This is a genomic window from Isoptericola sp. NPDC056134, assembly GCF_042264825.1.
In the GTDB taxonomy this organism is placed as follows: domain Bacteria; phylum Actinomycetota; class Actinomycetes; order Actinomycetales; family Cellulomonadaceae; genus Isoptericola; species Isoptericola nanjingensis.
In genome coordinates this window covers 29792-72837 of sequence record NZ_JBHJVM010000020.1, presented here as the reverse complement: position 1 = coordinate 72837, position 43046 = coordinate 29792, and the positions used below count along the sequence as shown (strand labels likewise).

General features: G+C 72.4%; 25 protein-coding genes. 15 read left to right on the top strand and 10 right to left on the bottom strand.

Features of this window, described 5'->3' with window-relative positions; genetic code table 11:
• Window positions 1-57: 57 nt before the first annotated feature.
• Window positions 58-1317, bottom strand: coding sequence for a CDP-glycerol glycerophosphotransferase family protein (locus tag ACFCZN_RS17030; RefSeq protein ID WP_429764618.1), 1260 nt, complete (start codon window positions 1315-1317; stop codon window positions 58-60).
• 174 nt (window positions 1318-1491) lie between these two features.
• Here ACFCZN_RS17030 and ACFCZN_RS17025 point away from each other — a divergent pair, with 174 nt between their 5' ends.
• The 5 genes from ACFCZN_RS17025 (at window position 1492) to ACFCZN_RS17005 (ending at window position 11737) form a co-directional block, all read left to right on the top strand.
• Window positions 1492-2490 (top strand): ABC transporter permease, encoded by a 999-nt coding sequence (locus ACFCZN_RS17025; RefSeq protein WP_429764619.1) that lies wholly within the window; start codon window positions 1492-1494, stop codon window positions 2488-2490.
• Window positions 2483-3451, top strand: coding sequence for an ABC transporter ATP-binding protein (locus tag ACFCZN_RS17020; RefSeq protein WP_429764620.1), 969 nt, complete (start codon window positions 2483-2485; stop codon window positions 3449-3451). Before ACFCZN_RS17025 ends, ACFCZN_RS17020 begins: the two co-directional genes overlap by 8 nt.
• 171 nt (window positions 3452-3622) lie before the next feature.
• Window positions 3623-4012, top strand: a complete 390-nt coding sequence (locus tag ACFCZN_RS17015; RefSeq protein WP_430557530.1) for a hypothetical protein — start codon at window positions 3623-3625, stop codon at window positions 4010-4012.
• 14 nt (window positions 4013-4026) lie between these two features.
• Entirely contained in the window at window positions 4027-9123 is a 5097-nt protein-coding gene (locus ACFCZN_RS17010) for a CDP-glycerol:glycerophosphate glycerophosphotransferase (RefSeq protein WP_430557529.1), read from the top strand.
• Window positions 9116-11737: a glycosyltransferase gene (locus ACFCZN_RS17005; RefSeq protein ID WP_430557528.1), complete on the top strand. Its 2622-nt coding sequence runs from the start codon at window positions 9116-9118 to the stop codon at window positions 11735-11737. The genes ACFCZN_RS17010 and ACFCZN_RS17005 overlap by 8 nt, the downstream gene beginning before the upstream one ends.
• A gap of 37 nt (window positions 11738-11774) precedes the next feature.
• Here the strand turns inward: ACFCZN_RS17005 and cysC are convergent, their stop codons facing one another.
• On the bottom strand, window positions 11775-13070 hold the full coding sequence (cysC, locus tag ACFCZN_RS17000; protein ID WP_430557527.1) for an adenylyl-sulfate kinase: 1296 nt from the start codon (window positions 13068-13070) through the stop codon (window positions 11775-11777).
• Complete coding sequence (locus ACFCZN_RS16995) at window positions 13067-14053, bottom strand: sulfite exporter TauE/SafE family protein (RefSeq protein ID WP_430557526.1); 987 nt, start codon at window positions 14051-14053, stop codon at window positions 13067-13069. Before ACFCZN_RS16995 ends, cysC begins: the two co-directional genes overlap by 4 nt.
• 131 nt (window positions 14054-14184) lie before the next feature.
• Here ACFCZN_RS16995 and ACFCZN_RS16990 point away from each other — a divergent pair, with 131 nt between their 5' ends.
• The 7 genes from ACFCZN_RS16990 (at window position 14185) to ACFCZN_RS16960 (ending at window position 23312) form a co-directional block, all read left to right on the top strand.
• Window positions 14185-15060 carry an inositol monophosphatase family protein gene (locus tag ACFCZN_RS16990; protein ID WP_430557525.1) on the top strand — a complete coding sequence of 292 codons (876 nt, stop codon included), beginning with the start codon at window positions 14185-14187 and terminating at the stop codon, window positions 15058-15060.
• Complete coding sequence (gene cysD / locus ACFCZN_RS16985; protein ID WP_430557524.1) at window positions 15057-15959, top strand: sulfate adenylyltransferase subunit CysD; 903 nt, start codon at window positions 15057-15059, stop codon at window positions 15957-15959. Before ACFCZN_RS16990 ends, cysD begins: the two co-directional genes overlap by 4 nt.
• A gap of 3 nt (window positions 15960-15962) precedes the next feature.
• Window positions 15963-17276 (top strand): sulfate adenylyltransferase subunit CysN, encoded by a 1314-nt coding sequence (gene cysN, locus ACFCZN_RS16980; RefSeq protein WP_429764628.1) that lies wholly within the window; start codon window positions 15963-15965, stop codon window positions 17274-17276.
• A 16-nt stretch (window positions 17277-17292) separates the two neighbouring features.
• Window positions 17293-18321 carry a sulfotransferase family 2 domain-containing protein gene (locus tag ACFCZN_RS16975; protein ID WP_430557523.1) on the top strand — a complete coding sequence of 343 codons (1029 nt, stop codon included), beginning with the start codon at window positions 17293-17295 and terminating at the stop codon, window positions 18319-18321.
• A gap of 269 nt (window positions 18322-18590) precedes the next feature.
• The gene (locus ACFCZN_RS16970; RefSeq protein ID WP_430557522.1) at window positions 18591-20645 is read left to right on the top strand and encodes a CDP-glycerol glycerophosphotransferase family protein; all 2055 of its coding nucleotides are present in this window, start codon (window positions 18591-18593) and stop codon (window positions 20643-20645) included.
• Window positions 20646-20698: 53 nt separating this feature from the next.
• Entirely contained in the window at window positions 20699-22903 is a 2205-nt protein-coding gene (locus tag ACFCZN_RS16965) for a CDP-glycerol glycerophosphotransferase family protein (protein ID WP_430557521.1), read from the top strand.
• A 52-nt stretch (window positions 22904-22955) separates the two neighbouring features.
• The gene (locus tag ACFCZN_RS16960) at window positions 22956-23312 is read left to right on the top strand and encodes a hypothetical protein (RefSeq protein WP_429764632.1); all 357 of its coding nucleotides are present in this window, start codon (window positions 22956-22958) and stop codon (window positions 23310-23312) included.
• 1 nt (window position 23313) lies between these two features.
• Here ACFCZN_RS16960 and ACFCZN_RS16955 read toward each other — a convergent pair whose 3' ends face one another.
• From ACFCZN_RS16955 to ACFCZN_RS16940, 4 genes are read right to left on the bottom strand one after another with little or no spacing between them, the layout of a single operon-like run.
• The gene (locus ACFCZN_RS16955; protein WP_430557520.1) at window positions 23314-25788 is read right to left on the bottom strand and encodes a glycosyltransferase family 2 protein; all 2475 of its coding nucleotides are present in this window, start codon (window positions 25786-25788) and stop codon (window positions 23314-23316) included.
• Window positions 25785-27899, bottom strand: coding sequence for an acyltransferase family protein (locus tag ACFCZN_RS16950; RefSeq protein ID WP_430557519.1), 2115 nt, complete (start codon window positions 27897-27899; stop codon window positions 25785-25787). The genes ACFCZN_RS16955 and ACFCZN_RS16950 overlap by 4 nt, the downstream gene beginning before the upstream one ends.
• A 39-nt stretch (window positions 27900-27938) precedes the next feature.
• Complete coding sequence (locus ACFCZN_RS16945; RefSeq protein ID WP_429764635.1) at window positions 27939-29009, bottom strand: class I SAM-dependent methyltransferase; 1071 nt, start codon at window positions 29007-29009, stop codon at window positions 27939-27941.
• Window positions 29010-29060: 51 nt separating this feature from the next.
• Window positions 29061-30320, bottom strand: a complete 1260-nt coding sequence (locus ACFCZN_RS16940) for a nucleotide sugar dehydrogenase (protein ID WP_430557518.1) — start codon at window positions 30318-30320, stop codon at window positions 29061-29063.
• 446 nt (window positions 30321-30766) lie between these two features.
• Here ACFCZN_RS16940 and ACFCZN_RS16935 point away from each other — a divergent pair, with 446 nt between their 5' ends.
• Entirely contained in the window at window positions 30767-32884 is a 2118-nt protein-coding gene (locus tag ACFCZN_RS16935) for an acyltransferase family protein (protein ID WP_430557517.1), read from the top strand.
• Between the two features lie 45 nt (window positions 32885-32929).
• Here ACFCZN_RS16935 and ACFCZN_RS16930 read toward each other — a convergent pair whose 3' ends face one another.
• From ACFCZN_RS16930 to glf, 3 genes are read right to left on the bottom strand one after another with little or no spacing between them, the layout of a single operon-like run.
• A complete protein-coding gene (locus ACFCZN_RS16930; protein ID WP_430557516.1) occupies window positions 32930-35506 on the bottom strand; it encodes a polysaccharide pyruvyl transferase family protein in 2577 nt (858 codons plus the stop codon).
• Window positions 35507-35558: 52 nt separating this feature from the next.
• The gene (locus tag ACFCZN_RS16925) at window positions 35559-37520 is read right to left on the bottom strand and encodes a glycosyltransferase (protein WP_430557515.1); all 1962 of its coding nucleotides are present in this window, start codon (window positions 37518-37520) and stop codon (window positions 35559-35561) included.
• Window positions 37517-38674 (bottom strand): UDP-galactopyranose mutase, encoded by a 1158-nt coding sequence (gene glf / locus ACFCZN_RS16920; protein ID WP_430557514.1) that lies wholly within the window; start codon window positions 38672-38674, stop codon window positions 37517-37519. The genes ACFCZN_RS16925 and glf overlap by 4 nt, the downstream gene beginning before the upstream one ends.
• A gap of 314 nt (window positions 38675-38988) precedes the next feature.
• Here glf and ACFCZN_RS16915 point away from each other — a divergent pair, with 314 nt between their 5' ends.
• Both ACFCZN_RS16915 and ACFCZN_RS16910 read left to right on the top strand, forming a co-directional pair.
• Window positions 38989-40500, top strand: a complete 1512-nt coding sequence (locus tag ACFCZN_RS16915) for a S8 family serine peptidase (RefSeq protein WP_430557513.1) — start codon at window positions 38989-38991, stop codon at window positions 40498-40500.
• Between the two features lie 269 nt (window positions 40501-40769).
• Window positions 40770-42956 carry a hypothetical protein gene (locus tag ACFCZN_RS16910; protein WP_430557512.1) on the top strand — a complete coding sequence of 729 codons (2187 nt, stop codon included), beginning with the start codon at window positions 40770-40772 and terminating at the stop codon, window positions 42954-42956.
• The last annotated feature ends 90 nt before the right edge of the window (window positions 42957-43046 follow it).

Sequence of the window (43046 nt, the reverse complement as noted above, 5' to 3'; positions counted from 1 at the left end):
GGGACGGACCGATCATGGATCGGTCCGTCCCCTCTCTATCTCGGGCGAGGAGCCTCTCTATCTCGGCCCGGACAGCAGCCTGTCCCGGCGCGCGACGCAGTCCGTCACGAACTCCAGGAAGCGTCGGCTGCTGTCGCCCCGCGCGAACCCGAAGTAGTGGTCGCGCACGCGCCCGCGGGCGTCGTGGTGGGGGTCCTGGGCGAGGTTGGCCGCCAGGAGCGTGCCGACGTCGCCCACGGTGTCGCGGTCCACGATGTCGACGACGCTCGCGACGGGGGCCTCGGCGACGATCCGGGCGCGGTCGGTGCGCCGGTCGGTGAGGACGATCGGGACGTCGGGGCGCAGGTAGAGGAAGTCGAGGCCGACGGACGAGATGTCGGTGACGAGCAGGTCGGCGTCCTCGAAGAGGCCGAGGATGTCGGCCTCGAGCGGCAGCTCGTGCGGGGCGCCGGCCTCCCGCGCGGCGGTGACGAGCCGCACGATCTCGGCGTGGGCCTGGGCGACCGCCGGTTCCTCGGCGGTGAGCACGCGGGGGTGCGGCTTGTAGACGAGCCGGACGTCCGGGCGGTCCAGGAGGGCGCGCACGATCGCGGTGCCGTACAGGTCGACGGACGTGTAATTGTTGGCGTCGTCCTCGCCGGACCAGGTGGGGGCGTAGAGCACGGTCCGGCGACCGTCGGCCGGCGCGAGCGCCGGCGCCACGTCGAGGTCGAGCTGCGGGCGGCCGCACACGACCAGCGTGTCGAGGTCGAAGTTGATGAGGGCGCGCCGGTGGCGCTCGATCGCGGCCTGGCCGGCGACGACCACGTGGTCGTAGGCCTTGGCCTGGTTGGAGACCATCGAGATCTTGTCGGACTCGCCGTGGTTGACGTGCACGTGCAGGGCCCGCTGGTAGATGAGCGACTGGAAGTTGCGCCAGCCGTTGTTGACGTAGACGACCGTCTTGACGTCGATCTGCTCGTAGAGCCGGCGCAGACCGTCCAGGCGCCGGACGAATAGCACGGGCAGGTCGGTGGTCTCGCGGAGCTGCTCGGTGAGCTCCCAGTGCCGGGTGACGATCGCCACGGGGTGCTGCGCGGCGACCCGCTCGAGCACGGGCAGCCACTGCCGCAGCTGGTACCCCTGGTTCGGGGTGTCCGCGAAGTACGCCACCACGGGGAACGGGGGCAGGCCCTCCAGCGCGGGGGAGTGCTCGGGCTCCTCACCGGCGATCGTGCTGGTCACGACCCGCTTGACGCGCGATCCCGCGGTCAGCAAGATCTGTGCGGCAAGCTTGCGCGCGCGGTCCGTGATCGTGGGCTGCTGCGGTGGCGTCACGTGCGACATCCGTGCCTTCCTGGTGGCGGGTTCCCGTGGCGCGACGAGTATTCCACGGGACCCTGAGGCGTCCCCGAGGGGGCGCCGGCGCGAAGGGCGCGCACCTCATCGCTGTACTATCGACAGGGCCCGGCAGCCGCTGGCCGTACCTCGGAAGACGGGTATGCAAGTTACGTGACCACCGACACCACCACGGACGCCGCCTCGGGTGACCGCGGGAAGCCGGAGCCCGGTCGTGACCCGCTCCGCCCGCCGGAGCCGGTCGTGCCGGACACCACCTCGCAGGAGCGACGGGCGATCGCGGAGCAGTTCGGGCTGCAGCAGATGGGCGTGCGCCCGCCGCTGGGCAAGTACATCCGCGACGTCGCCTCCCGCTGGGCGTTCATCCGCGTCCTCGGCACCGCGACTGCCTACTCCAAGAACCAGAACAACTACCTGGGTCAGCTGTGGGCCGTCCTCAACCCGATCCTCAACGCGACCGTCTACATCCTCATCTTCGGCATCCTGCTGGGCACGACCCGCGGGCTGGAGAACGCGATCGCGTTCATCGTGATCGGAACCTTCCTGTACCGGTTCTTCGAGCAGTCGGTGCACGCCGGGTCGCGGTCGATCGCGCAGAAGACGAACCTCATCCGGTCGCTGCACTTCCCGCGCGCCGTGCTGCCCATCGCGCAGGTCGTCTCGCTGCTCACCACCCTCGTGCCGGCCCTGGTGGTCATGTGCGCGATCGTGCTGCTCAGCGGCCTGCTCCCGAAGTACCCGATGGAGCACATCACCTGGAGCTGGCTGCTGCTGCCGGCCATCGTGGCCCTGATGTGGGTGTTCAACACCGGCGTCGCGTTCATCGTCGCCCGGGCCGTGGCGATCACGCCCGACCTGGACAACATCATCGGCTTCGTGCTGCGCCTCGTGATGTACGGCTCGGGCGTGATCTTCCCGGTCACCCACTACGTCTACCGTCTGCCGGAGGCGGTGCAGCCCGTCATCGGCGCGATCCTCGAGTACCAGCCGATCGGCGTGTTCCTCTACGTGGCGCGCTCGATCCTCACGCAGGAGCCGTCCATGCCGCAGGACCCGTGGATGTGGCTGTGGGCGGCCGGCTGGGCGGTCGTGACGTTCGTGGTCGGGTTCATCGTCTTCTGGCGCGGAGAGGAGCGGTACGGCCGTGACTGAGTCGGATCTCCATCTGGACGTCGACCTCGACGAGGAGTTCGAGCCCGAGGACCTCGAGGGCCCGAAGCCGGTCGCGACGGTCGGCGACCCGGTGCTCGTCGTCGACGACCTGCACATCGTCTACCGCGTCTTCGGCGGCAAGGCGAAGCAGGTCGCCGCCAAGGGCGCCGAGAACGTGCGCGAGGCCAAGGCCCCCAAGCGTTCCCTCCTGCGCCGCCTCGTGAGCTCGACGTCGCAGCACGTGGGCGCGGTGAGCGAGGTGCACGCCGTGCGCGGCATCTCCTTCGTCGCCCGGCACGGGGAGTCCATCGGCATCGTCGGCATCAACGGCTCCGGCAAGAGCACGCTGCTGCGCGCCATCACCGGCCTCATCCCGCCGCGGTCGGGCGGGGTGTACGTGGCGGGTGAGCCGGCGCTGCTGGGCGTCAACGCCGCCCTGATGCCGCAGCTCACGGGCGAGCGGAACATCTGGATCGGCGGCCTGGCCCTCGGCCTCACCCCCAAGCAGGTCGAGGAGCGCTTCGACGAGGTCGTGGAGTTCGCCGACATCGGCGACTTCGTCTACATGCCGATGAAGACGTACTCCTCCGGCATGGGGGCCCGGCTGCGGTTCGCGATCTCCTCGGCCGCGACGCCCGACATTCTGATGATCGACGAGGCGCTGGCCACCGGCGACGCGGCCTTCAAGGCGCGCTCCAAGGCCCGCATCGACGAGGTCCGCAAGAACGCGGGCACGATCTTCCTGGTCAGCCACTCGATCAGCACGGTCGAGGCGATGTGCACCCGCGTGCTCTGGGTGCACCAGGGGCAGCTGGTCATGGACGGCGGCACGGAGGAGGTGCTCGCGGAGTACCGCAAGTTCGTCCGCGCGCACCGCCTGGCGCGGTCGTCCGCGCGTGCCGGCGGGGTCGGTCCGCGGGCGCGCTCGAAGCAGCGCCCCAAGAAGCAGGCCGCGTCGTGATCTCGTAGGGACCGGGCCTCCCGCGAGGCCTGCGACCCACCCGTTACCATGGGCCGGCGAGCGACCCCTGCCGCCGCGATCGGTCCCGGCCGGTCCGGTTCGGAGCCGCCCGACCCGGGATGGCGCGCCAGCGACCGTCGACAGCCCACCGCATGCTAGGTGTCTTCCACTATGTCCTTTTCGCCTCGCCAGCTCGCCGCCGTCGCCCTGATGGCGGTGTGCATGGTCGTCGCCGTGCTCGTGTGCCTGTTCGCCCCGGTGCAGGTGGGCCTCATCGCCGTGCTGGTCACGGTCGGGGTCTGCACGGCGATCGTCCTGCTCTTCCTGCGCAAGGTGCTCTCGGCCGTCTACCGGCTCGGGCAGAACGGCGCACGGAGGGAGTCCGAGACGTCGCGCTCGGCGGGCCGGGCGACGGAGCGCGAGATCGCCCTGGTGAACGCGCGTCTCGAGCGGATCGAGGAGCACCTCCCGGAGCGGCTGGCGGCACGGATCGCGTTCGAGCTCGCGCGGCCTGAGCGGGACGCGGCCGGCACCCCCGCCGCGGGCTCGGCCGACCTCTAGGACGCGGCACCGACATGTCCATCCCCGCAGCGCCGCAGTCGTTCGCGCACGCCCACACCGACGAGCCCGCGCCGGCGTTCCAGGAGCTCACGCCCGACGAGTTCCTCCTGCTGAACCGCCAGTCGCCCTGGCGCGCGCTCGCCATCGGCAGCCGCATGCGCTCCGCCGCCTACCTGGACCTCCTCGCGCTGGACGGCACCGGGTCCGCCCACCGCTGGGAGCCGCTGCGCCAGGCGATCGTGTCCGGCGTCTCCCGGGAGCAGCTGCTGCGCTGGGACGTGCCCCGCGTGCTCTGCGCGGCGTTGCTCGCCTGCGTGCTCGAGCCCGAGCGCCGGAACCTCGACGCGGCCACCAGGGTCATGATCACGGCGCTCGACCGGTCGCAGCTGTGGGACCCGGGCGCGTCGGCGGCGCTGCGGCTCGCCACCCAGGTCGCGGTGTTGACGCGTGCCGAGGCGCTGTTCGAGGAGCTCGCCTCGTTCCCCACCGCCGAGGAGGGGATCGCGTGGGCGGGCCGCGCCGACCTGCTGCGTCCGTCCGGCACGGCGGAGCGCACGACGGCGGACCAGGCCTCCGCGGTCGTGGGCGACGGGCTCGAGCGCTGGTGGGCGCTCTTCAACAAGCCTTTCACCGACCGGGGGCTCGCCCCGTTCGTGCTCGCGGCCCACGAGGTGGACGAACCCGGCGGGGTCTTCGGGGCCGTCGAGGCACCCGAGGCCGACTCGTGCAGCGTGCCGGACGGCGAGCAGCCCCTGGTGACGGTCATCGTGCCGACGTACAACCCGGACGCCGGCTTCCGGCACACGATCGACTCGCTGGTCCGCCAGTCGTGGTCGAACCTCGAGATCCTGGTCGTCGACGACTGCTCCACGAGCGGCAGGGAGCACCTGGACGGCAGTGCTGCGGCGGACCCCCGGGTGCGGGTCATCGCGCGGGAGCACAACGGTGGTACCTACCAGGCGCGGAACTCGGGGCTCCGCGAGGCGCGCGGCGAGTACGTGACCTTCCAGGACGCGGACGACGTCTCCCACACGCAGCGCATCGAGCGGCAGCTCCTCCCGCTGCTGGCGGACCCGCGCAAGACCGCGTCCACGTCGAGGAGCCAGCGGGTGCTGAGCACCGGCGAGGTCACCTACCTGGGCTACTCGCCGCACCGGACCAACGAGTCGTCGCTCCTGTTCCGTCGGGAGGCCGTGCTCGAGCGGCTCGGCCAGTTCGACGACGTGCGGAAGGCCGGGGACAGCGAGTTCTCCGAGCGCCTGAAGCGGTGCTTCGGGAGGTCCGCGGTGGTGAACCTCCCCGAGCCGCTCGGCCTGGTCCAGCTCAAGCGCGGCTCGCTCTCGCGCTCCGACTTCCGGCCGAACTGGATGTCGGGTGCGCGCCTCGCCTACAGCAGGCAGTTCGGTGCCGCCCACAGCCGCATCAAGGCCGCGGGGTCCGAGGACTGGAGGCTCAGCGACTCGCGTCCGTCGATCTGCTGGGCACCTCCGGCCGTTCGCGGCGAGGCGCCGGTCGAGCGGCTCTCGCACGCGGTGCTGGCCGACTGGAACTCCGCCCTGGAGGGCTCCCGGGACGGTCTGCACCGGCTCCGGACCCTCCTGACCGGGACGGACGGCCCCGTCGGCCTGCTGAGCGGGTCCCGTCCCCGGTCCAGCCGCAACCTGCGCACCGTGCAGCCGCGGCGCCGGATCATTGACGCGGTCGAGCAGGGCGAGCTGCGGTGGATGAGCTGGCGCGACACGACCCACGTCGAGAACCTCATCGTCGACGACCCGGAGTACCTCCTCGCGCTGCCCGCCGAGCCCGAGGTCGGGCTCGTCGTCGACCGGGTGCACCTCGTGCTCGACGAGACCGTGCGGCGCGTGGACGAGCCCGTGCTGCCCCCGGTCGCCTGGTGCGAGGAGCAGGCCCGGGCCGTCTTCGGCGCGCCCGTCAGGTGGAGGGTCTCCTCGCCGGAGCTGTTCCGGTACCTCCAGGGCCAGGGGGCCGACGTCGCGCTCGTCCAGGGACGGGCGGCCGACCGGAGCACCCTTCCGGCGCACCCGAGGATCGGCGTCGTCCTGCCCCGGCACGTCGACGGCGCAGGCTGGAACCTCGGCGTGCTGCGGTCCGTGTTCGTGGGCTCGGGCGCCTCCGAGGTGGTGTTCTACGACGAGGGCAGGCGCCTGGCCGGGGAGCGGGCCGAGGCCGCGGGGGTCGCCGTGGTGCCGAGCGACCAGCTCGACCGCGCGGGCTTCCTGGACAGCGTCGACGTCCTCGTGCCCGACATGTTCGGCCAGCGGCTCCACGCCGCCGAGTCCTGGCTGTGGCTCGCGCGCGAGCACGACGTGGTGCCGCTGCTGCCGGACGGGCTCGAGACGATGCAGCAGGTCCCGGTGCTGCGGTACTCCGCGTTCGGTGCGGGGGAGGTGGTCTCGGCCCTCGCCGCCGATCCGGACCTGGCCCGGCTGCTGCCGGGCGCGGGCTCGATGGACGAGCGTGCCGACGGCCCGACGACGGGGCCGACCGGGGCCTCCGCGACGAGCCGGGCGTCGGACCGGTCGACGCGGGTCCGCTACGTGGTCGTCGGCGAGGACGGGACGCTCGCGCACCTGCGGACCCGGCTCTCCCTCGCGCAGATCGAGCGGGACCCGGATCTCCGCACCGTGCCCGACCGCTCTTTCGGCGCGCTCGCCGAGGCAGGGGTCTTCGCCGGCCTGGCCCCGGGCGACCGGCTGTGCCTCGTCGACGCCGGGGTGGAGTTCGAGGCGGACGCGTTCGACCGCCTGGACCCCGACGCGGTCGAGGACCTGCACGTGTTCACCGACGCGTCCGTGGGCCACACGCTCCACCCGAAGGCCGACCTCGGCGGCGGCGTGCCCCTCACCGAGAACGCCCCGCTGTGGGTCGGCTCCAGCCCGGTGCTCGTCCGCGCGGACATCCTCTGGGCCGCCGTCCGGCGGTACCCGGCCGCGCGCACGCGCGGCGTCGCCTTCGCCGCCGCGCTGTCGATCAGCGGAGGGTTCGGCGTGCTCGGCGAGGTGCGCTCCCACGGCGTGCTCGACGACGGTGCGGAGCAGTCCGCCGAGGTGCTGACCCGGTCCTGGTACCTCGACTTCGCGCGGGACTGGGCGGACCTCCTCGAGGGGACGGCCGACCTCGGCGCGAGCCACGCCTACCTCCAGCGCCTGTTCGTGCACCTGCTCGCCGGCCGGATCCGGCTCAACACCGGCGGCACGCCGAAGCGCATCTTCACCGAGGAGGACCTCGCCGCCTACGAGCGGGTCCTCTCGCGGGCGCTGCGGCACACGGCCGACGAGCTGATCTGGGCCCCTCGCCGCCCCACCCGGATCCCGTCCCCGACCGTGCGCATGCACCTGCTGCGGCTCAAGCACGGTGCGGCGTTCGAGCCGGTCCTGGGCCAGGACGCGCGGGGCCCGTACGCGGAGTTCCGCGGCCTGGAGCTGGAACGCCCGGACGCCGTGACCGTCTCGATCGACTCGATGGACGCCCGCGACGGCATCCTGACGGTCAGGGGCCGGATCCCGCTGGTCTTCAGCCACGCCGGGCACCGGCTCGAGGTGCACGTGGGCGGACGCTCCGTCCCGCTCGCCGACCGGCAGCGGTACGCCGACACCTCGCTGCACGGGGTCGCGCTCCACCGTGCCTTCACCTTCACGGCGACGATCCCGTTCGCCGAGGCCACCGGTCGGCTGGAGCTCCGGTACGCGGCCCCGGACGCGTGTTCCGCCCCGCTGCCGCTCCGCTTCACGCGGGCGACCGCCAAGCTCAGCGACCAGCCCGGGGCGTACTGGGCCGTCCCGGGGCTCGGGATCCTGACGGTGGGTCGCCGCGGGATCGACATCGCCCCCTACTCGGAACAGGCACGGGACACGGCGGAAGAGGCCCTGCAGCGTGCGTTGCGGGAGTCCGGCGACCCGGTACGGATCGGTGCCGCGCGGCTCCGCGGCGAGTACTTCACGAGCCTGCCCGACTACCGCGGCCGCACGATCTGGATGTACGCGGACCGCATCGTCAAGGGTGGGGACAACGGCGAGTACGCGTACCGCTACGCGCAGGCGCAGGCGCAGCGCGACGGGATCGAGACGCACTACGTCGCCCAACCGGGCACGGCCCTCGCGGCGCAGCTCGACGCCGACGGCGTGGAGTACCTCGCCTTCGGGACGGACCGGCAGCGGCTGCACTATCTCCACGCGTCGATCGTCTTCGCCACCCGCATCGGGACGAGCAACACCTTCGGGTTCCAGCTCGACCAGACGTACTTCCGCGACCTGTTCGACGCGCGCGTCGTCTACATCAACCACGGGCTCGTCGTGGACAAGCTCGACAACCTGCTGAACATCGGGTTCTCGAACTTCGAACGGGTCTGCGTGGTCTCCGAGCTCGAGCGTCGGAACCTCCTCCAGGCGAACTACGGGTACGAGGCCGACCAGGTCGAGGTCACGGGGTTCGCCCGCTACGACGGGCTCCGCTCCCGGGCGGAGCGCACGATCCTCCTCGCGCCGACCTGGCGGACGTACCTGCACAGCCCGCAACGGGGCGTGGAGCAGACCCTCAGCCACCGCGCCTTCCGGGAGACCGACTACTTCCGGGTCTTCGACTCGCTCATCAACAGCCCGAGGCTGCACACCGCCCTCGAGAAGCACGGGTACCGCTTCCTCTTCCTCCTCCACCCCAACACCGGGACCCAGCTGACCGACTTCGTCTCGCAGAGCGAGCACGTCGAGGTGCGTGCCGCCACGGAGGACGTCAGCTACGAGGAGCTCCTCACGGGGTCGGACCTCATGATCACCGACTTCTCCGGGGTGCAGTTCGACTTCGCGCAGATGCACAAGCCGGTGCTGTACTACCAGCCCGACTCGATCCCGCCCCACTACCCCGCGGCGTCGTTCGACTACGCGACCGACGCGTTCGGCGAGGTCGCGAAGTCGGAGCAGGACCTGCTCGACCTGCTGGAGCGCTACCTGGAGCGGGGCTGCGCACCGGAACCGGAGTTCGAGGAGCGGGTCGAGACGTTCTTCGCCTACTTCGACCACGACAACTCGAAGCGCATCTACGAGGTCGGGCTGGAGCTCGAAGGCCTGAAGGAGCGGAAGGGCCGTGATGACTGACACCGAGGTGACCGACATCGAGGTGACCGACGTCAATCGCCCCGAGGGCGAGTGGGACGGGCTTTCGCCCCACACGAGCCTCGTCATCGCCTGCTACCGCGTCGGCCCGTACCTTCCCGCGTTCCTCCGGTCGCTCGACGAGCAGGTCGCGGCGCACGCGGGGTACGAGCTGATCTTCGTCATCGACGGCTGCCCCGAGGACTCCGAGGACGTCGTGCGGGCCTGGATGCCCACCACCGACTACGCGGTCCGCGTCGTCACGAAGCCGAACGGGGGCGTGGCCTCGGCCCGGAACACGGGCCTCGCCTGGGCTCGCGGCACCTGGGTGTCGCACCCGGACCCCGACGACCGGCTGGACCCCCGCTACCTGCTCGAGATCGAGCAGGCACGGGAGCGGTTCCCGGACGAGACGATGTTCGTGGGCCGGGCGATCCTCACGTCGCCCGACGGTTCGACGATCGGGCACACGCTGGACGCCCGGTACGTCGACGCCGTCAGCTCGGTCATCGACCTGCGTCGGCAGCCGCGCAAGATCCACACTCTCGGTGGTGTCGCGTTCTTCCGCCACGACGTGATCTCTCGCCACGGCCTCCGGTTCGACGAGCAGATCCTGCAGTCCTCCGACACGGACATGATCGGGCACTTCCTGCTCTGCAACCGGGCGCGATACGTGCTCGTCCCGGGGGCGGAGTACTTCTACCTCCGCCGTGCCGACGCGTCCTCGATCGTGTCGAAGCACAGCGGCAACATGTCCCGCTACGCGTCGCTGTTCGGGATCTCGCACCGCGGCATGCTCGACCGCGCCGGCGACGAGTGCCCGCCCTGGCTGGCGAACCTCCTGCTGTACTTCGTGTTCATGCTGTTCCGCCGGAACCGCCGCGCCAACACGCCCGTCGACCTCGCCTCCGAGGATCAGCTGGCGCTCATCCGCGAGCGCCTGGTCGAGAACCTGCGGCAGATCGGCGCCGAGAACATCAGGGGCTTCGACATCTTCGCGGTGCCGCTGGAGATGCGGTATGCGTGGCTCTCCGCCGTCGAGGACGTCTCGTCCTCGCCCGTGGAACGGCTGCGCTGGCACCCGGAGCGGGGCGCGTGGCGCGCGGCCGTCTACGGGAGCGACCACGACTTCCCGGAGCTCCAGGTCGTCGCGGGCGAGGCCGAGGTCCTCGAGCACAGGAGCCGCGGGGTCGAGTACCTCGGGAAGACCTGGTTGTACCAGCTGGTGCTCCTCGTGCGGATGCAGCGGGGGGACGCCGTCGGCCTGGCCTCGACGGAGCCGCGCTTCACGCTCGAGCTCGACGGCACGATCCTGAAGGCCGGCGACGTCGACGAGCGTGCCGGGAGACGGCCGCCCATCGACGTCAAGCCCGCGGCGCGGAAGCCCGAACCGGCCACCGCCACCACGCCGGCCCCCGCGCCGTCGCCGGGTGTCGAACCCGGGTCCGTCGTCTCCCGTTGGCGGCGCCTCGCGCGGGCCGTGACCGGCTCCGCGGCGCCGCCACGCGCCGCGGTGCACGCCGTGCCGCAGGCCGCGCGCGGCGAGACCTGGGTGTTCGTCACCGGCGACGACGCCGACGCCGTGCCGTCGCAGAGCGAGCTGCTCTACGAGTACGCGCAGGAGCGGGCGTCCGACGTCGAGGTGCGCTTCGTGACCGAGGCGGGCTCCGAGGCGGAGGCACGGCTGCGCCGGGCGGGTGTCCGGTGCGTGACCGCAGGGTCGGCCGAGCACGCCTCCCTCCTGCGCCGGGCGGACCTCCTGGTCACGTCCCGCATGACACGGCGTGCGCACGTCCCGCTCCCGGGGCACGGGATCCCGCGGGAGTGGCGCGTGGCGCTGCTGCCCGCCGCCGGGGTCGGCAGGCTGCTCCATCGCGACTCCTGGGCGTCGCAGGCCGACCTCGTCACCGTCTCCTCGGCGATCGAGCTCGTCCGCGCCGGCGGCCCCTACGGGACCCAGGCCTTCCTCCCGAGCGAGGTCGCGCTCACGGGGCTGCCCTCTCACGACCGGCTCGAGGAGCTGCGGGCGCCGGCCGAGCACGTCGTCGTCGCGCCCGGCTGGCGGTCCGGCACGCTGCGGCCGACCGACCCGGAAGCGGCCGGGAGGGCGATCGAGGAGTTCCACGACCTGCCATTCGTGGCCGCCTGGCGGGAGCTCCTCGGGTCCGCCGAGCTCGCCGCTCTCGCCGCCCGGGAGGGGCGCCGCGTCCGGCTGATCCTCCCGTCGGGGGTGGGCCCCGAGGTCTTCTCGCCCCCGCCCGGGGTGGAGCTCGTCCCCCAGGACGACGAGCTGGAGGCGCTGGCCTCCGCCGCGATCCTCGTCACCGACTACTCCTCCGCGCGTGCGCTCGACCTGGCCTATCTCGGCCGGCCGACGGTCTATCTCCAGGTCGACCGGGAGGCCGTGCTCGGCGCCGCCGACAGCGCGCGATCCCGGGCGGCGGGGTTCGAGTCGTCCGGGTTCGGCCCGGTCGTCACGAGCCCCGAGGACGCCTGGAACGCGGTCGTCAGCACCCTCGAGCGCCTGCCCGACCGGTACGCGGAGCGGATCGACCGCGCGTTCGCCTACCGGGACGGCAAGGCGCGCGAGCGGATCCTCGAGGCGTTGCGCGGCTGAGGCCCGGCGTCCCGCGCGGACGCCACGACGCCCGGGCTCAGCGGAGCGGGCCGGAGGGCTCGCCGCCCGCGGCGTCGAGCGCCGCGCGGACGCGCGCCACGGCGTCCTCGACGGTCACGCGGGAGGTGTCGACGACCAGGTCGGCGTCGGTCGGCGCCTCGTACGGCGAGGAGATCCCGGTGAACTCGGGGATCTCGCCGCGCCGGGCCTTGGCGTACAGGCCCTTGCGGTCGCGGGCCTCGCACACCTCCAGCGGCGTGCTGACGTGCACGAGCAGGAAGGTGCCCGCGGCCTCGGCGAGCTCGCGCACCCGCGCGCGGCCCGACGCGAACGGCGCGATCGGCGCCGCCACCGCGACGCCGCCGTGCGAGGACACGAGCGACGCGACGTAGCCGATGCGCTCCACGTTGAGCTCGCGGGAGGCCTTGTCGAAGCCGAGGCCCTTGGACAGGTGGTGGCGTACCTCGTCGCCGTCGAGCAGGGTGGTGTGCTGGCCCTCGTCGTCGAGCTCGGCGGCCAGCGCCCGGGCCACGGTCGACTTCCCGGAGCCGGACAGGCCCGTGAAGAAGACCACGGCGCCTCGCGGCCGGGCCGTGCCGGCGGCCCGCACGACCTCGGCGGCCGCCACCTCCGGGTAGAGCGCGGCGACGGCGCCGGACCACACGGTGCCGAGCCCCTCGACGGCGCCGCGGTCCTCGGGGGAGCGGTGCGCGACGAGCGTCTCGGTCCGCGCGGCGCCGTAGCGCGCGCCGACGTCCGTCCAGCGCAGCCCGTCCGGGGCGTCGGCCGGCCACGGCACGACGACGACGCTCGCGCGGCGGGCGCGGTCCTCGAGCCGGTCGGCGAGGTCGTGGGCGATGCGCACGAGCCCCGGGGCCCCCACGTGCCCTGCGGCGGGGGACCGGCGCGCGGCGGGGACGAGCAGCAGCACCGAGCCCGCGTCGCCGACGAGCCCGGGCAGGGCGTCCACCTCCGAGCGCGTGGGCGGTTCGGCCACGACCAGGGCGAGGGCCTCGACGCCTGCCTGCGCGCCGTCGCGCACCTCGCGGGCGGTGCGACGCACCGCGGGGTCCCAGTGCGGCCCGGCGGCACGGGCGAACGGGCGCACGGCGCGCGGGGCCTCGTCGCCGTGGACGCCGGCGACGGCGAGCGGTGTGTTCTCGGCGTCCGTGAGGGTCACGGGGCCGGCGGGCAGCCCGGCGGGCGGGACCCAGGGGCCGCCGGCGAGGGCGAGCTCGAGGAGGTCCAGCTCGTCGGGGGACAGGACGTGGGTCGCGGCGGGCAGGTCGGAGGGCAGGTCCGAGGGCACCGTGCCGGGCGTGGGCTCCGTCATGATCGCGTCGTCGTGTCCTTCTGGTCGGGGTCCGGTTCGGGTACGGGGTCGGGGTCGGGTGCGGGGACGGTGCCGAGCACGGCCGGCCGGGGCGGGAGCCGCTTGATGCGCTCCCGGACCACGATCCACAGCAGGTTGCCGACGACGAGCGCGCCGACGGCGGCGGCGACCACCACGCCGAGGGAGGCGCCCAGCAGCTTGAGGCCGGAGGCCAGCAGGAGGATCGCCAGGGCGCGGCGGATGATGCCGCCGGGGGCGCGGCTCGAGACGTGGGCGCCGAACCACGCACCGGGGATGGCTCCGACGAGCAGGGACGTCGTCAGGCCCAGCTCGAAGTCCCCGTAGAGGATGTGCCCCAGCGACGCGGCCGCGACCAGCGGGACCGCCTGCACCAGGTCGGTCCCGACGAGCTGGGAGGCCTTGAGGGCCGGGTAGAGCAGGAGCAGCACCACGATGATGATCGAGCCGGCGCCGACGGAGGTGAGGCCGACCATGAGCCCGGCCACGGCGCCGAGGATCAGCGTGGGCACCTTGCGGACGACGACGTCGGGGCTGCTGGGCGCGGCGGGCCCCTCGCCGAGGGCGGTGCGGCGCTGCAGCATGCCGAGCACCGCGCGCACGACCAGCCCGGCCGACGCGATGAGCAGGGCGACGCCGAGGATCTGCTTGAGCGCCTCGTCGAACCCGTCGTCGAACGGGAGGTAACGGATGAGGAGCGCGCCGGAGAACGCCGCCGGCACGGAGCCGATGCACAGCCACAGCACGAGCTGCAGGTTCACGGTGCGGCGGCGCAGGTGAACGATCGCGCCCGCGGGCTTCATGAACAGGCTGGCCACGACGTCGGAGGAGACCGCGGTGAGCGGGTCGACGCGGAACACGAAGATGAGCATCGGCGTCATCAGGGCGCCGCCGCCCATCCCCGTCAGGCCGACGACGAAGCCCACGACGAGTCCGCCGACGATCAGCGGGAGGTCGAGGCTCAAAAGCGCACCATTCCTATCGGAAAAACAGAATTCAACAATGTGAACTCTCAGGGAATCGTCCAATTCGGAATGGTAGCGTCGGCCGCGGCCCGCCCGGGGCCTCCGTCCAGAGCTGCAAGCCGAGGAGTCGTATGTCCGCGTCCGCCCCGTCCTTCCCGGACCCGGGCCTGCCCGACGGCGAGCTCGCCGTCGTGCTCGCGCAGAGGGCCGGCGAGGTGCTCCGTGGCCTGCGGGCGGAGGTCGACGCCGCCGGCGGGTCGTTCGTGGCGGGGGAGCTCAAGGACGCGGGTGACGCGGCCAGCCAGGCGTGGCTCGCCGCCGCGCTCGCGCACGCCCGCCCGGGCGACGCCGTCCTCTCCGAGGAGGCCGCCGACTCCGCCGCCCGCCTGACGGCGGACCGCGTGTGGATCGTCGACCCGCTCGACGGCACCCGCGAGTTCGCCGAGCGCGCCGGCGACGGCGCGGGCTGGCGCGACGACTTCGCGGTGCACGTGGCCCTCTGGGACCGCGGCGTCGCCCGCTCCGACGGGCTCGCCGCCGGGGCGGTCGGTCTGCCGGCCCGCGGCGCCGTCCTCAGCACCGCCACGACCGACGCCGGGCCGAGCCCGGCCGACGACACCGACGCGGTCCTCGCCGGCCGCCGGCCGCTGCGCCTCGCCGCGAGCCGCAGCCGTCCACCGCAGTTCGTGCAGGACCTCGCCGCCCGCGACGACGTCGAGCTCGTGCCCATGGGGTCGGCCGGCGTCAAGGTCGTGTCCGTCGTGGACGGCACCGTCGACGCGTACGTGCACGCCGGCGGCCAGTACGAGTGGGACTCGGCGGCGCCCGTCGCGGTCGCGCTCGCCGCGGGCCTCGTGTGCACCCGACTGGACGGCACCCCCCTCGAGTACAACCGCCAGGACCCCTGGCTCCCCGATCTCTTCGTCAGCCACCCGGCCGTGGCGGCGCACCTGCGTGCGGCGCTGACGGAGGTCGGAGTCGACATCAAGGAAGGTGCCCAGCCGTGACGTCCCACGTCCTGAGCCAGCTCCGCAGCCTCGAAGCGGAGAGCATCCACATCTTTCGCGAGGTGGTCGCGGAGATGCAGCGCCCCTGTCTGCTCTTCTCGGGCGGCAAGGACTCGATCGTCATGCTCCACCTGGCCGCCAAGGCGTTCGCCCCGGCGCGGATCCCGTTCCCGATCATGCACGTGGACACCGGCCTGAACTTCCCGTCCGTGCTCGCCACGCGCGACCGCTGGGTCGAGCGGCTCGGCATCCAACTCGTCGTCGCCTCCGTGCCGGAGGCCATCGAGCGCGGGCTGGTGCAGGAGGAGCCCAACGGCTCCCGCAACCGCATCCAGACCCCGGTGCTGCTCGAGGCGGCGGAGAAGAACGGCTTCGACGCGCTGTTCGGCGGCGGGCGCCGCGACGAGGAGAAGGCGCGCGCCAAGGAGCGCGTGTTCTCCTTCCGCGACGACTTCGGCCAGTGGGACCCCAAGAACCAGCGGCCCGAGATCTGGGACCTGTACAACGGCCGCGTCCACCAGGGCGAGTCGATCCGCGTGTTCCCGCTGTCCAACTGGACCGAGCTGGACATCTGGGCCTACATCGAGGCCGAGGACATCGATCTGCCCGACCTGTACTTCGCGGCCGAGCGCGAGGTCGTGGAACGGGGCGGCATGCTGTTCGCGGTCAACGAGTTCACGCCGCTCAAGGACGGCGAGACCGCCGAGGTGCGGTCCGTCCGCTACCGCACGGTGGGGGACGCGAACCTCACCGCCGCCGTCGCGTCGACGGCGGCGACCCGTGCCGAGATCGTCGAGGAGGTCGCCGCCGTGCGCCTCACCGAGCGTGGCGCCACCCGTGGCGACGACAAGGTGAGCGAGGCCGCGATGGAGGACCGCAAGCGAGAGGGCTACTTCTAAGCCATGACCACCGAGACCTTGACCGAGACCGCCTCCCAGGCGATCGACACGTCGGCCGACCTGCTGCGCTTCGCGACCGCGGGCTCCGTGGACGACGGCAAGAGCACCCTCATCGGGCGCCTGCTGTTCGACTCCAAGACGATCTTCGAGGACCAGCTCGAGTCGGTGGAGCAGGTGAGCAAGGACCGCGGCAACGACTACACCGACCTGGCGCTGCTCACCGACGGCCTGCGGGCCGAGCGCGAGCAGGGCATCACGATCGACGTGGCGTACCGCTACTTCGCGACGCCGAAGCGCAAGTTCATCATCGCGGACACCCCGGGCCACATCCAGTACACGCGGAACATGGTCACGGGCGCGTCGACCGCCGACGTCGCGATCATCCTCGTGGACGCGCGCAAGGGCGTCATCGAGCAGAGCCGCCGGCACACGTTCCTCGCCACCCTGCTGGGTGTCCCGCACATCGTGGTGTGCGTGAACAAGATGGACCTCGTCGACTACTCCGAGGAGGTCTTCGAGGGCATCCGGCGCGACTTCACGGACTTCGCCTCGCGCCTGCGGGTGCCGGACCTCACGTTCATCCCGATCTCGGCGCTCGTCGGCGACAACGTGGTGAACCGCAGCGAGAACACCCCCTGGTTCGACGGGCGCCCGCTGCTCAGCCACCTCGAGTCCCTGCACGTGGCGAGCGACCGCAACCTGCAGGACGTGCGGTTCCCCGTGCAGTACGTGATCCGGCCCCAGTCGCACGACGCGCGCGACTACCGCGGGTACGCGGGCACCGTGGCCGGCGGGGTGCTCAAGAAGGGCGACAAGGTCCGGGTCCTGCCGTCCGGGCTCGAGACCACGATCGAGGGGATCGACACCGCCGACGGCCCGGTCGACGAGGCCTTCCCGCCCATGTCCGTCACGGTGCGCCTCGCGGACGATATCGACATCTCGCGCGGTGACATGATCTGCCGCCCGAACAACTCGCCCGCCGCGCTGCAGGACATCGACGCCCAGATCTGCTGGATGGACGAGACGGCGCCGCTGGTGCAGGGCAAGAAGTACGCGATCAAGCACACCACCCGGTGGGCGCGCGCCATGGTGAAGGACGTCAAGTACCGCGTCGACGTCAACACGCTGCACCGCGACGAGGACGCGACCGAGATCCGGCTCAACGAGATCGGCCGCATCCAGCTGCGGGTCACGCAGCCGCTGTTCGTCGACCCCTACCGCCAGAACCGGCGGACGGGCGCGTTCATCCTGGTCGACGAGGCCACCAACAAGACCGTGGCGGCGGGGATGGTCGGGACCCTTCCGCACACCGCCTGAGGACGAGGTGATCGACATGGCCGTGACCGGGACCGCCCCGCTGACGGCGGAGCACGCGACCGCTCCCAACACCTGGGTGCTGCCGGAGCACAAGGTCCTGTTCACGCACCTGGCGAAGAACGCGTGCACGAGCCTGAAGTGGCTCGTCGCGGAGCTCAGCGGGCAGGACCCGGAGCAGTTCACCAGCGTGCTGAGCTGCGAGGCGACCCCGCGCATGATGATCCACCACCGGCGGCTCTGGCACGACGTGCGCTCGCTCAAGCAGCTCGAGCCGGCCGAGCGGGCGGAGATCTCCCCGGCGAACGGCTGGTTCGTCTTCGCGGTCGTGCGCGACCCGCGCCTGCGGGCGTTCTCGGCGTGGCAGTCCAAGTTCCTCGTGGGCGACCCCGTCTACACGGGTCGGAAGTTCGCCGGGGCCGAGTGGCTGCCGGGCGCGCCGGGCTCCGTCGAGGACGTGGTCCGCGACTTCGCGCGGTTCGTCGAGGTGCTGCGCGACCCCCGCGGCCCGGTCCGCGACACGCACTTCGCGCCCCAGACGACGCGGCTGCACGAGGACACGATCCCGTACTCGCGCATCTACGACATCAGCGAGATCTCCACGCTGCTGGGCGACCTGAGCGCCCACCTCGACGACGTCGGGCGCCCGCACGAGGTGTCCCTCGGCAGGGAGAACGACACCCCGCTCCGGGCGGCGTCCGAGGTGTTCGGGGGCGGCGTGCGCGAGGCGCTCGAGGAGATCTACGGCGCCGACCTCGCCCGGTTCGGCGACCGGTGGGACTTCGACCCCGTGATGCAGCAGCCCGCGCAGTGGTCGGCGTCGGACTTCCGCGACATCGCCGCCCGACGAAGCCTCGGCGAGCGGATCACCACGCTGTACGGCATCGCCAAGGACGAGCGCGCAGCGATCAAGGACCTGAAGCAGGAGAAGGCCGGGCTGGTCCGCGCCAACAGGGACCTGGAGCAGAACCTCGCGCAGGCGACGAGGACGCCGCTGAGGCGCGCCGCCTCCAAGGCGAGGCGGATGATGACGCGCTCCGGCGACTAGCCGTGCGGGGCGCTCGACGGGGCCCGTGGACGACCTAGAATGTCGTGGCCGCCGCGGTGTGTCCGCGGGTATTCGTGGGGAGTTTCGATGGTTCGACTGGAGCGCAGGTGCGACGCACCGTCGTCCCCCCGCACGTGCAGGCCTGCGCTCGTCGTCCCCGCGGCGCGACGGCGGTGAGGCGAGGAGGGCTGCTCCGCCGATGGGCCCGTCGAACGGCACGTGCGCTGCGCCCGGCGGGGGTGGTCGGGCCGGACAAGACGTCTCTCGAGGTGGGCATCCGCGACGGTGAGGTCGTCGTCGAGGGGACCTCGGCGCGCCCCGGCTGGACGGTCGGCGAGGTGTCCGCGGTCCTTCGCGACAGCGGGGCCGAGGTCCGGGTGCCTGCGAGCGGGCGCGAGACGTTCTCGGCGCGGCTGTCGCTGGACGAGCTGCGTCGGCGCTCCGTGCCCGGGGACGACGTCGCCGACCTGTGGATGCACCTGGTGCCGGCCCAGGGTGGCGCGGCCCCGGACCGGGGCGCCGCCCAGGCACCCGCGCCCGTCCGCCTCGGCAACTTCCGGTCGACGACGCGGGTCGACCTCGCGCGGTCGTCCGGGGCCGCCGCGGCCGACGACCGCCTCGCCGTGACGCAGAACGGCAACCTCAGCGTGCTCCTGGGGGGCGCCCCCGCACGCAAGTTCCTGATCGACGTGGACGAGCTGCGCCTGGGCGCCGACGGCGTGGCGCTGCGGCTGCGGGTCCGCGGGCCCGACCGAGGCGCACGCAGGGCCCGTCTCGTGGCGGTCTCCCGCGAGACCGGGCGGCGATACGACGTCGACGTGCCCCTCGCGGCGATGCCCGACGAGTCCCGTCGGGACCGAGGGCGGTTCGTCCACCGCGGGTCCGTCGCCCTGCCGGTGTCCGCGCTCGTGGCGCGCCTCGACCCGCGGGACGAGACGCTGGACCTCAGCATCGAGGTCGAGGACCAGGAGGGCCGGGTCCAGACCCGCCGCGTCGGCACGAGGGCGCACCAGGTCGTGCTGCGGCCCGGCCGGGCCGTCGTCGGGGGCGTCGTCACGCAGCTGCTTCCCTACGAGACCTTCCGCGGCGCCAACGTGTCGGTGCGCGTCGAGCGGATGTCGCCGGAGGTCTTCGCCTCCCTGCGGCGGTGGACCCGTCTCGCCTGGCTCCTTCCGCTGGTCCGGCCGTTCCTCGGGATCTGGCTCGTCGGGGAGCTGCCGTACAAGGCGCAGGACAACGGCTACCACCTGTTCCGGTGGCTCCGCGAGCACGAGCCGCGGCGACGCGCCTACTACGTCGTCGCCGAGGACGCACCCGACCGCGCCAGGCTCGACGGCCTCGGCAACGTCGTCATCCACGGCTCTCGCGAGCACGTCCGGGTGGCGTTCCTGGCGTCGCGGCTCGCCGGGACGCACCACGCCGAGTACCTCCTGCCGTCGCGGCACCCGGCCGTCGTCGCCCGGGTGCGGGCCGTGCGGGTCTTCCTGCGCCACGGGATCTCCGGCACCAAGAACATGACGGCCAACTACGGGCGCTTCGCCCCGGGCTTCGCCACGGATCGCTTCCATGTCAGCTCGGACCGCGAGTACCGGGTCGCCGTCGACGCGTTCGGGTACCGGCCCGCGCAGGTGCGGGTGACGGGGCTGCCGCGGTTCGACCAGCTGCTCGCCCCCCTGGACCGGGACCCGGGGGGCCTGCTCGTCATCCCGACCTGGCGCGAGTGGCTGGGGAACCGCGACCGGTTCCTGGACAGCGAGTACCGCGCGCGGTGGCAGGAGTTCCTCGGCCACCCGCGCCTGGCGCAGGCGATGCGCGACGGCCTCCGCGTGACGTTCATCCTCCACCCGAACATGCGGCACTACGTCGACCTGTTCGACGTGGACGGCGTCCGCGTGCTGCAGCAGGGGGCGGTCGACGTGCAGACGCTCCTGCGGGAGCACGCCTGCCTCGTCACCGACTACTCGTCCGTGGCCTTCGACTTCGCGCTGCAGCGGAGACCGGTCCTCTACTTCCAGTTCGACCAGGAGCGGTTCTTCGGGGACCAGGGGTCGTTCCTCGACCTGGACGCGGACCTCCCGGGGATGATCGTCACCGACGTCGACCGGCTGGTCGAGGAGGTCGAGGCGACGGCTGCCGCCGGCTTCGCGATGTCGGAGGAGCACTGGGCCCGCGCGCAGCGGTCGGTCCGCTACCACGACCGCCACAACTGCGAGCGGGTGGCTCGCTCGGTCCGCACGGCCGGTGGCGTCCGTGTCCTGTGGTGGCGATGGGTGGACCGGCGGAGGGGCGTCCGGCAGACTTCGGGAGGCGGTGGGGCGTCGTGACCCATGGAGGAAGGGAGCCGGAGCGGCCCGTGGACGACGTGCAGGTGAGCGACGTGGATGCGCCGAGACCGACGATGGCGCTCGTCTTCATCGTCAGTGAGAGCCGGGCGGGGATCCTCGCGCCTGCTCTGGCCGCGCTTCGCAAGATGCCCCGGTTCCGCCGCGCCCCGATCGCGGTCGTGCACGACCCCGGCACGGACGTCAGCGAGGCGGCCTTTCGCCACGAGGCCGCCGCCGTGGAGTCGGCGTCGAACCTGAGCCGGGACCACAACGACGCGGCGTGCGACTGGTTGGTGTCCTCGGGTGCCGTCTACGGCACCGTCGCGACCCTCCCGCGACCCGACAAGCTCGACGAGTGGTCCCGGCATCTGTGGCAGGAGGTCAAGCGGCTGGAGGAGCTGTCCCTCACCAGCCCGATGCCCCTCCTGCTCTGGACGGACCGGGGGACGAAGCTGAGCGTGGCCCGCTACGTCCAGCGGATGCTCGCGGAGCATGAGGTGACGCGGGGATCGCAGCTCGCCGACTTCCTGGGGCGCCTCGCGCTGTCCGCGGCGACACCGTGGCTCGAGGCGCTGGACCCCGCCGACGGAGACGTCGAGATCACGGGGTTCCTCTCCGTGGCGTTCGGCTCGGAGATGCCCGAGCCGCCCTGGCGGTACCGCCTCGCCCTGACCGGCCCGTCGGGCGACGTCGCCCGGTCGGGGCCGGTCGGGCTGACCCCGCGGGTCGGCAACCGCGGCGACGCGCAGTGGGCGGGCCTGCGGACCCGGCTCCCGCTCGTCGGCACGGGGAGCGGCCACCGACACTTCGCCATCGAGCTCGACACCGTGGTGCCGGAGCTCCGGCTGCGTCGCAACCTCCGGCCCCGCGGCGGCGCGCTGATCAGCGCGCGGACGGTCGGGATGCGCGCAGCTGCGGCCGAGGCCTCCGGGCGTGCAGGGGCGACCACCGTCAGGTATCTGCTGCACACCATCGGCGATGGAGCCGCAGCATTCCTCACCACGCAGGAGGGATCGGGGCTCGCGGCGCGCCTGCGGTGGGCCGGCATGCTGCTCAAGAAGGACGCCGGGTTCATCGCCCGGGGGTCCGCCGGCCGGCGGATGCGGTGGCTCCGCTTCCTCCGGCTCGTGACCCGGCCGTTCTTCGCGGGGCGCGAGATCTGGCTGGTCGGGGAGCGGAAGGACACCGCGCAGGACAACGGCGTGCACCTGTTCCGGCACCTCCGTAAGTCGGGCCTCCGGCGCCGGGCCTACTACGTCATCGACCGGTCGAGCCCCCAGTACGACCGCGTGGCCCCGTACGGGCACGTCGTCGCCCACTCGTCGTGGAAGCACCAGCTGCTCCTGCTGCACGCCACCGTGCTGGCCAATGCCTACATGATCGGCTACCTGGTGCCGGACGGGTGGGACGTGAAGGACTACACGCGCCACATCGTCTGGCGGGTCGGGGCCCTGCGCGTGTATCTCAAGCACGGCGTCCACCTCAGCCCGAACGCGGTGAAGCGCGGCACGACGGGCTACGACGTCTGCCTGACGGTCATGCCGCGGGAGACCGAGGCGTTGCGCGCCGCGTCGGGGTACGACCGCCAGCTCGTCGAGGCGGGGATGCCGCGGTACGACGCGCTGACGCCGACCGCGCCCAGCCGGACCGTCCTCTTCATGCCGACCTGGCGGAACTACCTCGCGATGACGTCGCTCCATGCGTCGCAGGAGGGCGACGTCCCCTACGAGGGGTCGACCTACCAGCGGTTCATGTCGGGCCTCCTGGAGAGTCGGCGACTGCACGACATGCTGGAACGGTACGACTACCGGCTGACGTTCGTGCCCCACTACAACATGGCGTCCAGGTTCGTGGGTGCCCCCGTGGCGGGAGAGCGCATCGAGATCGCCGACACGGACGCCGTGTCGTTCCAGGACCTGATTCGGGGGTGCGACGCCTTCGTCACGGACTACTCGTCGGTGCACTTCGACGTGGCGTACCTGGGAACGCCGATCGTGTACGCGCGCTTCGACGAGGAGGAGTTCGAGAGCAAGCACTCGTCGCCCACGTGGTTCGACTACGACCGGGACGGTTTCGGCCCGGTCGTGCGGACCCTCGACGACACGCTCGACGCCGTCGAGAGCCTGCTCGAGCGGGACTGCCGGCCCGATCCCGTCTACACGGCACGCATCGACGCGGCGTTCCCGCGGCGGGACCGGCAGAATTGTGCACGGACCGTCGCGGCGATCGAGGAACGGATCCCCGAGCGGCCGCTGTGACCATGGCGGTCTGCGCCCCATCATCCCTGTCGACCGAGTTCGAGGAGCAATCGTGCCCCAGCTCTCGAGGACCAACGTCCTCACGTCTCTGACCGCGCTGGCCGGCGTGGTCGCCGCCGTCGGCTTCGCGGCCTCCAGCACCGAGCTGGGCGGGGCCGCGCTCGGCGTGGCCGCCGTCCTCGGGGCTGGCCTGGTCCACAGCGTCGGCCGCACCCTGGCCGCGCGGATCGACGAGGGCACCGCACGGCTGGCGGCCAAGGCCGACCTCGTCCTGGCGGGTCAGAAGAAGAGCGACCGGGCCGCCGCCGCGCACGCGGAGCACGCCGACGCGATGGCGCGGCGCGTCGTCGCCGACGTCGGCGCCGTCCGGCTGGAGGCCACCGAGCGCGAGGCCGGCGCCGCCCGCTGACCTACGGCGATCCGGTCGGGCTCGACGACGGGGCCGCCAGGCCCAGTGCGTCGACGACGCGTCGCCCGGAGTCCGCGAACCGCTCGTCCGCCCACCGCCATCCACGGCGCGACCGCTCGCGGAAGGCGGCCTCGTCGGCCCGCAGCCGTCCGACGAGGCCGGGGACCTCGTCGGGTGCGCACGTCAGCACGGCGTCGCCGAAGTGCGGGGCGAGCTCTGGCGAGACGACCGGCACACAGCCCTCGGCGAGCGCCTCCTCCACCGTGCGCAGCGCCTCGGCCGTCACCGCTCGGGGGAAGGCGACGACGACGTCGACCTGGTGCAGCAGCTGCCGTGCGGTGACCTCGCCCGTCTCGTAGACGAGCCACTCGGCCGGGACGGCGGGGAGGCCCCCGGCGAGGACGCGGCGGCTCCCGAGAAGGCGGACGTCGACCGTGCCGTCGACCGGGAAGACCTCTCGCAGACGGGCGGCGCCGTCGGGCAGCGCGGACGGCTCGCCGCCGAAGATCCAGCCGACGACCGGCCGGTCGTTCCTGAACCGGCGCGGCAGCGTCCCGGGCCACCGCGGCACGTCGAGGACCCGCGGGTACGCATGCGCGGGATCGTCGGGGGCGATCCACTCCGGGGCGACGCCGAAGAGCGTCTCGACGTTCCGCTCGCAGTCCTCGGCGACCCAGCGGACGCCGGGACCGCCGGCCGCACGCGACCCCGCGTCCGCGACGACCACCACGCGGTCCGTGCTCAGGGCCACCGGGCGCGACGTGGGGAACTCGAGGACGTCGGGCTGCCGGACGACGATCGTCGGCACGTGGTCCTGCTCCTCGAGGGACACGAACGTGAGCGTCCGGTCGGCGAGGGCGCGGCGCGCGGCGAGGGACAGCGGCGCTCGACGGGGCGCCTCGCTGAACGCGCTGCGCACGTGGACGAGACCTACGCGCAGGCCGGTGCGCGCGAGGGCCGCCATCTCGGCGAGCGCGGTGCGCTGGGTGGCGCCGTCCATCGTCCAGTCGGCGACGAAGGCGACGTCGACCCCCTGCTCCGGGAGCCCGACGTCCCGCAGGAACGGGCGCGGCGCCGTCAGCGGGCGCTGCGTGACGTCCGCGGGGATCCGCGGGCTCGCCCCGGCCTCGATCTGCCGGTGCCAGTGGATCGTCGCAGCCCGGTACTCGACGCGCGTGGGATGCATCCAGCCGGGCCGGACGTCGTTGCGGGAGAGCGAGTCCACCTGGAGCCGCACGAAGGCCAAGGGCTCCTGCAGCTGCAGGCGGCGGCCGGGGAACACCGCCTCCAGCCGCAGGTCGAACTCCGTGTCGGCGCTCTTGCGCACCCAGTCGAAGCGGCCGACCGTGTCGAGGACGGAGCGCCGGAACAGGTGCGACGAGGCGTTGGCGTGGACCGGGTCGTTCCCCAGGCGCTGGAAGACGAGGTCGTCGTCGCACCGCAGGGAGCGGCTGAGCGTCCTCAGGAGGGACGGGTCCTCGAGGAGCGGGCGGACCTGTCGCTCGAGCCGCTCGGGATGCGACCAGTCGTCGGTGTCCTGGAACGTGACGAACTCTCCGCGGGCCTCCTCCAGCGCGCGGTTGCGCGCAGCGTAGGTGCCCCGGTTGACCGGCTGACGCAGGACGCGCACCCGGGGGTCCAGGCCCTGGAGCTGCGCGAAGACGGCCTCGAACTCGTCGCCGGAGGCGTCGTCGACGACGAGCAGCTCCCAGTCCTGCCATGTCTGCTGCACGACGGAACGCACCGCGGTGATCGACTCCGGTCCGGGCCGGTAGGCCGGCATCACCACGGTGATCAGCGGGCCCGGCCCTGCCGTCCGGGTCGTTCCGGGTTGCAGGCGGTCGAAGGGGGTGGCGCCCTCCGGCGTCAGCCCGACCGGGTCGATCCCGAAGGCCCGGAGGTTGTCGTTGAGCTCGGCGAGCCACGACTCCGACGCGACGCCGTGCTCCTCGCCGTGGAGGTCGAGCCGGAAGAACGCCCGCGTCCCGGCGTCGAGAGACGACAGCAGGGCCGCGTCGCGACGCAGGGTGTCGTGCTCGCCGTGAGCCCACAGGAGCTGGGCGAGGGCGCGACGGTCGGGGACGGACCAGCGGCGGACGGGGAGGCGCCGTCGAGCGGCGGCGAAGAGGGCCAGCGCGTGCGGCACGTCGTCCTCGGTCGCCTGCTGGTGCCCGACCATCCGGGCGAGCGAGCAGAGCAGCTCACCGGTCCGTCCGGCCTCCGTGCCGAGGAGGTCGGACGAGGGGTCGAGAGCCGCCCCGACGACCGCGGCGTAGTCGGCGTGCGGGTCGATCATCCGCGCGACGATCTCCCGGGCGGTGGGCGCCTGCATGTCGAGCGCCAGGGAGGTGACGCGGCCACCTGAGGCCCCGAGGCCCTCGGCGTGCCGTGCCGCGGCGAGCACGACGTCGGGGTGCGTGACGAACGTCGTGGAACCCGCGCCCCCGGGTGCGCCGTGCTCGGTCCGCCGGCTCACGACGCGCGGGCCTCCTCGATCACGGGGGTCAGGCGTCGTTCGAGGATCGGGGTCGTGGACTTCACGTAGGTGCGGGAGAGGTGCGAACCCTGCCGGTAGGCGAGGATGTCACCGATCACCGGCGGGCAGACGTCGGTGCAGACCAGGTCGTTCATGTTGACGACGTCGACCGACGGCAGGAGGTCGGCGGTCGCCAGCATCGCCGGGGTGCCGCTCTTGTCGAGCCCGGCCTCCTTGGAGAAGGCGCAGCTGGACAGGGAGTCCATGTACTCGGCGACGCACTTGTAGACCTCGCCGTCGCCGGCCGGGAGATCGACCGGGTCGGGGTTGTCCGCGATCGCGATCACGTCGATCCCGGCGTCCTCGAGCGTCTTCCACGTGGACTCGAGGGCCTCGACCATCGCGTCCTGCGTCCGCTCGCCCGCGCTGTCGTAGGAGTAGCTCGTGGTCTGCGAGACCATGACGGCGTCGGGCTTCTCGTCGAGCACCATCTGCAGCAGGGCCTCGTTGTACTGCGTGCAGCTCACGTAGGGGTCGCCCTGCCCGTCGTTGATCTGCGCGCTCGAGAAGCCGCACGCGCTCTTGGTGGCGACGTCGAGCTTCCAGCCGTGGTCCTTCGCGATCGGGTCGAGCGCGTCGATCCACTGGAGGGCCTTGGAGTCGCCGAGGAGCATCAGGTGCGTCTTGCCCTCCCGGTAGCCGTAGGCGCAGGGCTTGGGGACGGCGACCTTCTGGTCCACCTGGCAGCCGCGGTCGTAGGCGTCGGGCTTGTCGGCGGCGGCGTCCTGGGGGAGCGGGGTGAAGCTCTCGACCGTGTCGGGGTTGGGGATCCCGGTGGCCTCGCCGTCCTTCATCTCGAGGCTCTGCGCGCCCTTGCCCTCGACGCTGGCGTTCGCCGGGGCGCTCGTGGGGGTGCCGCTCATGAGGAGGAGCCCGGCGATCACGGTGAGGGCGGTCAGGTTGAGCCCGACCGAAAGGGTCATCCGGGGCGACCAGCGCTCCTGGGCGATCCGCCGCACAGGGTTCTCGACGAGCTTGTACGACAGCCAGGCGGGGATGACGGCGAGCACCACGATGAGCAGCCCGCGCTTCTGGCCGAGCTCGCCCCACACCCAGGTGGCGGCGATGAGCAGCGGCCAGTGCCAGAGGTACAGCGAGTAGGACAGGCCGCCGAGCCACACCATGAGCTTGTTGCCGAGGAACCCGGGGGCCGAGCTGCTCGCCCCGGCGATGATCACTGCCGCGGTGCCGAGGACCGGGACGAGCGCGAGGGAGCCGGGCCAGACGGCCGTCTCGTCGAGGAGCAGCGCGCCGGCGACGATGGCCGCGATGCCGCCCCAGCCGAGGATCAGAGCGACGGCTCGCGGCACGCGGGGCCAGATCGCGACTCCGACGGCCACGAGGCCGCCGATCCCGAGCTCCCAGAGCCGGGTCGTGGTCACGAAGAACGCGTTGGCCGGGCTCGAGGTGGACATCATGACGGACCAGAGGAACGACGGGACCACGATCAGGCACAGGCCGGCGGCCATCACGATCCGCGCGGGCCAGTGGAACCGCCGCGCCAGGAAAGCCACGACGACGAGCAGGAGCGGCCAGACGATGTAGAACTGCTCCTCGACGGACAGCGACCAGAAGTGCTGCACCGGCGAGACGCTGACGCCCTCCGCCAGGTAGTCGACGGCGCGACCTGCGAGACGCCAGTTCTCCACGTAGGCGGCGGCCGCGACGATGTCGCCGCCGAAGACCCGGCGGTCGACGATGCTGCCCACGAAGAACACCAGGGCGGCGGTGACGGCCAGGACGAGCGCCGCGGCGGGCAGGAGCCGTCGTGCTCGGCGGGCGTAGAAGCGGATCATGGACACCCGGCCGCTCCGCTCCAGCTCGCGCACGAGCTGGCCCGTGATGAGGAATCCGGAGATGACGAAGAAGACGTCCACGCCGATGAAGCCGCCGGGGATGAAGACGATCCCGGCGTGATAGAGCAGCACGCTCCCGATCGCGATCGCGCGGAGTCCCTCCACGTCGGGGCGGAAGCGCGTGGCGCGCGGAGCAGCGCCGGAGGTCTCGGCGGAGGCCGAGACGTCCGGGACGGCGCGCGAGTCGACGGTCATTCGAAGGCTTTCGTGCAGGGGGCGGGCGGGCAGCCGAGGTTACTCATAGGTCAGCACCTCGGAGACATCGTTCCTGTATTCGGCGCGCCGGAGGCGGGGCAGATCCTCGAGCCAGTGCTCGATCGCCTTCCTCTCGTCCTCGCGGTGCACGTCGTCGACCAGGACGTGAGAGTCGGGGAGCAGCGCCCCGTGCAGCACGGGGAGCGCGGGATAGCGGGCGAGCGGGCCGGTCGCCTCGGGCGGTCCGTCGACGACGAGCAGGTCGATCGCCCCGAGGGTCGCGGGGTCGACGTCGTACCAGGGGAACTCGCCACGCGGGGTAGACGTCGTCACCAGAGGTGCGTGACGGACCTCGGCCACCTCGGACAGCCCGTGCCGCTCGAGGGACGACCTGGTTCGCGCGGCGTACCCCTCCAGGTGGTCGAGCGCGGTGACCCGGCCGCGGCCGTTCTGGCGCAGGGCCATGGCGATCCAGAAGGTGGAGGTGCCGCTCCCGCACTCGACGACGTGCTCGGGACGCCGACGCTCGATCTCGTCGACGAGCCAGACGAGCGCGGTCGGATCGAGGGCCCAGCCCCCGACGTCGGGGAGCGGGCCGGAGACGTCGAACTTGGACCGGAGCTGATCGAGCGCCTGCATCTGGGTGAGCAGGGTCCCCGGCCGCGCCGCATGGACCAGGCTCCGGACGTTCTCGACCCGTCGCCGGAGGTGCCGGACGTCGCCGTCCAGACCGTCGAGCCTGGCGGAGACCTCGCCCAGCGGCGGCACGACGTCGGCGCGCACCGTCGCCTCGAGGTCGGAGCGCCACCGCGCGACCGACGTGTCGGTGCGTGCCACCTGGCGACGGAGCTGCGCGGTCGCCGACGTGGTGACCTTGCGCTCGCGCGCAAGCTCCTTGCGGAGCTCACGAAGCTGTTGCTCGGCAGCCTGCGCGCGAGCGGATGCCGTCCCGGCCCGCCGGTAGGTCAGTACCGCGACCCCCGCGACCCCGCCGACCAGCGCGACGAGAACCGCCAGCGCGACGTCGGCGCTGCCCAGGAGGGCGGCGACGACGCCCACGACTGCTGCCACGGCGACCACTGAGAGGGCCGTGAGGCTTCGGGCGCGCATGGGGCTCCTTCGACGTCAGGTGTTCGGCGCCGGTCCGTTCCGGCCCGCCGGTCAGAGCCGGATGGCGTCGGGGTGGGTCGTCGCGCCCTTCGTGTCGAAGAAGCGCACCGACTTCTCCGCCAGTACATCGACATCGTAGGCGCTGTGGTTCTGCACCAGGATGACCAGGTCCGCGTCGAGGATGGCCGTGTCGAGGTCCGCGACCCGGTCCAGGACCTCACCGTTGACGTGCCACTGCGCGACGTGCGGGTCGTGGAACACCAGGTCGGCGCCCTGGGCCACCAACGCCCGGGCGACCGCGACCGCGGGCGACTCCCGCTGGTCGGCGATGTTCGGCTTGTACGTCACGCCCAGCACCAGCACCCGCGAGCCACGCATCGCCTTCGCGTCCTCGTTGAGGATGTCCTGGGCGCGCCGCACCACGTACGACGGCATCGTCGCGTTGATCTCCTGCGCCAGCTCGACGAACCGGAACGGGTAGCCCAGACGCGAGCGCACGTTGTGGCTCAGGTAGTTCGGGTCGATCGGGATGCAGTGCCCACCCACGCCGGGGCCGGGGTAGAACGCCTGGAACCCGAACGGCTTGGTCTTCGCCAGCCGGATCACGTCCCACAGGTCGATGCCCAGCTCGTGGCAGAACCGCGCCATCTCGTTCACCAGCGCGATGTTGATGTGCCGGTAGGTGTTCTCCAGCAGCTTCGCCGTCTCGGCCTCGCGCGCACCCTTGGCGACGACGACTGTGTCCACGAACCGCGAGTACAGCGCCGCGGCACGCTCCGTGGCCTCCGGGGTCAGCCCGCCCACGACCTTCGGCGTGTTCTTCATGCCGTACGTCGGGTTGCCCGGGTCGATCCGCTCGGGCGAGAACGCCAGGTGGAAGTCCTCGCCGCACCGCAGGCCGCTCTCCTCGAGGATCGGCTTGAGGACCTCCTCCGTGGTGCCCGGGTACGTCGTCGACTCCAGCACCACGACCATGCCGGGCTCGAGCACCCCCGCCACCGTGCGGGTCGCCGCGATCACCGCACCCAGGTCCGGCCCGCCGTCCTGCCCCAGCGGCGTCGGCACGCAGATCACCACGGCGCCCGCACCACGGATGTCCTCCACGTCGGCGGTCGCGCGGAACCCCGCCTCGACCATCGAGGCCACGTCCGCGTCCGAGATGTCGTCCACGTGCGAGCGCCCCTCGTTGAGCGCGTCCACGACCGACGTCGTGACGTCGAAACCGCGCACCTGGAGGCCAGCACGCACCGCCTCCCGGGCGAGCGGCAGTCCGACATAACCAAGGCCGATCACGGCAAGGTCGAGAGGCATGGGGCCCAGGTCCTTTCGATCTGTGGTCGAGCCCGGGAGGAAGCATCCTCGAACGGGACCAGGCCACGGCGGTGAGAGGTGCGCCGGGGGACCGCGGGGGGCGGAGCTCCGGTGAACGCCGTCTGAACGGCTGAATGTCGTTGGAGAGGATACCCGCCTCCGCGGGGGCGTCGGGTACCGCCCGTCCGGCCCCGTGCGCCGGGAAACATCGCCAAGCGGACGAACCGCTCGTGGTCGGCGGGACGGTGGACCGGACATGGCGTGGAGACGTCCGGGACGTGTCGTGAAGGCCCGGTTCCCGCCGTGCCCGCGACCGGACCCGACTGCGCCCGTCACCGGTCGGCGGGCTATTCTCCGAGGCGGTCCCCGCGGGAGTGTGCGCCGGCCCGTCGGGCCGCCACGCCCCTAGCCGTCGCGTCGGGACCGACCCGATCCTGGAGCGCTGCGTGACCATCCTGTCCCCGCCCGTCCCCGCCGGCTCGTCGGCGGGCACGCCGACGCGCACCGAGGTCCGCACCGACGTGCAGGGCCTGCGTGCGCTGGCGGTGAGCGCGGTGCTGGTCTACCACCTGCTGCCGGGCACGGTGACGGGCGGCTACGTGGGCGTGGACGTCTTCTTCGTCATCTCGGGCTTCCTCATCACGTCGCACCTGCTGCGCCGGCCGGTGCGCGGGGTGGGCGACCTGCTGGAGTTCTGGGCACGGCGGGTGCGTCGCCTCATCCCCGCGGCGACGGTGGTGCTCGTGGCCACCTTGGCGGCGACGCTGCTGTGGCTGCCGTCGACGATGCACGCCCGCGTGGCGCGGGAGGTCGCGGCCGCGGCGCTGTACATGGAGAACTGGGCGCTGGCGCGGTCGGCGACGGACTACCTGGCCGCCGAGGAGCTGGCGTCCCCCGTGCAGCACTACTGGTCGTTGTCGGTCGAGGAGCAGTTCTACGTGCTGTGGCCGGTGCTGATCGGACTCACCGTGTGGGTCGCGGTGCGGTGGCGCCGGCGCGGCGCAGGCCGTCCGGCGTCGCTGTCGGCGTGGCTGCCGACGGCGGTTGTCGGGCTGGTCGTCGTCGTGTCGCTCGCGTGGTCGGTGCACCTGACCGCGACGAACCCGTCCGCGGCGTACTTCGTCACGACGACCCGGCTGTGGGAGCTCGCGCTGGGCGGGCTCGTCGCCGCGGCGGTGACGGTGCGGCCGTGGCAGCCGCCGGCTCCGGTCCGGGCGGCGGCGGCGTGGGCGGGGCTGGCAGCGGTCGTGGCGGCGGTGGTCCTCTTCGACGGGACGACGCCGTTCCCCGGCGTCGCGGCCGCCCTGCCGACGGTGGGCACGGCCCTGGTGATCGCGGCGGCCGCCGACGGCGCCCGCGGCGGGCCCGGCGGGCTGCTCGCTCTGCGCCCGGTGCAGTGGCTGGGCGATGTCTCCTACAGCGTGTACCTGTGGCACTGGCCGCTGATCGTCGTCGTGCCCTACGCGCTCGGCCGCGCGATGGGGGGTGTCGAGCTGGTGGCCGTGGTGGTGGCGTCGCTGGTGCTGGCCGCCCTGACCAAGCGGTGGGTCGAGGACCCGCTGCGCCGCCAGCCGGTGCTGGTGCGCCGGCGCGCCGCGACGTTCGGGCTGCTCGCGGTGTGCGTCGGTGTCTCCGCGGTCTGGGGCGTCTCGGCGGCGTCCGCCTCCGACCAGCGGGTGCGCGAGGCGGTCGCGTCCGCCCCCGCGCGGGTCGCCGACGCCGGTGCGTGCGCGGGGGCCGGTGCCGCCCGCGACCCGTCCTGCGACGTCCAGGGCCTGCTCACGCCGCCGGAGGCGGCCGCGCAGGACAAGCCGGCCGTCTACGCGGACGACTGCTGGAACGACCCGCCGTTCACGACCCGGAACAGCTGCACGTACGGCTCCGACGGGGCCCCCGTGCGGGTCGCGCTGCTCGGCAACTCGCACGCGGGCCACTGGGCTCCAGCCCTGGAGGCGGGGGAGGGCGCGGGGGACTGGCAGGTCGACACGTACCTCCAGTCGTCCTGCTACCCCGTCGAGCGGCTGCTGGAGTACGACGCGGCCGGTGACGCGCAGGGCTGCCTCGACACCACGCGCTGGGCGGTCGACTCGGTCGTCGACGGCGGGTACGACCTCGTGGTCCTGTCGGCGCGCACCAACCAGCTCCTGGCGGGCGTCCCGGAGCCCGAGCAGGCCGGCGCCGCGCAGGACGCCTACGCCGACACGCTGTCCACGTTCACCGACGCCGGCATCCCCGTGCTCGTGCTGCGCGACACCCCCGCGATGCCGGACGACGTCCCCGACTGCCTCGCCGCCGGGCCCGTGTCCTGGGACGCCTGCGGGGCGCCGCCGTCGCAGGCGCTCGAGCCGGACCCCCTCGCCGCGGCCGGGCGCGCGGACGACTCCGGGCTGGTGACGGTCCGCGAGGTCACCGACCTCATGTGCGACGACGAGGTCTGCCACCCCGTCGTCGGCGGGGTCGTCGCGTACTTCGACCACGGTCACCTCACCGCGACGTTCGCCCGCACCCTCACCCCCGAGGTCACCGACGGCGTGCGTGCCGCGCTCCGTACCGCGGGAGGCTGACGCCGCCCCGCCGTGGGTCGCTCGACCGACGGCGGGGCGGCGGACTCAACCGGCGGCGTGCCGGACGAGGACGTCCTGGACGTGGGTCCGCTTCGACCGCGGCACCAGGACCTGCTGGTCGTAGTGGCCGACCGCGACGAAGGAGATGAACACCTCGTTGTCGGGGACGTCGATGATCTTGCGGATCGCGGCGTCCTTCGCGCTCCCCATCGCGGTGTTGAGCGAGCACGACCCCAGGCCCACCTGGGTCAGGCCGAGGAGCAGCGACATCATGAACAGCCCGCCGTCCACGAACGGCTGGTTGCGCTCGGGGGCGAAGAGGAAGGCGTCGAGGTCGGCGGTGACCAGCAGCAGGCGCGGGGGCATCTCGTAGCCGTTGAACCCGCCCTGGATGTCCAGCACCGACCTGATGACCTGCGGGTCCTGGAACTGGTGCACGCGGGCGGCCTGGCGGTTGCACACCGACGGCGACTGCATCGCGATCTGCACGGCCCTGCTGACGTCCGCGTCGCTGACGGGCTCGTCGGTGAACTCCCGCACGCTGCGCCGCCCGTAGACCACGTCGAGGAAGCCTCGCGAGTCGTCGGTCTCGAGGCGGATCTCGCGCGTCTGCTCGGCGGGCAGCACACCGCCCTCGTGGTGCCGGGTGGTGTCGATGAGGTCCTGCGCCGCGCCGGAGAAGAGCTGACGGAAGGCGGAGACGTCGTGCTGCAGCGCCGCGTGCCGCTCGAAGTAGGTCTTCATCACGGCCGCGGAGCTCTGCAGGTAGGGGTCGTCGATGCTGAACCCGGACGCCAGCCAGGAGTTCATCTCCTTGGCGAGCCCCGGGACCGCGATCTTGCCGAAGCCCGCGCGGAAGTTGCTCCGGCTCAGACCCTTCTCGATCGCGTGGGCGTGGAAGATCATCCGCGCCCGGGCACCCGAGATCCTGTCCGCCGAGCGGGCGCGATCGTACGAACGCACCTGGCGTTCGTAGTCCGCCAGCGCCAGCGCCCTGGCCTGGCCCGCGAAGCCCTTGGCAGGGGGCCTGCCCGAGGCCTTCCGCCGTGCCGCGGCGGCGACGGCTGCGGGCACCTCCACGACCTCGATGCCACGCACCTCGGCGCCCGCGTTGCGGCCGGTGAAGTGCAGCGCGCCCAGCATGATCTCGGAGAATCCCGGGTCGGAGACGGTGAAGGTGACCGCGTCCCGGCGCGCCGTGCCCGAGCCCTGCGCGACGTTCACCTTGCCGACGGCGCGGAACTGCCCGGTCTCGGGGTTGCGGAGGTGGAGGTTGACGGCCGGCGCGTCGGTCCGGGGGGTCCAGTCGATCGTCAGCTGGTACGCCGAGCCCGGCGTCAGCGGCTCCGGCAGGGCGGTCCAGGCGTGGTTGCCGACCGCCGCGCCGTCCCGGGCCACCTTCAGCCGGGTGCCGCGCGCCTTGCGCGAGACGCGCCAGGCCTTGCCGTTGGCGCTGAACGCGGGGTTGTCCAGGGCGAACCGCTGGAAGCGGCGGATCGCGGCGGAGCCCTCGGCCTCGGGGTCCAGCGCCGTCCTCAGCCATTCCAGCGACGAGGCCCGGCCGGACTCGATGTACTCGCGGGCCTTCGTGAAGTCGATCTCCCGGGTGACGTACTCGTTCTCGGAGATCGTCTCGGCGGTGTCGGACTCCAGGACGCGGCGCTGGTCGTCGAAACCCATCGCCGCCATGAGGTTCTTGAACCGGTCGGCGCCCCGCTTGGTGTTGTAGATCGACGAGAAGGGCTTCTCGAAGATCGCCGCGAAGGCCGAGCCGTGGTAGCTGTCGGTGACGACATAGCCGGCGTCGCGGTACGCGCGCAGGAAGTTCTCCGGGGCGTCCTCGGCCAGGACCTCGACCCGCGGCTCGTCCACGAACAGGGACGTCACCTTCTCGCGCCCCTCGTCGGGGTTGGGGATCACCAGGATCTTGTCGAAGCCCAGCTTGTCGGCGATCGCCCGCGCGACGGACACCTTCTCCGGGTTGGGGTCGAGGTAGAAGACCGCGAGGTACTCGCCCCCGGGAGCCACCGTCGCCTTGTCGGCGAGGCCGGCGTAGTGCTCCTCGGGCAGCAGGAAGACAGGGTCGACGACGAGCGCCGCCTTGGCGCCGAAGACGTCCCGCGCGGTGTCGATCGCGTACTCCTCGCGCACCGAGATCGCGGTGAACTGCTGCAGGTTCGCGGCGTGCTTCGCGACGAACGGCACCTTGAACTTGTCGGTACCGCGGTTCCCGAACGACGTGCCGTAGGCCACCCGGCGGTTCTCCGGGGCGACGAAGTCCAGGAACAGGTCGTCGTTGACCCGGCCGATCAGCGGGTTCCACAGCTGGTCGCTGCCCACGACGAAGGTGCGTGCGACGTCGTTCAGGCGCGGCAGCGCGGAGTGGTGCTCCTGATCGGTGTGCTCGTAGCCGACGCGACGGGCGAAGTCCATGGAGACGATGTCCGTGGGCCAGTGCACCCGGTAGCCGTTGTAGCCGAGCGGCTCGTGCACCATGAGGACCGAGCGGCCGAGGCTCTCGACGGCGCGGTTGAGCCCGTAGTAGGTGAGGATCGAACCGTAGTTCTTGCCGTACCACCATCCGAGGATGGCGACGTCGTACTTCTTCGCCGGATCCGTCATGCGCTGTGTCCCTGCCTGCTCGTGATGCCTGCGCGGTGCCCGCATCGTGTCTTCACTCGTTCTCGTCGACACCGTGGGTGTCGAACGTCGCGCGCCACTCGTCGACCGAGGTGAACGACGGCATGGCCTTCCGGTACCGCCGGCTCAGCGGCGCCCACTGGCTGCGCAGCTGCCGGTGCAGCCGCAGGCTGCGGACCAGGTAGGCGCGGAACTTCCTCGGGTCGCGGACGTACATCGAGGCGCCCGTGCCGTCGGCCGACGTGACGACCGCGGAGTCGAGGTGCGACAGGCGCCACCACCGGGCCGCGGTGGTCGAGACCCTCTCCTCGGGCACCTCGAGCGCCTCCGGCCGCACGGCGCGCAGCTGCTTGGCCATCCCGGTCAGCGCCGACGCGAGCGCGCGCGGCTTCCCTCCGGGAGCCGACGGCACCTTGCCTCGGCGGGAGGGGCGGTGGCGCCGGGTGAGCGGGAAGGCCCCCGGGTCCTTCTCCACCACGGCGTCGGCGAACCGCGCCCGCAGCGCCCGCACCTCGGGCAGCGTGGAGCCGATCGTCGCGTGCAGGTGCTCGGGGCCCTGGAGCAGGTCCTCGAGGGCCCGCAGGCGCAGCTCGACGGCCGAGTACTGCAGCTGCAGCAGGTGCTTGACGTCGCCGACGAAGCTCGCCCGCGGCAGCTCGCCGCCGCCGCGGTACGGCGAGTGCAGCATGGCCGCGAGCCACCGGTTGCGCTGGTGGTAGTAGGCCTGCCAGTCGATCGCGTCGTCCTTGTCGACCCACGGCACGTGCCACACCGCGGCCCCGGGGAGGGAGACCGTCGGGATGCCGTGGTCGGTGGCGCGCAGGCTGTACTCGGCGTCGTCCCACTTGATGAACACGGGGAGCGACAGGCCCACCGTGCGCAGCGCCTCGACCGGGATCAGCGACATCCACCAGCCGTTGTAGTCGACGTCCACGCGCTGGTGCAGCCACGGGGTCGTGCGCAGGGGGTGCAGCGAGAAGTCGTGCCGGTCGAACGTGTTCTCGATCTTGCCCCACCAGAACGAGTAGCGGTTGACCCGCTCGCCGAAGGTGTGCAGGCACGACTTCTCGAACATCGAGAACATGTGGCCGCCCACGATCGTGGGCGTCCGGGCGAAGTCGCCGAAGGCGACCGCGCGGGCGATGCCCTCGGGCTCCGAGACGACGTCGTCGTCGAGCAGCAGCACGTAGTCGGACTCGCCGGCCTGCAGCGTCTCGGCCATGCCCCGCGAGAAGCCGCCGGAGCCCCCGAGGTTTCCCTGGCGCACGAGCGACAGGCGGCCGCCGAGCCGGGCGGCGGCCTCGGCGAAGTCGGGCTGGTCCTGGACGAGCCTGCTGCCCTGGTCGACCACGTAGATCCGGTCCACCACGTCCTGGAGGCCCTCGTCGCCGCCGAGCGCGTGCAGCTGCGCGACGCAGTAGTCGGGGCGGTTGAACGTGGTGATCGCGATGGAGGCCGTGCCCTGCTTGCGGGCGTACGACCCGTCGACGCTCCACTCCGCGGACTCGAGGGTCACGGCGCCGTCGGAGGCGTACAGGTCGAACCAGTACCAGCCGCCGTCGCCGAAGGACGCGAGCGTCAGGTCGACGTCGACGACGCCGTCCACGCTGTGGATCAACCGCACCCGCTGCGGGTTTCCCCGCGCGTTCGACTTGTACACCGCGACGGTCGCGGGCCCCGAGAGCCGGAGGCTGAGCCGCACCTCGGCGACGTCGGTCCAGCGCCGCCAGTACCCGGCGGGGAACGCGCCGAAGTAGGTGCCGAACGACGCCTCGCGGCCGTGGTCGAGGCGCAGCGACCTGCGGCCCAGCACCTCGGCTCCTGCTTCGGCGGGCGCGACGTCCGGGTGCGCCTCCTCGGCGGCGCGCGCCATCGTGAAGTCCACGTACAGCGGGAGCGTGTCCGGGTCGGCGTCCGGCGGCAGCACCACCTGGTGCACGACGCGGCGGGACACCTCGGCCTCCGAGGCCGTCTCGAGCTGTGCCAGGAGAGTCACGCCGCACCCCCGAAGACCGCGCCGAGCTTGTTGTCGACCATGGAGAGGGCGGACCCGATCGCCATGTGCATGTCGAGGTACTGGTAGGTACCCAGTCGGCCGCCGAAGAACACGTCCTTCTCGCCTTCCATGTGCTTGCGGTACAGCTGCAGCCGATCGCGGTCCGCCGAGGTGTTGACCGGGTAGTACGGCTCGTCGCCGCGCTCGGCGAAACGCGAGTACTCCCGTACGACGACGGTCTTCTCGCGCTGGTATTCGCGTTCGGGGTGGAAATGGCGGAACTCGAGGGTGCGCGTATAGGGCACGTCCAGGTCGGCGTAGTTCATGACCGGGGTGCCCTGGAAGTCGCCGACCGGCAGGACCTCCTGCTCGAAGTCCAGGGTGCGCCACGACAGCTCGCCCTCGGTGAACTCGAAGTAGCGGTCGACGGGGCCCGTGTAGACGACGGGCACCTGGCCGACGGTCGCGGCCTTGTTGACCGGCTGCCCCTCGTCGAAGAAGTCCGTCTCGAGCCGCACCTCGATGCGCGGGTGGTCGGCCATCCGCTCGAGCCAGGCGGTGTACCCGTCCACCGGCAGGCCCTCGTGCGTGTCGTTGAAGTAGCGGTTGTCGTACGTGTAGCGCACGGGGAGCCGCTTGATGATCGACGCGGGGAGTTCGGTGGGGTCGGTCTGCCACTGCTTGGCGGTGTAGTCGCGGATGAACGCCTCGTACAGCGGCCGCCCGATGAGCGACACGCCCTGCTCGTCGAGGTTCTCGGGGTCCTTGCCCGCGAGCTCGCCCGCGAGCTCGGCGATGAGCGCCCGCGCCGCGTCGGGGCCGTGCGCCGACCGGAAGAACTGGTTGATCGTGCCCAGGTTGATCGGCATCGGGAACACCTCGCCCCGGTGCGTCGTGTACACCCGGTGCACGTAGCTCGTGAACGCCGTGAACCGGTTGACGTACTCCCACACCCGCTCGTTCGACGTGTGGAACAGGTGGGCGCCGTACTGGTGGACCTCGATGCCGGTCTCGGGCTCCAGAGCGCTGTAGGCGTTGCCGCCGACGTGGTGGCGCCGGTCGATCACGAGAACGTTCGCGCCGTACTGTTCGGCGAGCCTCTCGGCAACGGTCAGGCCGAAGAACCCCGAGCCCACCACGACAGCGTCCGTCATGCGACGACCTCCTCAAGAATGCGAAAGCGGTGCCGTGACCATGCACGGCAGAAGCAGGACCACCGGGGTGCGTGCCGGGCTGGTCACGGGATCCGAGATTAGGGGCACGACAGGCCGCAAAAGTGCCGAACTGAACGGCGTCTCCTGATGATCGGACAGTGTTCATCCGGGTTCACCCGGGCGTTACCCGGACGTCAAGAAAACCCGCGACGCCGACCCGGCGGTGCGTTCGACGGGCTCTGGGGGCCCGGGCGCTCTACCGTCACCTGGTGACGGTCGCAACGAGGCGACCGCACCTCTTCGAAGGGGACACCATGAGCCTGCGCACCACCCATCGCGCGCGTCTGGTCGCCGTCGGCGCCGCCACGGCCCTCCTGATCGCCGGCGCCGGAAGCGCCGCCGTCGCCGGCGGCACCGCGGCCGAGCCGCCGTCCACGCCGGTCCCGGTGACCACCCCCGACGGCCAGACCTTCTCCTACGTCGTCAACGCCAAGCACGCGAACCCCGGCCAGACGCGTCTCGCGGAGCGGGCCGTCGAGGCGGCGGGAGGCGTCGTCGTCCAGTCGTGGCCCGAGATCGGCGTCGTGGTCGCGCACGCGGCACGCGCGGACTTCCGCGCCGACGTCGTGCGCCTCGCGCGCGGGCACGCCGTCGAGTCGGTCGGCGTCACCCGGACCGTCCCGGTGAGCGAGGGCACGCCCGCCGTCGCCGACGACGTCCCGGGTGCCAAGGGCGGCCCGTGGAAGGCGAAGGTCACCAAGAAGCCCGGTGCCGTCGCCGAGGACGGCGCCGGCGCGACGGCCGTCCCGGACCCGGGCGAGGCCACCCAGTGGGACATGGCGATGATCAAGGCCGACCGGGCGATCGAGATCAACCCGGGCTCGCCGGACGTGCTGGTCGGCGTCCTCGACTCCGGCATCGACGCCACGCACCCCGACCTCGCGACGCAGGTCGACACGGCGGCGTCCGTGAACTGCACCGCGGCGGGGCGCCCCGACACGTCGGCCACCGGCTGGCTGCCCACGACGTCCGACCACGGCACCCACGTGGCCGGGACGATCGCGGCGGCCGACAACGGGCTGGGCATCGTCGGCGTCGCGCCGGGCGTGAAGATGGCGTCCGTGAAGGTCGTCAACGACGACGGCTTCATCTACCCCGAGTACGCCGTCTGCGGCTTCGTCTGGGCGGGCCTGCACGGCGTGGACGTCACCAACAACTCGTACTACATCGACCCGTTCATGTACTGGTGCGAGGACCAGCCCGACCAGGCCGCGGTGAAGGAGGCCGTGCGCCGCGCGATCGACTTCTCCACCGACCGGGGCGCCGTGCACGCCGCGGCGGCCGGCAACGCGTCCACGGACCTGGCGAACAACACCCGCGACACGTCGAGCCCCAACGACTCGACGGCCGTGGACCGCACCATCAACTCGGGCTGCGAGGACATCCCCACCGAGGCGGACGGGGTCGTGACGGTCTCGTCCGTCACGAGCACCGGAGCCCTGAGCTCCTTCTCCAACCGCGGCCTCGGCAAGATCGACGTCGCCGCCCCGGGCAGCGCCATCGTCTCGACCGAGCTGAACGGCACGTGGGACACCAAGAGCGGCACGTCCATGGCGTCGCCGCACGTCGCGGGCGTGCTCGCGCTCATGACGTCCGCGCACCCGGACTGGACGCCCGCCCAGCTCGAGCAGGCCGTGCGCGACCAGGCGGACGACCGGCCCTGCGGGACGACGCCCGTCGGGCCGGCGTGCGTCGGGACGCCGGAGGAGAACAGCTTCTTCGGTGACGGCCTCGTCGACGCCCTCGACGCGGTGACGCTGGGCTGACCGAGCACGACGACCGCAGGGGGAGGGCGGCCCGCAGCGTGCTGCGGGCCGCCCTGCGTCGTCGACGGAGTTTCACCCGGTGCGGCCGGGTGAAAACCGCTGACCTGGGTGGATATGTCGTAGAACGTCCCTCGCGGTTCCCCATACTGACGTGCAGCACCGCCGGACCGCGCCCGCGCGACGAGGCGACCGGCCCTGAGCGGTCGTGGCCACGACGGCCGTGCTTCGTCTCGTGGTCGCTCCGCCGGCCGCTGATCCTCGGAGGACCCGTGGAACCTCTCCACCCGGCGGCGCGACGACGTCGCGGTCGCGCGGCGGCGCTCGTCACGGCCCTGGCTCTGGTCGTCACACCGCTCCTGGTCGCACCACCGGCCTCGGCGTCCGTCGTCGCGACGGAGGCCGCGGACGAACCGACGGTGGCCCCGACGGACGTCGTCGCCCCGGCGGCGGAGCAGCTCCTCGTCGACGGCACGCTGCAGGTCGGCGAGGAGGTCGCGATCGACCCGCGGCCGGAGCTGTGGGCGCCGGCCGGGATCGGGCTCGCCTTCACCTACCGCTGGTTCGCCGGCGACTCCCTGGTCGCGGAGGGCACGGAGCCCACGCTGACGCTCGGGCCCGCGACCGTCGGCGAGCAGGTCAGCGTCGAGGTCACCGGCACGGCTCCCGAGGGCGCCGTCGACGGCGCGACCTCGGCGTCGGTCGTGGTCGTCGCCGCCGGCACGGTGGCCGAGGGCGAGCTCGTGACCGACGCCCCGACGATCAGCGGGACGGCGAGGTTCGGGCAGACCCTCACCGCGAAGGCCGGTTCCTGGGAGCCGGCGGCCACCCTCACGTACCAGTGGTGGCGGGGCCACGACCCCGTCAGCGGGGCCACGAAGCCGACGTACACCCTGACGGCCGCCGACCTGGGCAGGACGATCGCGGTCTCGGTGTCGGGCGCCGCGGAGGGCTACACGTCCCGGACGCTCACGTCGGACCGGACCGCCGTCGTCGTCGCGGCCGGCCTGTCCGCGGGGACGCCCACGATCAGCGGCACCGTGCGCGTGGGCTCGAAGGTCACCGCCAAGCCGGGCACCTGGACCTCCGGGACCACGCTGGGCTACCAGTGGTACGTGTCCGGCACGAAGGTCTCGGGCGCCACGGGGTCGAGTTACACGCTGCCGTCGACGGCCAAGGGCCGGACCCTCACCGTCAAGGTGACCGGGAAGAAGACCGGGTACACCACGGTCACGAGGGCGAGCGCCGGCACGAAGGTCGCGCCGGGGGTGCTGTCGGCGCCGAGGCCGACCGTCAAGGGCACCGTCAAGGCGGGCAGCACGGTCTCCGTGTCGCGCGGGACGTGGAACCCCGGGGCGACGACCCACCGCTACCAGTGGAAGATCAGCGGCCGGTCGATCCCGGGCGCCACGCGCTCCACGTACACGATCCCGTCGAGGTACGCCGGCAGGACGCTCACCGTCGCCGTGACGGGCAGCCGCAGCGGCTACACCACGCGCACCGTGACGAGCTCCGGCACGACCGTGCTGCGCGTCTACCCCAGGACCTCCGCGCCCCAGGTCTCCGGGACCGTCCGCGTCGGCTCCACGCTCAAGGTGAGCAGCAAGGGCACCTGGAGCCCCGCACCGACGTCGTGGAAGTACCAGTGGAAGGCGAACGGCACCGCCATCAAGGGCGCCACGAGGTCGTCGTTCACGCTGACGTCGGCCCAGCACGGCAAGAAGATCACCGTCACCGTCACCGGCGTCCGCCCGGGGTACGCGACGTCGTCCCGGACCAGCGCGGCCACCGCCACGGTGGCCTGGCCCGTGGGCGTCAGCACGCCCAGGGTGACGAACCAGCCCGACGCGCTGTGGGTCACCACCGGCCAGTCCGCCCGGTTCTCGGCGTCCGCGACCGGCGGCAGGCTGAAGTACCAGTGGCAGGTGCGGACGGCGGAGTCGGGCACGTGGAAGAACGTGTCCGACCGCACCTCGTCGTCCTACGCGTTCACCGCGCGCTCCAAGCACACGCTCGCCGACTACCGCGTTCGGGTGTCGAACGTCGCAGGCACGACCTACTCGAAGCCGGCCACGCTCTGGGTCGACTCCAGCCGGTCCGACCCCTACGCGCCCGGCAAGTGGTTCGTGGGCAACTTCTGGATGCAGTCTCTCTGGGACACCGAGGCGGGGACGGTCGACGGGGTCTCCTTCGTCGATGCGTGGTTCGTCGGGTGCTCGCTCGGGGACCCGGCCGTGAGCGTCTGGGACGACCTGGCGATCTCGTACGTCGGGTCGAACGGCAAGACCTACCGTGCCTCCGCCTATCCCTACGCGACGGAGGACGGCTGCGAGCAGATCGTCGTCGAGGCCGACGGCGTCAGCAGCGCCGTCGCCAAGGGCGGTGTGTGGAAGATCGTCGACCACTCGGGGTCGTGGATGTACGGGTCGTCGACGCAGTGGGTGCGCGGGCTGGGCTGACGGCCGGCGCGTGACCACGGGTCGTGGCGGGTGGGGAGGGGGAGGAAACGGGCGGGGGCAGGAGAGGAGCATAGGTGGAGAGAATATAAA

Coding starts and splice junctions, on each gene's coding strand:
- ACFCZN_RS17015 (WP_430557530.1), top strand. CDS start 3,623: ATGTCCTTTTCGCCTCGCCAGCTCGCCGCCGTCGCCCTGATGGCGGTG.
- ACFCZN_RS17010 (WP_430557529.1), top strand. CDS start 4,027: ATGTCCATCCCCGCAGCGCCGCAGTCGTTCGCGCACGCCCACACCGAC.
- ACFCZN_RS17005 (WP_430557528.1), top strand. CDS start 9,116: ATGACTGACACCGAGGTGACCGACATCGAGGTGACCGACGTCAATCGC.
- cysC (WP_430557527.1), bottom strand. CDS start 13,070: ATGACGGAGCCCACGCCCGGCACGGTGCCCTCGGACCTGCCCTCCGAC.
- ACFCZN_RS16990 (WP_430557525.1), top strand. CDS start 14,185: ATGTCCGCGTCCGCCCCGTCCTTCCCGGACCCGGGCCTGCCCGACGGC.
- cysN (WP_429764628.1), top strand. CDS start 15,963: ATGACCACCGAGACCTTGACCGAGACCGCCTCCCAGGCGATCGACACG.
- ACFCZN_RS16975 (WP_430557523.1), top strand. CDS start 17,293: ATGGCCGTGACCGGGACCGCCCCGCTGACGGCGGAGCACGCGACCGCT.
- ACFCZN_RS16950 (WP_430557519.1), bottom strand. CDS start 27,899: ATGACCGTCGACTCGCGCGCCGTCCCGGACGTCTCGGCCTCCGCCGAG.
- ACFCZN_RS16945 (WP_429764635.1), bottom strand. CDS start 29,009: ATGCGCGCCCGAAGCCTCACGGCCCTCTCAGTGGTCGCCGTGGCAGCA.
- ACFCZN_RS16940 (WP_430557518.1), bottom strand. CDS start 30,320: ATGCCTCTCGACCTTGCCGTGATCGGCCTTGGTTATGTCGGACTGCCG.
- ACFCZN_RS16930 (WP_430557516.1), bottom strand. CDS start 35,506: ATGACGGATCCGGCGAAGAAGTACGACGTCGCCATCCTCGGATGGTGG.
- glf (WP_430557514.1), bottom strand. CDS start 38,674: ATGACGGACGCTGTCGTGGTGGGCTCGGGGTTCTTCGGCCTGACCGTT.
- ACFCZN_RS16915 (WP_430557513.1), top strand. CDS start 38,989: ATGAGCCTGCGCACCACCCATCGCGCGCGTCTGGTCGCCGTCGGCGCC.